General features: G+C 60.4%; 42 protein-coding genes and 2 pseudogenes (2 of these 44 cut by a window edge). 22 read left to right on the forward strand and 22 right to left on the reverse strand.

The window, feature by feature from the left end:
• From ACP7AJ_RS10195 to ACP7AJ_RS10220, 6 genes are all read right to left on the reverse strand, one after another.
• Window positions 1–124 carry the 5' portion of a nitrilase-related carbon-nitrogen hydrolase gene (locus ACP7AJ_RS10195; protein ID WP_426060091.1) on the reverse strand. 743 nt of this gene lie to the left of the window's left edge, so the window shows 124 of its 867 coding nt (coding positions 1–124); it begins with the start codon at window positions 122–124; its stop codon lies off the left edge, out of view.
• 217 nt (window positions 125–341) lie between these two features.
• Window positions 342–1,715 carry a dihydropyrimidinase gene (gene hydA, locus ACP7AJ_RS10200; protein ID WP_426060092.1) on the reverse strand — a complete coding sequence of 458 codons (1,374 nt, stop codon included), beginning with the start codon at window positions 1,713–1,715 and terminating at the stop codon, window positions 342–344.
• A gap of 156 nt (window positions 1,716–1,871) precedes the next feature.
• Complete coding sequence (locus ACP7AJ_RS10205) at window positions 1,872–3,224, reverse strand: aminotransferase class III-fold pyridoxal phosphate-dependent enzyme (RefSeq protein WP_426060093.1); 1,353 nt, start codon at window positions 3,222–3,224, stop codon at window positions 1,872–1,874.
• A gap of 364 nt (window positions 3,225–3,588) precedes the next feature.
• The gene (locus ACP7AJ_RS10210; protein ID WP_426060094.1) at window positions 3,589–5,061 is read right to left on the reverse strand and encodes a CoA-acylating methylmalonate-semialdehyde dehydrogenase; all 1,473 of its coding nucleotides are present in this window, start codon (window positions 5,059–5,061) and stop codon (window positions 3,589–3,591) included.
• A 505-nt stretch (window positions 5,062–5,566) separates the two neighbouring features.
• Complete coding sequence (locus tag ACP7AJ_RS10215) at window positions 5,567–7,465, reverse strand: WG repeat-containing protein (RefSeq protein ID WP_426060095.1); 1,899 nt, start codon at window positions 7,463–7,465, stop codon at window positions 5,567–5,569.
• 63 nt (window positions 7,466–7,528) lie between these two features.
• Window positions 7,529–7,963, reverse strand: a complete 435-nt coding sequence (locus ACP7AJ_RS10220) for a DUF6799 domain-containing protein (RefSeq protein WP_426060096.1) — start codon at window positions 7,961–7,963, stop codon at window positions 7,529–7,531.
• 350 nt (window positions 7,964–8,313) lie between these two features.
• Here ACP7AJ_RS10220 and ACP7AJ_RS10225 point away from each other — a divergent pair, with 350 nt between their 5' ends.
• The 8 genes from ACP7AJ_RS10225 (at window position 8,314) to ACP7AJ_RS10260 (ending at window position 20,397) form a co-directional block, all read left to right on the forward strand.
• Window positions 8,314–9,126 carry a phosphatase PAP2 family protein gene (locus tag ACP7AJ_RS10225; protein ID WP_426060097.1) on the forward strand — a complete coding sequence of 271 codons (813 nt, stop codon included), beginning with the start codon at window positions 8,314–8,316 and terminating at the stop codon, window positions 9,124–9,126.
• A 192-nt stretch (window positions 9,127–9,318) separates the two neighbouring features.
• Entirely contained in the window at window positions 9,319–10,971 is a 1,653-nt protein-coding gene (locus ACP7AJ_RS10230) for a TldD/PmbA family protein (protein WP_426060098.1), read from the forward strand.
• A gap of 210 nt (window positions 10,972–11,181) precedes the next feature.
• Complete coding sequence (locus ACP7AJ_RS10235; protein ID WP_426060099.1) at window positions 11,182–12,501, forward strand: TldD/PmbA family protein; 1,320 nt, start codon at window positions 11,182–11,184, stop codon at window positions 12,499–12,501.
• A 118-nt stretch (window positions 12,502–12,619) separates the two neighbouring features.
• On the forward strand, window positions 12,620–14,272 hold the full coding sequence (locus ACP7AJ_RS10240; protein ID WP_426060100.1) for a TldD/PmbA family protein: 1,653 nt from the start codon (window positions 12,620–12,622) through the stop codon (window positions 14,270–14,272).
• 221 nt (window positions 14,273–14,493) lie between these two features.
• Window positions 14,494–15,828: a TldD/PmbA family protein gene (locus ACP7AJ_RS10245; RefSeq protein ID WP_426060101.1), complete on the forward strand. Its 1,335-nt coding sequence runs from the start codon at window positions 14,494–14,496 to the stop codon at window positions 15,826–15,828.
• 209 nt (window positions 15,829–16,037) lie between these two features.
• On the forward strand, window positions 16,038–17,231 hold the full coding sequence (locus ACP7AJ_RS10250; protein ID WP_426060102.1) for a carboxypeptidase-like regulatory domain-containing protein: 1,194 nt from the start codon (window positions 16,038–16,040) through the stop codon (window positions 17,229–17,231).
• A gap of 117 nt (window positions 17,232–17,348) precedes the next feature.
• The gene (locus ACP7AJ_RS10255) at window positions 17,349–18,998 is read left to right on the forward strand and encodes a TldD/PmbA family protein (protein ID WP_426060103.1); all 1,650 of its coding nucleotides are present in this window, start codon (window positions 17,349–17,351) and stop codon (window positions 18,996–18,998) included.
• Between the two features lie 73 nt (window positions 18,999–19,071).
• Window positions 19,072–20,397, forward strand: a complete 1,326-nt coding sequence (locus ACP7AJ_RS10260; protein WP_426060104.1) for a TldD/PmbA family protein — start codon at window positions 19,072–19,074, stop codon at window positions 20,395–20,397.
• Between the two features lie 154 nt (window positions 20,398–20,551).
• On the opposite strand, the gene ACP7AJ_RS10265 is transcribed toward ACP7AJ_RS10260, so the two are convergent.
• A complete protein-coding gene (locus ACP7AJ_RS10265) occupies window positions 20,552–21,178 on the reverse strand; it encodes a porin family protein (RefSeq protein WP_426060105.1) in 627 nt (208 codons plus the stop codon).
• Between the two features lie 267 nt (window positions 21,179–21,445).
• Between ACP7AJ_RS10265 and ACP7AJ_RS10270 the strand changes: the two genes are divergently transcribed.
• Complete coding sequence (locus ACP7AJ_RS10270) at window positions 21,446–22,069, forward strand: DUF4159 domain-containing protein (RefSeq protein WP_426060106.1); 624 nt, start codon at window positions 21,446–21,448, stop codon at window positions 22,067–22,069.
• Between the two features lie 5 nt (window positions 22,070–22,074).
• On the opposite strand, the gene ACP7AJ_RS10275 is transcribed toward ACP7AJ_RS10270, so the two are convergent.
• Window positions 22,075–22,740 carry a hypothetical protein gene (locus tag ACP7AJ_RS10275; RefSeq protein WP_426060107.1) on the reverse strand — a complete coding sequence of 222 codons (666 nt, stop codon included), beginning with the start codon at window positions 22,738–22,740 and terminating at the stop codon, window positions 22,075–22,077.
• Between the two features lie 198 nt (window positions 22,741–22,938).
• Between ACP7AJ_RS10275 and ACP7AJ_RS10280 the strand changes: the two genes are divergently transcribed.
• The 6 genes from ACP7AJ_RS10280 (at window position 22,939) to ACP7AJ_RS10305 (ending at window position 31,755) form a co-directional block, all read left to right on the forward strand.
• The gene (locus ACP7AJ_RS10280) at window positions 22,939–23,916 is read left to right on the forward strand and encodes an AAA family ATPase (RefSeq protein WP_426060108.1); all 978 of its coding nucleotides are present in this window, start codon (window positions 22,939–22,941) and stop codon (window positions 23,914–23,916) included.
• 117 nt (window positions 23,917–24,033) lie between these two features.
• Window positions 24,034–24,909 (forward strand): DUF58 domain-containing protein, encoded by an 876-nt coding sequence (locus tag ACP7AJ_RS10285; protein WP_426060109.1) that lies wholly within the window; start codon window positions 24,034–24,036, stop codon window positions 24,907–24,909.
• 147 nt (window positions 24,910–25,056) lie between these two features.
• A complete protein-coding gene (locus ACP7AJ_RS10290; protein WP_426060110.1) occupies window positions 25,057–25,818 on the forward strand; it encodes a hypothetical protein in 762 nt (253 codons plus the stop codon).
• A 213-nt stretch (window positions 25,819–26,031) separates the two neighbouring features.
• Window positions 26,032–27,684, forward strand: coding sequence for a BatA domain-containing protein (locus tag ACP7AJ_RS10295; protein WP_426060111.1), 1,653 nt, complete (start codon window positions 26,032–26,034; stop codon window positions 27,682–27,684).
• The gene (locus ACP7AJ_RS10300) at window positions 27,681–29,942 is read left to right on the forward strand and encodes a DUF4175 family protein (protein WP_426060112.1); all 2,262 of its coding nucleotides are present in this window, start codon (window positions 27,681–27,683) and stop codon (window positions 29,940–29,942) included. The genes ACP7AJ_RS10295 and ACP7AJ_RS10300 overlap by 4 nt, the downstream gene beginning before the upstream one ends.
• 43 nt (window positions 29,943–29,985) lie before the next feature.
• Complete coding sequence (locus ACP7AJ_RS10305) at window positions 29,986–31,755, forward strand: hypothetical protein (RefSeq protein WP_426060113.1); 1,770 nt, start codon at window positions 29,986–29,988, stop codon at window positions 31,753–31,755.
• Between the two features lie 38 nt (window positions 31,756–31,793).
• Here the strand turns inward: ACP7AJ_RS10305 and ACP7AJ_RS10310 are convergent.
• The 3 genes from ACP7AJ_RS10310 to murI form a co-directional block, all read right to left on the reverse strand.
• Window positions 31,794–33,079 (reverse strand): IS3 family transposase gene (locus tag ACP7AJ_RS10310; RefSeq protein ID WP_426060114.1). Its coding sequence is split into 2 segments (ribosomal slippage): window positions 31,794–32,696 and window positions 32,699–33,079, totalling 1,284 coding nucleotides; the frame shifts between segments, so codons are not numbered across the junction.
• A 134-nt stretch (window positions 33,080–33,213) separates the two neighbouring features.
• Window positions 33,214–34,542, reverse strand: coding sequence for a T9SS type A sorting domain-containing protein (locus tag ACP7AJ_RS10315; RefSeq protein WP_426060115.1), 1,329 nt, complete (start codon window positions 34,540–34,542; stop codon window positions 33,214–33,216).
• Between the two features lie 182 nt (window positions 34,543–34,724).
• On the reverse strand, window positions 34,725–35,576 hold the full coding sequence (murI, locus tag ACP7AJ_RS10320) for a glutamate racemase (RefSeq protein ID WP_426060116.1): 852 nt from the start codon (window positions 35,574–35,576) through the stop codon (window positions 34,725–34,727).
• A gap of 143 nt (window positions 35,577–35,719) precedes the next feature.
• On the opposite strand from murI, the gene ACP7AJ_RS10325 reads away from it, so the two are divergent.
• A complete protein-coding gene (locus ACP7AJ_RS10325) occupies window positions 35,720–35,947 on the forward strand; it encodes a hypothetical protein (RefSeq protein ID WP_426060117.1) in 228 nt (75 codons plus the stop codon).
• 58 nt (window positions 35,948–36,005) lie between these two features.
• Here the strand turns inward: ACP7AJ_RS10325 and ACP7AJ_RS10330 are convergent, their stop codons facing one another.
• Complete coding sequence (locus tag ACP7AJ_RS10330) at window positions 36,006–36,758, reverse strand: arylesterase (RefSeq protein WP_426060118.1); 753 nt, start codon at window positions 36,756–36,758, stop codon at window positions 36,006–36,008.
• Window positions 36,759–36,960: 202 nt separating this feature from the next.
• Here ACP7AJ_RS10330 and ACP7AJ_RS10335 point away from each other — a divergent pair, with 202 nt between their 5' ends.
• The 3 genes from ACP7AJ_RS10335 (at window position 36,961) to ACP7AJ_RS10345 (ending at window position 43,625) form a co-directional block, all read left to right on the forward strand.
• Window positions 36,961–37,662 carry an ABC transporter ATP-binding protein gene (locus ACP7AJ_RS10335; protein ID WP_426060119.1) on the forward strand — a complete coding sequence of 234 codons (702 nt, stop codon included), beginning with the start codon at window positions 36,961–36,963 and terminating at the stop codon, window positions 37,660–37,662.
• Window positions 37,643–40,213: an ABC transporter permease gene (locus ACP7AJ_RS10340; RefSeq protein WP_426060120.1), complete on the forward strand. Its 2,571-nt coding sequence runs from the start codon at window positions 37,643–37,645 to the stop codon at window positions 40,211–40,213. Before ACP7AJ_RS10335 ends, ACP7AJ_RS10340 begins: the two co-directional genes overlap by 20 nt.
• 82 nt (window positions 40,214–40,295) lie before the next feature.
• The gene (locus ACP7AJ_RS10345; RefSeq protein WP_426060121.1) at window positions 40,296–43,625 is read left to right on the forward strand and encodes a S41 family peptidase; all 3,330 of its coding nucleotides are present in this window, start codon (window positions 40,296–40,298) and stop codon (window positions 43,623–43,625) included.
• A 195-nt stretch (window positions 43,626–43,820) separates the two neighbouring features.
• Here the strand turns inward: ACP7AJ_RS10345 and ACP7AJ_RS10350 are convergent, their stop codons facing one another.
• Entirely contained in the window at window positions 43,821–44,525 is a 705-nt protein-coding gene (locus ACP7AJ_RS10350; RefSeq protein WP_426060122.1) for an arylesterase, read from the reverse strand.
• 266 nt (window positions 44,526–44,791) lie between these two features.
• Window positions 44,792–45,418 (reverse strand): hypothetical protein, encoded by a 627-nt coding sequence (locus tag ACP7AJ_RS10355; RefSeq protein WP_426060123.1) that lies wholly within the window; start codon window positions 45,416–45,418, stop codon window positions 44,792–44,794.
• Window positions 45,419–45,591: 173 nt separating this feature from the next.
• Here ACP7AJ_RS10355 and ACP7AJ_RS10360 point away from each other — a divergent pair, with 173 nt between their 5' ends.
• Window positions 45,592–47,511 carry an ABC-F family ATP-binding cassette domain-containing protein gene (locus ACP7AJ_RS10360; RefSeq protein ID WP_426060124.1) on the forward strand — a complete coding sequence of 640 codons (1,920 nt, stop codon included), beginning with the start codon at window positions 45,592–45,594 and terminating at the stop codon, window positions 47,509–47,511.
• Between the two features lie 152 nt (window positions 47,512–47,663).
• Here ACP7AJ_RS10360 and ACP7AJ_RS10365 read toward each other — a convergent pair whose 3' ends face one another.
• From ACP7AJ_RS10365 to ACP7AJ_RS10400, 8 genes and pseudogenes are all read right to left on the reverse strand, one after another.
• Window positions 47,664–48,449 (reverse strand): class I SAM-dependent methyltransferase, encoded by a 786-nt coding sequence (locus ACP7AJ_RS10365; protein WP_426060125.1) that lies wholly within the window; start codon window positions 48,447–48,449, stop codon window positions 47,664–47,666.
• Window positions 48,450–48,620: 171 nt separating this feature from the next.
• Window positions 48,621–49,475 carry a hypothetical protein gene (locus tag ACP7AJ_RS10370; RefSeq protein ID WP_426060126.1) on the reverse strand — a complete coding sequence of 285 codons (855 nt, stop codon included), beginning with the start codon at window positions 49,473–49,475 and terminating at the stop codon, window positions 48,621–48,623.
• A gap of 76 nt (window positions 49,476–49,551) precedes the next feature.
• Complete coding sequence (locus ACP7AJ_RS10375) at window positions 49,552–49,752, reverse strand: hypothetical protein (protein ID WP_426060127.1); 201 nt, start codon at window positions 49,750–49,752, stop codon at window positions 49,552–49,554.
• Window positions 49,753–49,784: 32 nt separating this feature from the next.
• Window positions 49,785–50,156 (reverse strand): annotated as a pseudogene (locus ACP7AJ_RS10380) (type IX secretion system membrane protein PorP/SprF); the annotation flags it as partial.
• Window positions 50,081–50,593, reverse strand: a pseudogene (locus ACP7AJ_RS10385) (PorP/SprF family type IX secretion system membrane protein); the annotation flags it as partial. The pseudogenes ACP7AJ_RS10385 and ACP7AJ_RS10380, both read right to left, overlap by 76 nt.
• A 143-nt stretch (window positions 50,594–50,736) precedes the next feature.
• Window positions 50,737–53,826 carry a gliding motility-associated C-terminal domain-containing protein gene (locus ACP7AJ_RS10390; RefSeq protein WP_426060128.1) on the reverse strand — a complete coding sequence of 1,030 codons (3,090 nt, stop codon included), beginning with the start codon at window positions 53,824–53,826 and terminating at the stop codon, window positions 50,737–50,739.
• Between the two features lie 563 nt (window positions 53,827–54,389).
• Entirely contained in the window at window positions 54,390–54,752 is a 363-nt protein-coding gene (locus ACP7AJ_RS10395) for a DUF952 domain-containing protein (RefSeq protein WP_426060129.1), read from the reverse strand.
• Between the two features lie 159 nt (window positions 54,753–54,911).
• Complete coding sequence (locus ACP7AJ_RS10400) at window positions 54,912–55,298, reverse strand: hypothetical protein (protein ID WP_092668111.1); 387 nt, start codon at window positions 55,296–55,298, stop codon at window positions 54,912–54,914.
• Between the two features lie 154 nt (window positions 55,299–55,452).
• Here ACP7AJ_RS10400 and hppD point away from each other — a divergent pair, with 154 nt between their 5' ends.
• Both hppD and ACP7AJ_RS10410 read left to right on the forward strand, forming a co-directional pair.
• Complete coding sequence (gene hppD / locus ACP7AJ_RS10405; RefSeq protein WP_426060130.1) at window positions 55,453–56,586, forward strand: 4-hydroxyphenylpyruvate dioxygenase; 1,134 nt, start codon at window positions 55,453–55,455, stop codon at window positions 56,584–56,586.
• Window positions 56,587–56,709: 123 nt separating this feature from the next.
• Window positions 56,710–57,671, forward strand: partial view of a phospho-sugar mutase gene (locus ACP7AJ_RS10410; protein WP_426060131.1) — the 5' portion only. The gene runs 775 nt beyond the window's last position; only the first 962 of its 1,737 coding nucleotides appear in the window; its start codon is at window positions 56,710–56,712; its stop codon lies beyond the right edge, outside the window.

Consider the following 57,671-nt stretch of genomic DNA (forward strand, 5'->3'; position numbering starts at 1 on the left):
CGGCCTCCTCAATCAGCGGGATGTGCTTTTGCACCATGGCCTCCTTGATTTCCGCTATGGAGCCTTCGCCTTCGGTCATCGGCAAGCTCATTTGGATGAGGCCGGATTTGATAATTCTGGACATGTCGAGTTTGGTTTGACGATTGGGGTTTGTCATTGCGAGGAGGCACGACGAAGCAACCCGTCCTAGTCTCAGCGCGAAGCCTTGAAAAGTGATGAATTATTATTAGTCGAGCCAGCCCATTTGGACTTTAAGTTAAGCAAATATCAAGCTTATCACATCAAAGGGTTGGTCGTTGAGACCAAGACGGGTTGCTTCGCTCCGCTCGCAATGACAGACGTTAGAAATTGGTTTTTCCGCGCTTGACGAATTGCCCATAGCCTTTTGCCACTTTGGTCTCGCCAGCATCGACGGCTACTTGGCCGCGGAGCAGCACTGTGTCAATCTTGCCAGTCAGCTCCCACCCTTCGTAGGCAGAGTAGTCGCAGTTCATGTGATGGGAATCAGCCGAAATAGTGTGCTTTTTATTTGGGTCAAATATCACCAAATCTGCGTCGGCCCCAATGCTGATGGTGCCTTTGCGCGGAAACATCCCGAATATTTTAGCCGCATTAGTAGAGGTCACCTCAACGAACTTATTCAACGTGATTTTTCCGGTATTGACCCCTTCTGAAAATAGTAGTTCCATGCGGTGCTCGATGGCCGGATGCCCGTTCGGAATCTTCGAAAAGTCGTCCTTGCCCATCAGTTTCTGCTCCCACATAAAAGGGCAGTGGTCCGTGCCCACCACATTCACCAGCCCTTGATTAATGCCGGCCCAGAGGGTGGCCTGGTCTTTCTTCTCGCGCAAAGGCGGCGACATCACTACTTTGGCTCCGTTGGCTTCGTCTTCATAGAGCGATGCATCGAGCACCAGGTACTGAATGCAGGTTTCGACCAGCACGCGCTGGTTGCGTTGGGTGGCGCGGCGCACCTGGTTGAGAGCGCCCTCGCACGTCAGGTGCACGATGTAGGCGTTGGCCCCCGTGTAGTTGGCAATGTCGGCAAAGCGGCCCGAGGCTTCGGCTTCGGTCACTTCGGGCTGCGAGAGGTAATGGTAGAGCGGCGTGAGCTTGCCCTGGGCTCGATGTTGGGCAATGAGCGTGTCAATCATGTCGCCATTGGTGGCGTGGGCGGTTACGAGGCCGCCGTGCTTTTTCACCTCCTGCATCAGGCCCACCATCTGCGCGTCGTCAATCATGAGCGCGCCCTTATAAGCCATGAAGGTTTTGAAAGAAGTGATGCCTTCGGCAATCATGTCCTTGATTTCTTCCTTGGTGTTGGGGTTGAAATCGGTTACCGCCATGTGGAAGCTGTAGTCGCCCACGGCATTGCCGGTGGCGCGGCCACTCCACTCCTCGAAAGCGGCACGTAACGAGTTGCCCTGCTTTTGCAGGATGAAATCGATGACCATGGTGGTGCCACCGTGCAGGGCAGCGCGGGTACCGGTTTCGTAAGTGTCGCTGCTGAAGGTACCCATGAAGGGCATCTCCAAATGAACGTGCGGGTCGATGCCGCCGGGCACAATGATTTTGCTTGTGCATTCGATTACCTCGGCGCCATCAGTCGACAGGTTGCGGCCGATGGAAACGATGGTTTCGCCTTCAATTAAGATATCGCAAACGCTGTCGGAATCGGCGGTGACGACGCGGCCGTTTTTCAGGAGGATGGACATGTTCTGGCGTGTAACCTCACCCCCCGGGCCCCCTCTTCAAAAAAGATGGGGAGCCACGGCGGCTCAGTTAATAATTACATATGAAAAAATGGCAGGCTCTCCCTCTTTTTAGGAGAAGGACCGTGCCCAGCAGGGGTCATGCTCCCCGGTCGTGCCTTAGTAAACGTGTTTATCCGCAATGCTAATGGCCTCCGAAATAATAGCCAATCCCTCGTCAATCTCATCCTTCGTGATGTTCAACGGCGGAGCGATGAAGATGTAGTTCCAGCGCACAAAGGTGTACATGCCCAACTCGCGGATTTTGGCAGCCACCTGGTTCATGACTTCCATCTGGCTGGGGGCCGCGTTCCAGGGAGCCATGGGCTCCTTGGTTTGGCGGTTTTTCACCAGCTCGATGCAGCCCAGCAGGCCGGTGTTGCGCCAGTCGCCGATGCTGGGGTGCTGGCCCATCAACTCGCACATGCGGGCGTCAAGGTATTGCCCCATCTCAACGGTATTTTCGAGGAGGTTGTCGGTTTCGTATATGTCGAGCACGGCCACAGCGGCGGCGCAGGACACCGGGTGGGCCGAGTACGTGAGGCCCAGGGGCAACGGCTTGTCGTCGAAGGTTTTGGCAATGGCCTCGTCCACCATCACCGCGCCCAGGGGCAGGTAGCCAGCGGTGATTCCCTTGGCCGTGGCTAGGATGTCCACCTTCACGCCGTGGTGGTCGGAACCAAACCATTTGCCGGTGCGGCCAAAGCCGCTCATCACCTCGTCGGCAATAAGCAGGATGCCGTGCTTGTCGCAGATTTCGCGGATGCGCGTCCAGTAGCCGGGTGGGTACTTGATGCAGCCCGAAGTGCCCGACTCGCCTTCAAGGAGTATGGCGGCCACACTGCCCGGGTTTTCGTAGCCGATGATGCGCTCCATGGCATCGGCGGCGCGCTGGGCGCACTCTTCGGGCGTGCTGCTGTGCCAGGGGCAGCGATAAAAAAACGGGTTTTCGACGTGCACGGTGCCGGGCATGGCTTGGCTGTCCACGGCAAACTTGCGCGGGTCGCCGCCGACGCTCATGGCGCCATAGCTGGCCCCGTGAAATGACTGGTACAGCGACACAATTTTGTGGCGGCCGGTGTACACCCGCGCTAGCTTTATGGCGTTCTCAATGGCCTCGGCCCCGCCCAGCGTGAAGAAAGCCTTGGTGAGGTTAGGGGCGGTGATTTCGGCCAACTTGCGGCCGAGGTCGCCGCGGGCCTTGGTTATCATGCCAGGATACACGTAGCTAAGCTCGCGCATCTGGGCAGCTACGGCCTCGGTTACGCGTTGGTCGCCGTGGCCGATGTTCACGTTCATCAGCTGCGATGAGAAATCGATGTAGCGCTTGCCGTCGCGGTCCCACACGTAAACACCTTCGGCGCGCTCGGCGTTGATGGGGTTCAGGCCTGCTTGCTTAGACCAGGAAAAGAGTGTGTGGTCGAGGTTGTCATGCAGGATTTGGTCCTTGGCGAGTTCGAGAGTAGGATGCATAGCAATCGGAAGGAAAGGAGATAATAAGAAACGGAAGCGAAGAACTTCCCCGTTCAGCGCGACAACTTACTTGCAATATGCAGCCTTCTATCTCTGCGGCACAGGGCAATTAAGAGGTCTGGTACTATGCACTGTACAGGAAAGCTCTCCGTTCCGCCACGGCGCGCGGCGGAAGCGCGACGTGTTGAGTGGGAATTCTCGCCAGGGTGTTTTTTTATTTGTCAGTTGTTAGATGCTAAAGCAGAACGCCATGCCGAGCGCAGCCAAGGCATCTTGCTCGCATCGTTAAACGATTATGATTACTGCTGCACGCCAGATGCCTCGGCTGCGCTCGGCATGACGTTCTTTTCCATTTCTGCCTACCCTAGCTCATCCAGTTCACCCGGGACTCGGGGTTCCACTTCACGGTGGTTTTCTTGAGTTGGGTCCAGAACTCGATGGAGCTTTTGCCGGTGATATCGCAGGCGCCGAACTTCGACTCGTTCCAGCCGCCGAAGGAGAACGGCTCGCGGGGCACGGGTACGCCGATGTTCACGCCTATCATGCCGGCGCTGGCGTTGTCCATCACGTAGCGGGCGTGACTACCGCTTTGGGTGAATACCGCGGCGGCGTTGCCATAGTTGCTGGAGTTTTCTATTGCCAAGGCCTCGTCCAGAGTATTGGTTCGCATGATGGCCAGCACGGGGCCGAACACCTCTTCTTTAGCAATGCGCATATCGGGCTTCACGTAGTCGATAACGGTGGGTCCTACATAGTAGCCGTCTTCGTGGCCGGGCACTACGGCGCCGCGCCCGTCGAGCAGGACTTTGGCACCGGCGGCTTCGGCTTCGGCAATGTGTTGCTCGATGCGCTCCTTGGCCTCACGGCTGATAACGGAGCCCAGGTTTTCGCCGGGAACAATCTTCCGGGCTTCCTCCACGAGCTTGGCCACGATGTGGTCGACGGCCCCCACTCCTACCATGGTAGAGCCGGCCATGCAGCGTTGGCCCGCGCAGCCCGACATCGAGGCCGCTACGTTAGAAGCCGTCATATCGGGGTGGGCGTCGGGCAATACCATCAGGTGGTTTTTAGCGCCGCCCAGGGCCACGCAACGCTTCAAATTGCTGGTGGCGCGGATGTACACGACCTTGGCAATCTTGGTAGAGCCCACGAACGACACCGCCTGAATATCGGGGTGGTCGCAGATGGCTTCAACTATGGTTTTGTCGCCGTTCACGATGTTAAGCACGCCGTCGGGCAGGCCGGCTTCTTTCAGCAGCTCCGCGATTTTGACGGCGCTCAGGGGCACTTGCTCGGAGGGCTTCAGCACCATGGTATTGCCGAGGACAAGGGCGTTCGGAATGGTCCAGTGCGGCACCATATTGGGGAAGTTAAAGGGCGCGATGCTGGCTACTACACCCAGCGGCCTGCGCTCCACGCGGGCTTCGACGCCCTTGCTCACTTCCAGCACTTCGCCGGCGATGAGCTGCGGCATGGAGCAGGCAAACTCAGTAAGCTCGATGGCTTTTTCAACTTCGGCGCGGGCTTCGTCGAAGGTCTTGCCGTTTTCCTCACGCACCAACTCGGCCAGCGCTTTCATGTCGCGCTCCAGCAGGGTTTTGTAGCGATAAAAAATCTGCACCCGCTCCTTAATAGGGGTAGCCGACCAGGAGGGGAAAGCCGTCTTGGCAGCTTCCACCGCCGCATCTAGCGCTGCGGCGCCGCTCAAGGGTACCGTGGAAATTAAGGCGCCGCTAAGCGGGCTAAATACGTCCATGGTGGCCGTGGAGGCATCTTCTACCGATTGGCCAGCTACGTAATTGCGGATGGCTGGATACTTCAAAGTCTGGACTTCCATATTACCTTAATGTTAAGCGGGTCGCAAGCTATGACTTTTGTTGGAAAACAAACAGCACTGCAATCGTTTCCGGAAGATTATTTTCAGTTGATGCTGGCTCAGGCGCTTCAAATTTCGAATACTTGAGCAAATGAAGTCCACAATTTTTCTATTTAACAATTTATTCCCGAGGCTCACCGGTTTTCTCAAAGTCTATTCAACCAAAGCCCTCTCCACAAAAAGGCCGTCATGCTCAGCTGGCGTCCGTTTGTCGAACCGAAGGTCGACGAAGCCAAACATCTTTTCTTTACCGCTTCGCCTGCCTCGCGTCTGTCATGCTGACGAAGGGAACATCTTATCTCCGCTGAACAAATCGTTACGGCGTGAGAAGATGCTTCGCAGGCTCAGCATGACAGACGATGGGATTTGCTACTGCACGCCAAATGCTTCGGCAAGCTCAGCATAACCGGCAATTTATTTTTTAGATAGGCCCTGAAAGCATCCCAATAGCCGCCCGCTTTCCTGGCTACTTCACTTCGGCGCCGTCTTTGTCGATTAAAAACGTACGGCCATCCTGCATCACCCAGGCCTGTCCCTTGTCAAAGTCAGTGGCCCTACTGTAGCGGCCGAAGGGTTTGGTTCCGCGGCTGGGGTCTTCCAGGTAATCGGGGGTGATGAAGGTGTAGCCGTTGGGCAGCTTCACGCGGGCCAGGCCTTCGGAAAAGGAGTACGCCTCAGCGAATACGACCGGCGGCGTGTCGGGTACCTTGGGCCCGTCGATGTAGTACCAGCCGCGGTGGTCAAGCACGGCGGCATAGCCTTCGGAAAAGTCAAGAGCGTTAAAAAAATAGTGGTCGAACTCCTCCCTGTCTTCGTTGAGAAAGGTGTAGGCATCGCCCACACGGGCGCGGGCATAGCCACCAGCGTAGGAGTTAAGCGCGTCGTAAGCCGGAGCTATTACCTCCTTGCCTTTATTATCGATAACCCCGTAAACGCCGTTTTTGGCCACCACGGCCTGCCCGTCCTGGAACGGAGCTGCCGCACTGTACTGCGCCGGCACCACCTGGTTGCCCTTGGCATCGGCGTAGCCCCAGCGGCCATTTTCCTGAAAAGGAACCGGCGGGGTTCCCCCCAGATGGCTCAGGCCCCACCCCAGCAGGCCCAGGGCGGCCAAGCCAGCCGCGGCCACAGCTGCCCGGGGCCGCTGGCGTCCCGCCCGCAACTGCTGAAGGTGGCGTACCCCAGCACTGAGCCAATTCCCTGCCCAGGAGCTTGCCGCTTCTAGTTGCTTGTAGACGGCCGCCTTCCCCACCCTGGGCAGCGCCGGACCGGCAGGGAGCGTGGCGGTGGCCCACGCCGACGGACCCGCAACGGGCGGGATGGGCTGAGCATTGAGCTTTTCGATGAGTTGGCCAAGCTGCTGAATCTTGGCATCCAGCTCCTGATTGCGAGCCGCCAACTCGGCGCGGGATGCGTGCATGGCCGCTTCCAACGCTGCCTTTTCGCGGTTTTCGTCGGCCAGGCGGGCTTCCAGGGCGGCGGCTTGAGGCGCAACAGCAGGCGCCTGGGCCAGCTCGGCGCGCAGCTGGGCGATGCTGCGCTCTCGCTCGGCCTCCCGTGCCTCCAGGGCCTGGAGCTGGGTGCTCAGGTCGGCTTGCACTTGCTGGCGCAGGTGCTCCAGCTGCTCCTTTTCCTGAGTGCGGGCCGCAGTAACGGCCGGCGCATAGCCATAGGCTGGGTCGTCGGGCACATCGTCGGCGCCCAGCCAACGCCACAAGGCCTTCGCCTTTTCGCTCAGATAACGAGCCGAATGAGCCGGCTCGGCCGCGGCCGTAGGCTGCCTGGCTTGGGTGAATGCGGCCCACTCGGCGGCCCATTCGGCCAGGTCTTCGGCAGTGAGGTTGATTTCGGGCCCAGCCAGCTCCTGCAGCGTGCGGGGAAGCTCGTGGGCTGCGCTTAGCAGCCTGAAACCGTTGGGAGTATTTTTTAAGGCTGGCTCCACATCGGGGGCATAAGCCGTGGGGGCTGCAAAGAGCACCGCCCTGCTTATAAAACGTAGGTCGGCTTGCGCGGGACTAAAGCGGGGGCGCAGCCATGCTTCCAACTCCTGTTTTTGCGCCTCTAGCTGCGCAAAGGGGTTGTCGAAGTTGTCGGCACCGGTTAAGGGAACTCCATCCAGCAGCCACGACCCAGCGCCCAAAGCCGGTATACTCAGCCGTCCGCCCCTCGACACCAGCACCAGCAGCGTGATGCTGTGCGGACGCACCACTACGGCATCGAGCGGCGCGGCGCCATCCTCCAGCACCAAGTTGCCAAGCAGCAACGTATCGGTGCTCGCGTCGGCTTGCAAAACGGCCTGCAAAGCAGCGTAATGGTCGGCACAGGCTACGTCGGCAAAGGGAGACGCGAGGAAACTATAAACCATAACAAAAACAAAGTCGATGACAACAAGGCCGGCACAACTGCAGCCGGCACTACCAGACGGCTTTTAGTCGTCCTCTTTCCAGCGGCCTTTTCCTTTGCCTGGGCCCTTCCCTTTTCCCCGGTTTTTTTTGGCTTTTTTCGATTTGAGCCAGTCCTCACCGCCAACCATCTGCTCCATCAGGGAGCGAAAGGGCTGGGCAGCATTGGCATTGTTCTTCTGTTCGGCGGGCGAGCCCAGCACCAGCGAGCCATCCGGAATGAGGCGCACGGCCACCGGGCGGCCACGCAGGTCGCAGCCCTGGCCTTCGCGCAGCTCCGTGCGCGTGCCATCGGCGCTTACCACAAACCCATCTTTGGTGACAGTGGCCCCCGTGGGCAGGTGGGCGTCGCGGGTCATGGGGCGAAGCTGGCCGTTGCGCAGCACGTACATCTGGCCGTCGCGCCGCTGAAAGCCATCGTTGCTGCCAGCCTTTTGGGCAAGGGCCGTCGGGCGTAGCACTACTAAAAGACTGGCCGTCCAAATTACCAGAAGAAGGTACCTCAACATCTATACTATAAACTGAATCGCCGGTAGGCTTCCCGGCCACGCTCACGCCGGAGGCACTTATACGATTGTGGCAAGGTGCGGCACCTAGCAAACTACTTGTAAATACGGCTCGCTGTTGCGTTGGAACAAAGGTACCTGCATCGCCCGCAAACCCAACCAGGCCTGTTGCCCGGCCCCACTGCTTGGCCACGCCCCGGTGGTTGCACACTTTTTTTATGGCGTCGGTATGTTACGTTTAAGTTAAGCGTCCGTATTAGGGGCTGGTTTGGGCCGACTACTTTTACCGAATTAATCTTAGTTCAATGCGCTCCCCATTGCTGACAGGCTTTGCCGCCCTCGTGCTTTTTTTGGGCGGGTTCAATCCTGCTGTTGCTCAGATTGTTCCCACCCCAGCCGCTACCGATACCCTTAGCAAATACGAAAACCCGGGCGGCGTTTCGGTGCCGGGCCGCACGAAGTGGTACAAGAGCAAGCTGTTTCGAGCCACCATTATTCCGGCGGCGCTCATTGGCTACGGGGCCTACACCTCGGGCGGGGGCGGGTTCTACACCAATCAGGATGCCCGCTACGACATTCAAAAGCTGTTTCCCACGTATCGCACCAAGCTCGAAGACTTTCTGCTGGTAGTGCCTTACCTGGAGCTAGGAGCCGTGGCCCTTGCCGGCGTCGAATCACGCGATGACCGGATTAATACGCTGCTCATTATTCTGAAAGGCGAGGCCATTATGCTGGGGAGCGTATTTATAGTGAAATCATTGTCTAATAACCTTCGCCCCGATGGGTCGGACCGACAGTCGTTTCCGTCGGGGCACACGGCCCAGGCCTTCCTGGCGGCCAGCATTGTGCACACCGAGCTTCGGGACAAAAGCCCGTGGTATGGCATTGGGGCCTACACCGTTGCGGGCAGCGTCGCGGCCCTGCGCATGATTAACGATAAGCACTGGCAGAGCGACGTAGTAGCCGGCGCTGGCTTTGGCATCCTCTCGGCCCACCTGGCCTACCTCTCGCACCGCAACCGCTGGGGCCGCAAGCCTATTGGCCGGGGCATCGGCATGGCCCCCGCCTATTTTGGCAATGGCACCCCCGGGCTCACCCTTAGCTGGCGGGCACATTAAAGAGGGGCGGCTTGGGTGCTGCGATTTGATGAGCCTTACACCTAAGGCGAGGCACTGTAAGGGAAAAATTAACGGTTTTAGGCAAACATTGCGCGCCTGCGCAACGTAGCGCGCCTCCGCTTGTCTTTTCTGTTAAGATTTGTAGCCATCTTTACAAATCTCCTTTTTACAGCCCCGAAATTTTATTTCCTTTTGAAAAGACGTGACTTCGTGGGACTCACCGGCTTGGCGGCCGGCACCCTGTTTCTTCCCAGCTTTCCCAGCCTGGGAGGCACCCCAGTTGACCCGGCCCGCCTGTTGGAGCCAGGTGCTGACGCGGCCATGAAAAAGCGGCTGGCCGACGCCGGCCTCAACGCCGCCAAAGCCGCTGGCGCCACCTATGCCGATGTACGCATCGGCCGCTACCTTAACCAAAGCATTTTCACCCGCGAAAAGCAGGTACAGAACATTGCCAGCGGCGAGAGCTTCGGCGCTGGCGTGCGGGTGCTGGCCAATGGCACCTGGGGCTTCGCGGCTACCAATTCGGTGACTGAAGCTGGCCTGGCCAAAGCGGCCCAGCTTGCCGTGGCCATTGCCAAAGCCAACTCCAAAGTGCAGAAGGAAAAGGTGGTGCTGGCGCCGGTGAAAGGCTACGGCGAAGTGGCCTGGAAAACGCCCATTCAGCTAAATGCTTTTGAGGTGCCCGTGGTCCAGAAGGTAGAGCTGCTGCTGGCCGCCAACGCCAAAGCCACCGACAACGGTGCCTCATTTGTGAATTCCTCGTTGTTCCAAATCAACGAGCAGAAATACTTTGCCAGCACCGATGGTTCCTACATCGACCAGGACGTGCACCGCATCTGGCCCACGTTCAGCGTGACGGCTATTGACCGGGCCACCGGCAAGTTCCGGACCCGCGACGCCTTGAGTGCCCCCATGGGTATGGGCTACGAATACCTCAGCCCCAAGGCAACCGACAAGATTGCCGGAGCTGCCGGCACCGGCCTCATTGGCTACCGCAACAGCTACGACATGCTGGAGGATGCCGCCCTGGCCGGCAAGCAGGCTAAGCAAAAGCTGACCGCCAAGTCGGTAACGCCAGGCAAGTACGACCTCGTGCTCGACCCTAACCACCTGGGCCTGACCATTCACGAGAGCGTGGGCCACCCCACCGAGCTTGACCGCGTGCTGGGTTACGAGGCCAACTACGCCGGCACCTCCTTTGCCACGCTGGAGTGGAGGGCGAAGAAAATACCCTTTGGCTCGAAGCTGGTCAACATTGTAGCCGATAAGCTGCAGCCCGGCTCGCTGGGCGCGGTGGGCTACGACGATGAAGGCGTAAAAACCAAGCAGTGGGACCTCATCAAAGAGGGCACGCTGGTCGACTACCAGAAAACCCGCGACCAGGCCCACATCGTGGGCCAAAACGAGTCGGACGGCTGCAGCTATGCCGACTCCTGGAACTCGGTGCAATTTCAGCGCATGCCCAACGTGAGCCTGCAGCCGGGCACGGCCAAGATGAGTGTCGACGACATGATTAAGGGCGTCGACAAAGGCATCTACATTGCCGGCCGTGGCTCCTACTCCATCGACCAGCAGCGCTACAACTTCCAGTTTGGCGGGCAGGTGTTCTACGCCATCGAGAAAGGCAAAATCACCGAGATGCTCGAGGACGTGGCCTACCAGGCCAACACCCAGGAATTCTGGAACTCCTGCTCGGCCATCTGCGACCAGTCCGACTACCGCTTGTTTGGTTCTTTTTTCGACGGCAAGGGCCAGCCCTCACAGGTTTCGGCCGTGAGCCACGGCTCGGCCACCACGCGCTTCAACGGCGTGAACGTCATCAACACCGCCCGCAAAATCGGGTAATCAAAACGACCAACTCCCCTCCTCATCTGAGGAGGGGATGTTTCGGCCAAAGGCCGAGACGGGGGTGGTTGAACTCGTTGAACGAGACCCGCGCGAGTCGTTCGCACATCGTGCAACGAACGTCACCACCCCAGCTAAGCCTAGCGGCTTAGCGTCCCCTCCTTGAAAAAAGGAGGGGAGTTTTTTCAAATCTGAACTTCATCAATTCCAATGGCAATACTTTCTCAAACCGAGGCCCAGGACATCCTGAAAAAAGTCCTCAGCTTTAGCACCGCCGACGAGTGCGAGGCCACGCTCAATGGCACCATCGGCGGCAACGTGCGCTCGGCGCGCAACACCATCAGCACGGCCGGCGCCGTGGATAATGTGTCCTTGGCCGTGCAGTCGCGCTTCGGCAAGCGCAGCGGCGTGGCCACTTGCAACGAGTTCGACGAGGCCACGCTGCGCCGCTGCGTACAGCGCGCCGAAGAAATCGCCAAGCTCGCCCCCGAGAGCCCCGAGTACGTGCCTTTCATGGGGCCACAGAAATACCTAAGCTCGCCAGCATCGGCTGCCAAGAGCACGGCCGACATCACCCCGGACTACCGCGCCCAGCAGATTGGGGCCAGCATGGCGCTGTGCGACGCCAAGAAGCTTTCGTCGGCCGCGTTCTTCAACGACTCGACGAACTTCATTGCCAAGCGCAATTCCAAAGGGCTGGAAGCTTACCAGCAGCTCACTAACCTCGACTTCACCATCACGGTGCGCACGCCCGATGGCACCGGCTCGGGCTACGCCATTGCCAACTACACCGACCTGGCCAAGTTCGATGCTGCCCGCCTCACCCGCGTAGCTGCGGAAAAAGCTGCTTCGTCGGTGAAAGCCAAAGCCATTGAACCCGGTAAGTATACCGTGATTCTGGAGCCGGCCGCTGCGGTGGATTTGCTCAGCAACATGATGCGCTCGATGGATGCGCGCAACGCCGACGAAGGCCGCAGCTTCCTCAGCAAAAAGGGCGGCGGCAATAAGAAAGGCGAAAAGATGTTCGACGAGCGGGTGACCATCTACTCCGACCCCACCCACCCGGAAGTGCCCGACCTTACCTTTGCCGCCGACGGCCGCCCCCAGCAGAAAGTAACCTGGATAGAAAAGGGCGTGGTAAAGAACCTCTACTCGTCCCAGTTCTGGGCCCAAAAATCCAGCAGCCCCGACATTGCCCCTCCCGGCGGCTGGATAATGGAAGGTGGCACCCAAAGCACCGCCGAACTGATTAAGGGCACCGCCAAAGGCATCCTGGTAACTCGCTTGTGGTACATTCGGGCCGTCGACCCCCAGACGCTGCTCTACACCGGCCTGACGCGCGACGGAACCTTCTACATCGAGAACGGGCAGATTAAGTTTCCGGTGAAGAACTTCCGCTTCAACGAGAGTCCCGTCATTATGCTCAACAACCTGGAAGCGGTGGGCAAGGCCGTGCGCCTGGGCGGCAACCTGGTGCCCCCACTCAAAATCCGCGACTTCACCTTCACCAGCTTGTCCGACGCGGTGTAAGCAACGGAAGAATGTGGAGTGAATGAACGAATGCAGTTTTATTTCTCATGCGGTCTTTTATTCATTCCCGCTTTAGCAATACCCCATTGGCCTATCCGGCCATTCATTTATTGAACCAATGAAAAGACGTGACTTTGTGGGACTTTCCGGCCTAGCGGCTGGCGCCCTCTTTATTCCCAGTGTCCCCGCCTTCGCGGGCAACCTGGTTGACCCGGCCCGCCTGCTGGAGCCGGGTGTTGACGCGGCCATGAAAAAGCGCCTGGCCGACGCTGGCTTGAACGCCGCCAAAACGGCTGGCGCCACTTACGCCGATGTGCGCATTGGCCGCTCCCTCAACCAAAATGTATTCACCCGTGAGAAGCAAGTGCAGGGCATTTCGAGCACGGAGAGCTACGGTGTTGGGGTACGCGTGATTGCGAACGGCACCTGGGGCTTTGCCTCCACCAACACGGTAACCGAAGCCGGCATTGCCAAAGCCGCGCAGCTGGCCGTGCAGATTGCCAAAGCCAACGCCAAGGTCCAAAAGGAACAAGTGAAGCTGGCGCCTGTGAAAGGTCACGGTGAGGTAGCATGGAAGACGCCCATCCAGCAAAACGCGTTTGAAGTTGCAATTAAAGACAAGGTTGATTTATTGTTGAGCGTCAATGCAAAAGCAATGGATATGGGAGCTTCCTTTGTCAACTCCACCATACAGCAGGTGAATGAGCAGAAGTACTTCGCCAGCACCGACGGCTCCTACATCGACCAGGACATTCACCGCATCTACCCCAGCTTCGGTGTGACGGCCATTGACCGGGCCTCGGGCAAATTCAGGACGCGGCAGGCGCTCAGCTCGCCCATGGGCATGGGCTACGAGTACCTCACTCCGAAGGCCGCTGATAAGATTGCCGGCCCCGCCGGTTCGGATGTAGTGGGTTACAAAAACAGCTACGACATGCTGGAAGACGTGGCCGCTGCTACCAAGCAAGTGAAGCAAAAGCTGACGGCCAAGTCGGTGACACCCGGCAAGTATGACCTTGTGCTTGACCCGCATCACCTGGGCCTGACCATTCACGAGAGCGTGGGCCACCCCACCGAGCTTGACCGCGTGCTGGGCTATGAGGCCAATTACGCCGGTACTTCGTTCGCCACGCTGGAGTGGAAAGCCAAAAAGCAGCCTTATGGCTCTAAGCTGGTCAACTTCGTGGCTGACAAGCTGCAGTCCGGTTCGCTGGGCGCGGTGGGCTACGACGACGAGGGCGTAAAAACCAAGCAGTGGGACCTCATCAAGGAGGGCACGCTGGTCGACTACCAGAAAACCCGCGACCAGGCCCACATGGTGGGCCAGAACGAGTCGGACGGCTGCAGCTATTCGCAGTCGTGGCAGGACGTGCAGTTCCAGCGCATGCCCAACGTGAGCCTGCAGCCCGGCAAAGGCAAGCTGAGCGTGGACGAGTTGGTGAAGAACGTGGACAAAGGCATCTACATCGCCGGTAACGGCTCGTTCTCCATCGACCAGCAGCGCTACAACTTCCAGTTTGGCGGGCAGGTGTTCTACGCCATCGAGAAAGGCAAAATCACCGAGATGCTCGAGGACGTGGCCTACCAGGCCAATACCCAGGAATTCTGGAACTCCTGCTCGGCCATCTGCGACCAGTCCGACTACCGCCTGATGGGTGCCTTCAACGACGGCAAGGGCCAGCCCTCGCAGAGCTCGGCCGTGAGCCACGGCTCGGCCACCACGCGCTTCAACGGCGTGAACGTCATCAACACCGCCCGCAAAATCGGGTAGTTACTGAACGGTCAAACTCCCCTCTTTACCAAGGAGGGGATGTTCGAGCCACAAGGCTCGGACGGGGGTGGTTGAACTCATTGAGCGACATCCGAACGATACCCACGGGATTCGTTTGTCCATTGTGCAACGAGTCCAACCACCCCAGCTTGCGCATCGCGCCAGCATCCCCTCCTTAAATAAGGAGGGGAGTTTTTCTCAATTCCGAATTTTACAGCCTAATGTCCATTCTCTCTAAAGACGACGCTCAGACCATCCTGAAAAGGGTGCTGAGCTTTAGCAAGGCCGACGAGTGCGAGGTTTCTCTTAATGGCCAAGTTGGTGGCAATGTGCGCTCGGCGCGCAACACCATCAGCACGGCCGGTGCCGTCGACAACTTATCCTTGGCCGTGGAAAGCCGGTTTGGCAGGCGCAGCGGCGTGGCCACCTGCAACGAGTTCGACGAGGCCACGCTGCGCCGCTGCGTGCAGCGCGCCGAAGAAATCGCCAGGCTCGCCCCCGAAAGCCCCGAGTACATGCCCCTCCTGGGGCCGCAGCAATACCAGGATAATAGCAAATCGTTCGCCGCTGCTACGGCCGCCATCGACCCCGACTTCCGGGCGCGCCAGATAGGTGCCAGCACAGCGCTCTGCGACCAAAAAAAGGTCAGCTCTGCTGGCTTTCTGGTAGACTCAACAGGCTTTGTGGCCCGGCGCAACTCCAAAGGGCTGGAGGCTTACCAGCAGTTCACCAATGTGGAATTCAGCGTGACAGTGCGCACACCCGATGGCACTGGCTCGGGCTACGCCGCCGCCGACTACACCGACGCCAGCAAGTTCGACGCCGCCCGGCTCACCCGCGTGGCGGCCGAGAAGGCTACTTCTTCGATGAAAGCCCGCGCCATTGAGCCGGGCAAGTACACCGTGATTCTGGAGCCCAACGCCTTGGTTTCGAACGTCGACACGTCGTTGATGGTCGCCTTGATGAGAAGCTTCGATGCGCGCAACGCCGACGAAGGCCGCAGCTTCCTCAGCAAAAAGGGCGGCGGCAACCGCAAGGGCGAGAAGCTGTTCGACGAGCGGGTGACGATATACTCGGACCCCATGCACGCCGAAATCCCCGACCTAATGTTTTCCGGCGATGGCCGCCCCCAGAAAAAGGTGACCTGGATTGAGAAAGGCGTGGTAAAAAACCTCTACTCCTCTCGCTACTGGGCCCAGAAAGCCGGCATCCCCGACCTGCCCCCTCCCGGTGGCTGGATAATGGAAGGCGGCACCCAAAGCACCGCCGACCTCATCAAAGGCACTGCCAAAGGCATTCTGGTGACGCGTCTGTGGTATATCCGCCCGGTTGACCCGCAAACGCTGCTCTACACCGGCCTGACGCGCGACGGAACCTTCTACATCGAGAACGGGCAGATTAAGTTTCCGGTGAAGAACTTCCGCTTCAATGAAAGCCCCATCATCATGCTCAACAACCTGGAAGCAATAGGTAAACCAGTGCGCTTGGGCGGCAACCTGATTCCGCCGCTTAAAATCCGAGACTTCACCTTCACCAGCCTCTCCGACGCGGTGTAAGCTCGTAGCGTGGACTCTCTGCGAGTCCGCGCGTCGGCATTACCAAGTCGAAATCTCATTGCTCAGTCCCCCAGCCATAACTAGCTGGGGGATTTTTTGTGCACTTCGGCGCGTCGCAAGCAACCGGTGGCCCATCCGTTGCATCAGGGCTTTCGGACCCAGGCTAAATGCACCTATCTTGCGGCCCCCCGGGCTAATTTGGATTTGCGATGAAGCAATTTTTACTTTCTGGCTTGCTGCTGGCTACCACCGCTTTGCCCGCGGCCGCGCAGCAGCGCCTCACCGGCAAAGTGCTTGATGCCAGCACCGGCCAGCCCGTGCCCTACGCCAGCATTTCGGTGCTGAACTCGACGCTGGGCACCACCAGCAACGCCGAGGGCGAGTTTGAAATTGGCGGGATGGCGCTGCCGGGCAAGCTGGTGGTGTCGGAGTTGGGCCACCAACGCGATACAGTGGCCGTGACTGCAACGCAAACGCTTCAAATTCGCTTGCAACCAACTTCCGTGTTACTGCCTGAAGTGCAGGTGGGCAGCTACCTCAGCGACTTGATTGCGCAGGCCTACCGGCAATTGCGCCATACCTACGACCGAAAGCTCTACGGCCAGGCTTTCTACCGCCAGGTAACCCGGCTCGACGATGCCCCCACCGAGGTGCAGGAAATGGTGTGGAACGCCGAAACTAGTAACTCGGGCCTGGGCGGCACGGCGCTCGCCCAGGCCCGGTTCGCCAAGAAAAAGGCACTGATTAGCTTCAATAATTTCTCGCTCTATACCAAGCGGTACGGACTATACAACCCGGCAGATGACAGCGTTAAGCAAGAAAGCATTATTGGCCTGCACGTAGCCGATTACCTAAAGCTGAAGCTGCTGAGCGTGACACAAAACGGGGCCCAGCAATTGATTGAAATTGGCTTTGCCAACAAGTCGAACAACGCCAATGGCTTCTCCCGGGGCAGCATGGTTATCGACGAAGCAACCCGTCAGCTGCTGCGCGTGCGGCTCGAAACTACTGGCTTTCACACCAAGTCCAACAATCCGATTTTTAAATTCAAAAACGAAGTCACGCAAATAGAATGGGTATTTGCGCCCCGGCCCAGTGGCGCGGCTACGCTGGACTACCTCAAAGTAGACTACCGCACCGACCTGGGCCGCCTGATGAAAGCCGATATGCGCATTCATGTGGCCTCATTTGCCTACTGCTACAACGGCCAGCCCACCCCGGCGGCCAGCGTAGCCTACGCTCCGGCCAAGGGCGGCGAAGTAGATTTGGCGCTCATCAAGCAAACCACCTACGACCCTGCTTTCTGGCAAAACAACGCGGTGGTTAAACGCACCCCGCTGGAGGAACAAATTATGAAATCATTTGAGCAGAAAGGTGCTTTCGGCACCATGCTTACACCATAAACAATTCATCAGTTGCTGCTTACCAGTTGTCAGGCCTGATTTTCAAATTAAATAACGTCAACAACTGAAATCATAGTTTTACCACCAAAACCCACACCTTCACCCATTCTGCAAAACATGAAAAGACGCGACTTTGTAGGACTTACCGGCTTGGCAGCTGGTGGGCTATTTTTCCCGAGCCTGCCGGGTTTTGGCCACACGTCTGTCGACCCCGCCCGCCTACTAGAGCCCGGCGCCGATGTCATCGTGAAAAAACGACTGGCCGACGCGGCTTTGAACACCGCCAAAACGGCCGGCGCCAGCTACGCCGACGTGCGCATTGGGCGCTCCCTCAACCAGTATGTATTTACCCGCGAGAAACAGGTGCAGAACATCCAGAGCACCGAGAGCTACGGAGTAGGCATTCGGGTGCTGGTAGATGGCTGCTGGGGCTTCGCCTCGACCAGCGTAGTAACCGAGGACAGCCTGGCTGCTACGGCCCGCGCCGCAGTTGAAATTGCCAAGGCCAACCGACTGGTGATGAAAGAGCCCGTGCAGCTGGCTGCCCAACAGGGCTACGGTGAGGTGAGCTGGAAAACGCCCATTCAGCAAAGCGCTTTTGAGGTGCCCATTAAGCAGAAAGTAGACCTGCTGCTGGCTGCCAATGCCGCCGCACTCGATGCCGGAGCCAATTACATAAACTCGGTGCTGTTTCAGGTGAATGAGCAGAAGTACTTCGCCAGCACCGACGGCTCTTACATCGACCAGGATATTCACCGGCTGTGGCCGACGTTCAACGCCACGGCTGTGGACACGAAGTCGGGCAAGTTCCGCTCGCGGGAGGCCTTGAGTGCGCCGGTCGGCCTGGGCTTCGAGTACCTAACGCCCAACGCAGCGGAGCAGGTGCGCGGCCCGCAGGGCACCGATACCATCGGCTACAAGCTGCGCTACGACATACTGGCCGATGCGGCGCTGGCCGGCAAACAGGCCAAGGCCAAGCTGACGATGAAATCCGTCACGCCCGGCAAGTATGACCTGGTGCTAGACCCTGGCCACCTGGGCCTGACCATCCACGAATCGGTGGGCCACCCCACGGAGCTGGACCGCGTGCTGGGCTACGAAGCCAACTTTGCCGGCACCAGCTTCGCCACGCTGGAGTGGAAGGCCAAAAACCTGCCTTATGGCTCGAAAGCAGTCAATATTGTGGCCGACAAGCTGCAGCCCGGCTCGGTGGGGAACGTGGGCTACGATGACGAGGGCGTGAAAACGCGTGAGTGGGATATTATCAAAGACGGTAAGCTGGTGAACTACCAGAAAATCAGGGACCAGGCCCACATCGTGGGCCAGAAGGAATCCGATGGTTGCGCCTATGCGCAGTCGTGGGAAGACGTGCAGTTCCAGCGCATGCCCAACATCAGCCTGCGCCCCGGCAAAGCCAAAATGAGCCCCGATGAGATGGTGAAGGGCGTTGACAAGGGAATTTACATTGCCGGCGCGGGCTCGTTTTCCATTGACCAGCAGCGGTTCAACTTCCAGTTCGGCGGGCAGCTGTTCTTTGCCATCGAAAAAGGCAAAATCACGGAGCCCTTGGAGGACGTGGCGTACCAGTCAAATACCCAGGAATTCTGGGGAGCCTGCGCGGGCTCGTGCGACCAGTCGGACTACCGCCTGTTCGGCACTTTCTTCGATGGCAAAGGCCAGCCCTCGCAGGTATCCTCGGTGAGCCACGGCTCGGCCACTACCCGCTTCAATGGCGTGAACGTCATCAACACGGCCCGCAAGGTTTAGCGCTGGGACGCCCCCACTCCCCTCCTCAGACGAGGAGGGGAGTTTTTCACCTTTCACATCCTGCAAATCCATCATGGCTATTCTCTCCAAAGACGACGCCCAAACTTTACTTAAAAAGGTCCTCAGATACAGCACTGCCGATGAATGCGAGGCCTCGCTTCGGGGCCGCACCGCCGGCAACATCCGCTACGCCCGCAACAGCGTGAGCACGGCCGGCGCTCAGGACTCTGTGTCCCTGGCCGTTGAGGCGCGCTTTGGCAAACGCAGCGGCGTGGCCACCTGCAACGAATTCGACGATGCCACTCTGCGCCGCTGCGTGCAGCGCGCCGAGGAAATTGCCAAGCTAGCCCCCGAAAGCCCGGAATATGTGTCGTTTATTGGCCCGCAAACGTATTTGAGCCCGCCTTCATTGGCCCCTACGCTCCTTACGGCGGCCACCCGCGCCCAAGCCGCGGCCGAAAGCATGGCAGTTTGTTCCGCCAAGAACCTCAGCGCCGCCGGATTTCTGGATGGCGGCACCCGGTTTGTGGCCAAACGAAACTCCAAGGGCCTGGAAGCCTATCAACAATCCACCAATACTGACTTCTCGGTGACGGTGCGCACGGCCGATGGCAAAGGCTCCGGCTATGCCATTGCCGATGTGACCGACCCTGCCAAACTCAACGCCAAGGGCCTCACCGAACGCGCCGCCAACAAGGCGCTGAATTCGGTGAATGCGAAGGCCATTGAGCCCGGCAAGTACACCGTGATTCTGGAGCCGGCTGCCCTCATGGCCGGCGATGACCTGTCGCTGCTCGGCGGGCTTATGTATGGCATGGGCGCCCGAGAGGCCGACGAAGGCCGCAGCTTCCTCAGCAAAAAGGGCGGCGGCAATCGCAAGGGCGAAAAGCTGTTTGATGAACGGGTGACCATCTACTCCGACCCCATGAACGTGGAGGTGCCCGGCAATGCCTTCGACGATGACGGCCTCCCCACCAAGCGCCAGACCTGGATTGAGAAAGGCGTGGTCAAAGACCTTTTTTACACCCGCTTTTGGGCGCAGAAAAGTAATGTACCGGCCACGGCCTTCCCTGGCGGCTTTATCATGGCAGGCGGCACTCAAAGCACCGATGAACTCATCAAAAGCACCGTCAAAGGCATCCTGGTAACGCGCCTGTGGTACATCCGTGAGGTCGACCCGCAGACGCTGCTTTACACGGGCCTGACCCGGGACGGAACGTTCTACATCGAGAATGGGAAAATCAAATTTCCCATCAAGAACCTGCGCTTCAACGAGAGCCCTATCATCATGCTCAACAACATTGAGGCCATAGGCAAGCCCCAGCGGCTGGCGGGCTGCTTGGTGCCACCGCTCAAAATCCGCGATTTCACCTTCACCAGCTTGTCCGACGCAGTGTAAACCGGAATTGTTTTGATGAGCACAAAGAGAGCCTCATGCTGAGGCGCCTTACGGTTCGCTCAGCATGGGGCTCTTTTATTTAAGTAATCTATAAAAGCGTGTCGTTGCACCGGTCCACCCGCTCTAGACGGACTGGTGCAACGTCCTCCTCCCTCTATCTGCCCCCGAACTGCAGGGCTGCGTACAGCTGAAACACGCGGTTCTGCAAGCGCGGGTCGCTGATGCCAGAAAGGTCTTTGGCGTCGTTGATGTCGTTGAGGCCGGCCACGAGGCGGCCGCCCAGCGAGAAGCCGGCGGCCAATTTAAGCCCGAAGCCACCTACTAAGCTGAAGTCGCCGCGCTTAAAGCTACCCGTGGCCGGGCGCGACTCGTTGCCGTAGGCGGGGGTGCCATCGGGAGCCAGGCCCACCTGCATTTTGCCCGATTGGTCGGCGCTCAGCAACACCCCAAACTGCGGCCCGGCTTCCACAAATACCGGCCCCACGGTGAGTTTGGCGAGCACGGGAACCGTGAGGTAGTGCAACTCGCTGTCGTAATTAGTGAAGGCTGATTTTAGCTTGCCTCCCGCCACCGAGTACTGCACTTCCGGCTGGATGGCCAGGGGCCCTAGTACCTTGGCTTCGTAAAAAACCCCGACGTGATAAAACGCTTTGTAGGACGAGCTTTCTCCCTCGCGGCCGGTGAGCTCGGCCACATTTAAGCCGCCTTTTACACCCAGCTGGGCATTGGCCAGCGGAACAAAAAACATGGTAAGCAGCAAGATAAAAAAAGTATTTTTCATAGAATTATATAAAGTATTGGATAATGGGAGCCAGGGCCTTTTTCGGTAACGGACTCTGTCTGCGAGGAATGAAGCAGAGGTCCAGCATAGCTTTTTGGTACGGCAGTAGGCCAATGAAAAGTTGCGGATCATCGAATAACTGCTCGAAATCCCCGTTACTTTGCCTGATTTCAACGGAAAAAGCAACTCAATTATTTTGAGCCCGACTATCACCACCGAGGTCTGCTTGCCCGCGCTCCAATCATCTACTTGCTTACTTCGCTACCTGTGCCCGCTGCCCCTTTCACGTTTGTCCGCCTGAAGTACCAATCCGGCGACTGGGATGCGGTGGACGAGCGAATGCCGGCCAATTTGTTGCATTCGCTGGTGCAGTACACCACCGTGCCCGTCGACCCCAAAGAAAAAGTAGTGGCCCTGGACAGCCCGGAGCTGTTCAACTACCCATTCTGCTACTTATCGGGCCACCGGCTGGTGCAATTCTCGGCGGCTGAGAAAAAGAACTTCATCCAGTATGTGCGCAACGGCGGCTTTGTGTTCGTCGACGACTGCAACCACGACATCGACGGTCTGTTTGCCCGCTCCTTCGAAGAGCAGATGCGCCAGTGCTTCGGGGCCGGTGCCCTCAAGAAAATCCCGAAGACCCACCCCATCTACTCGCAGTTTTTCAAGTTCAAGGACGGCCCGCCTAACACTGGTTTCGAACTCAACGGCTGGGGCGACGACCTGGTGCACGACTACTTGAAAGCCGTGGAAATCAAAGGCCGCATCGGCGTGCTATACTCCAACAAAGACTACGGCTGCGAGTGGGATTATGACTTCCGAAACAAGCGCTTTCTGGCCGAAGACAACACCAAGTTTGGGGTCAATATTCTGCTTTATGCGCTGACGTAACTGATTTATAACCGAACGCCTACGCCTAGGCGACCATCGAGTACGACCTGACGTCTTTCGTAATAGGTCCGCGAATGAAATGGAGTACTCGGCCTGCGGTAGCTGACGTCGGCTTTCGCACCTATGTTATGCCACGTCATCAAGCCTAGTGCAACGTCAATAAATATGCGCGACTGGGGCCGCGGCGTTGCCTGCCAACCGGCCAGTGCTCCTATTCCTACAAAACGCTGATTTGCAATAAGGTAGTTTTTATTCGCAACCAAGGTTCGGTAGCTCAGCATCGGCGCCACATAGAAGCCCGTCAGCGAAGCTTTGGGCTGACGACGCTGGTAGTAATAACGGCCCTGTAAGGCTATTCCTGTCCGGCGTTCGGCGGGTTCGCCGCCATTTAGTAGTCCTTCAACTACTGCACTGAATCGCTCGCTGACCTGTCGCTCGTAGGAAGTCAGTACCGGGAACACAAAGCTTGAGTGCCCATCAAACTGATACAAAAAATTCGCTACATATACGCTAGCCATATCCAGACGAATCGCGTTTCGGCGAGGCTGAATCGCAGCAATGGGTTGCCCAGCTACCGGCTCGGCAGGAAGTTGCGCGGCAACCTGCCCCGTTGATGCAGCTACCAAAAAGGCCGCTACTGTGAACTGGATTGTAGATTTGAGGTAATACATGACAGTAAGTAGATTAGACAAAGCATTTAATACAGCACGAAATACATTCTATTATTGCAATCCTATCTAATCATAAGTTTGAAGCAAAGGACATCTATCATCTTATTTTGAAAGTTTAACAAATTCATGATAAGCCTCTTGATTAATAATCATCAGACTTCCTAGCTGTTGTTTCTAACCTAATTTTCGCTTTTTCTCTTGACTGAAGAACAAATTCGGCCCCTCCTGGCCAAGCTGCCGGTGCTGAAAGCCGAAATCGGCAAAGTCATTGTCGGCCAGGAAAACGTACTCGACGAAGTGCTGGTGGCCCTGCTGGCCGGCGGCCACGCCCTGCTGGAAGGCGTGCCCGGCCTGGCCAAAACGTTGCTGGTGCGCACCCTGGCTGCGGCCACCGACCTGCCCTTTCGGCGCATTCAGTTCACGCCTGATTTGATGCCCACCGACATCCTCGGCACCGAGGTGCTGGAGGAAGACCACGGCACTGGCCACCGCTCGTTCAAGTTCAACCAAGGGCCCATCTTCGCAAGCTTGGTGCTGGCCGACGAGATAAACCGGACGCCGCCCAAAACCCAGGCCGCCCTGCTCGAAGCCATGCAGGAAGGCCACGTGACCTACGCCGGCACTGAGCACGCGCTGCCCAAGCCCTTCTTCCTGCTGGCCACCCAGAACCCCATTGAGCAATCGGGCACCTATCCGCTGCCCGAAGCCCAGCTCGACCGCTTTTTGCTTTACGTGCGCATCGGCTACCCCACCGCCGATGAGGAGCTGGCCGTACTGCGCGGCACTACCGGCGCGGCCGGCCAGCAAGTGCAGCCCGTGTTGGGCGGTGCCGACATCCGCCAGCTCCAGCAGCTGGTGCGTCAGGTCAGCATCAGCCCCGAGCTAATGAGCTTTGTAAACCGCCTGGTGCGGGCCACGCGCCCGGCCACCTCGGAAGTGAAGTTTATCCAGGACTATGGTCGTTGGGGCGCGGGGCCGCGAGCTGGGCAGGCGCTTATACTTTGTGCCAAAGCGCGGGCTTTGCTGCACGGCCGCTTTGCTGCTACGCTGGAAGATATCCGCACGCTGGCCCCGCCGGTGCTCCGGCATCGGGTGTTGCTCAACTTCAACGCCGAAGCGGAGAATATAACCGCCGACGATGCGGTAGCAGAATTGTTGAAAGCCGTAGCGGTGTAGCGCGGTCGTACCCGGTGGGCCGTGCCCGGAGGGTTGTACCCCAAGGAACCTTTAGTCCGCGAGTTCGCTGCCTCTTCATTACTTACTCAATTTGCGGACTGAAAGTCTGCGCTACTCATGCTTTCTCCCGAACTCCTGCACGGCTTGCGCAACCTGTCCCTTGCTGCCCGGCAAGCGGCCGAAGGCTTCCTCAACGGCGCGCACGCCAGCCGGCGGCACGGCGCTGGCATGGAGTTCAGCCAGTACCGCCCCTACCAGCCCGGCGACGACCTGCGCCGCCTCGACTGGCGCCTGGCCGCTCGCTCGGACCGCTACTACCTGCGCGAGTCGGAGGTTGACACCAGCCTGACCGTGCACCTGCTGCTGGACGCCAGCGCCAGCATGAACCACCGCGACGACAACGGCCTCACCAAGCTCGACTACGCCCGCTTGCTGCTTGCGTCGCTGGCTTACCTCGCCCAGCAGCAGGGCGACGCCGTGGGCCTGACCATCCTGAGCCCCGCCGGGCTGCGCCACCTGCCCGCCCGCGCCGATACCCGCCAGCTGCCCCGCCTCTACCACGCCCTGGAAACAGCCGAGGCCGCCGGAGGCTTTCCCGACAGCGCTACGCTGGCCCCGCTCACTGCCCGGCGCCAGCGCGCCCTCACGGTATGCGTGAGTGATTTGTACGAAGAAGAATCGGAGATTAACGCCCTGCTCACGCGACTTCGAGCGGTGAGCGGCGATGTTTTGCTATTGCACTTGATGGCAAATAACGAGCTGAATTTCAGCTACCAAGGTGCCGTCACCTTTAGAGACCTGGAAACCGGGCGCACCATGCAGCTCGATGCCGACCAACAGCGCCCGGCCTATCAGCAGCAGCTGCAGCAGTGGCTGCTTGATACCGCCCAGGCCGCGCGCCGCCAGGGCTTCGATTACCACCAGCTCAGCACCGCCGAGCCGCTCGACTACGCCATGCGCGAGTTCTTACGCCGCCGCAACGCGTCGAGCTAATCCTTGAATTTGAAGTCAGGAAAGCCCTGGGTTGTAAGTGGCGGACAAAGCACTCTTTTCGGTGCTTATCAGGAATTGGGCCGGAAATTGCCTAGCATTATTAGCGTCTAGTAGCCCGACGCTCGTATAGCTTTCTTTTACCAATTTATGAAACGCATTCTTCTTCCCATGGCGGTGGTTGCCTTGTTGCTGCCTTTGGCGGCGAGTTCGGCTTTTGCTCAACAGACTACCAGCCCGAAACCTACCCCTGCTTCCACCTCAAAAGCCCCTGCTGCCAAGGCTCCGGCCGCGACCACCAAAGCGCCGGCTTCCACCAAGGCCCCGGCCACATCCAAACTATCAGCCATGAACGTGGACCAGGAACTTCGCACCTTTAGCAACTGGGTCGACGACAAGTTGGAGCTCAATATGGCTACCGTACGGCTCGACTGGGGCACGATTGAGAATGACTACTCCCGCATGACCAAGCGCCTGGATGGTGCCCTCGACAGCCTTACGGACCAGTCGCGCCGCGAGTATTTGGGGCAGAAAGCGCGCTACAAAGTCTGGGCCGCGGAAAACGGCCACCCCGTAGTTGAAATCCCGCTGGCCGGTGAGGAGCGAAACAGCGCCGTGAACGACATGCAGCGCAAGCTGCTTAACACCACCGCCCCCATCAACCGGGCCATGGCCAGCACCCTACCCGACCTATACAGCCGCCTAATCGAGTCGACGCGCATGAGCCACAAGCGCTGGCTGAAAACAGATTGGGAAGGCGCCAATCTGGTATTGGAGCGTCTTAACGCCCGTTTCGAGCAGGTGGGCACCCAACTCCAACTCGAAGACCGAGTGCGCATTAGGACGCTGCAGGCTGAATTCCGAACCATGGAGAAAGCTCGCGACTTGAGAGGCATTCTGAATGGCTTGTAGGCCGTTGCGCGCAACGCGGCAACTGCCCGGCGGGCGGCAACACCTGAGTTGACACGCTTTTGCGCGAGCAACAGGGCAAATGGGGCAGGCAAACCAGTCGGAAAGCAAGCGCATGGCTACTTTGCAGGGCTGTTTGGAATTCCTTCCGGCCATCCTGCAATTGTTGGGACATATTCAGTGTCCATGTCCTGACTTCATTCTGACTGACTTTCCTTGTTCACGCTTCTAACACCTGCTGCCCTGCTGGCCCTTCTGGGGCTTGCGGTGCCGGTGCTTATTCATCTCTGGAACCGCCGGCCCGGCCGCGAGGTGGCCGTGGGCAGCCTGCGCTGGCTGGCAGCCGGTGCCAACCGCCGTCTCCGCAACCTGAAGCCCGAGCAATTGTGGCTGCTGCTGTTGCGCTCGGCGCTGCTGGCCGTGCTCGCCGTGGCGCTGGCGGGGCCGGTGTGGCGGCAGCGCCTGCCAGCTGGCCGGGGCCAGGTCCTGGTAAGTCCCGAACTGCTGGGCACGCCGGCCTTCGCGGCCCAGCGCCCTGCCATTGACTCGCTACGCCGCCGCGGCTACGCCCTGCGATGGCTGGTTACTGGCTTTCCGAAAGTGTCGCGGGCTGCTTTGCGGGCCGATTCATTGGGCCTGCGCGATAGCGCTCGCGTGCTGGCGGCAGCTACCCCTTTGGGGTCGCGGGTGCTATGGGCCCGGGTTCGGCAAGCGACCAGCACTTTTTCAGGTCAGCCGCTATACGTGCTAACGCCCGCTTCATTACGTAGTTTTCAGGGAACTCAATCTCCCTTACCGTCCGAAGTCACGTGGCAGGTGCTGCCCACCGCCGCTACTGCAACCTGGCTGCAGGCCGCTGCGATTCGCGGGGATAGTATGCGATTGCTACTGGGCCTAAGCAGCGAAACCCAGACAAGCTTTCGGCAGGTGTCGGTGAAGAAGCCTACGCCGGGCGGAACGGTGCGGCTGGCTGGGCTACCTGCTTTCCGGTTTGAAACTGGTACTGCAGGCAATCAGCTGCAACCAGTTCGTGAGGCAGGAGCGGCATCCGGCAAGGCCTCGCCGGCCATACCAGTACGCACCCAACCGTTGCGCATTGTGATTTACTCGACGGCAGATTACGCCCCCGATGCGCGTTATCTGCAAGCAGGCCTGCGGGCGGCGTCTGCCGGTGTTTTAGCGCCGATGGTCATCAGCACTACCACCACAGCGCCCGCTCCCACCTCCCGTCCCGACTGGCTGTTTTGGCTAGCTGATGCCCCTTTGCCCGCGGCCTGGCGCGCTGCTGTGGGCCAGGGCACGCAGGTGTGGCAGGAGGCAGTGGGGCCGGGTAGGGCAGACAAGGCGCGTTTGGCAACGGCCACCGCCGACGAAGTTCCTGCTTCCATCTTCAAACGCAGCCCCTTGCCCGCGCAGGCTACAGGAGGTGCCTCCTACCCGCTCTGGACCGATGGCCAGGGCCGGCCGGTGCTTTCCCGCCAGCTGCTGGGCCAGGGAGCAATCCATTACCTAGCCACTCGCCTCAACCCCAACTGGAGCGAACTGGCCAACAGCCCCGCCCTTCCGGCCCGGCTGCTGGCCCTGCTGCAGCCCGAAAGCACCGATGCTGCGAGCCGGCCACCCACTGCCCTCGACAAGGCCCTGGGTTTGCACGACCAACGTGCCCTCGACCCTGCGCAGCTACGGCTAAGCAGCCAAGATGCCGGACCAACGCCACCTAAGTCGCCCTCAGCGCAGGCCATTGCCCCTCAAAGTGTTCTGCAAACGGACCTCCTCCCCTGGCTGGTCCTGGCGGCCGGGCTGCTGTTTGCTTTCGAACGCCTGCTGGCTTATCGCCGCGAAAACCAGGCCTTACCTTCTGCTTCATGAGCCAACCAGTAGCCGATACTCAATTGCTGGGCATAGCTGCGGCCCGGCAGCTGCTCCGCTCGGTGGGCCGCAGCTATGCTTGGCGGCGGGCGGGCTGCGTGTTGCTCCCGGCGGTTGCCGGCGCGCTGCTGCTGACCTTGCTTAGCCGGCAGTGGCCTGCTGCGCTATGGGTCTGGGCTATTGCGGGGGTGTTGGGTTTGGCTGTAGTGGCAGTACTGCTTTGGCCACTGCGGCAGGTGCAGCCTGCCACTACCGCGTCCCGGCTCGACCGGCTTTTCCCCACGCTTGAAGACAGCACCGGCTTGCTGTTGCAGCCTTCCGAGCGCCTGAACCTGCTGGAGCAGTTGCAACAGAGCCGGGTGGCCCAGCGGCTGCAGGAGTTACGGGCCGTCAATGCCCTGACCCTGCCCGTTGCCTACCGGACCGCGCTGGTAGCAACAGGCCTGCTGCTGCTGGCCAGTGCGGTGGTTTGGCGGCTGCCGGTGGCTGCGCCGCTGGTGGCTAAGCCGGGCAGCGTAGTGGTTCGCTTTCCCAATAGCCCGCCGCCAGTGCCCGGCCAAACGCCGGCCCGCATTGCCGCAACCCAGCTGCTGGTGACGCCGCCAGCTTACACCCGGCAAGCTGCCTTCGCCCCCGCCCAGGCCTCGTTCCAATGCCCGCAGGGGTCGCGGGTGCGGTGGCAGGTGCAAGTGAGCGGAAGCAGCCGTGCGGTACCTGAGGTGGAAATTGGCCGGCAGCGACTGCGCATGCAGCCGGTAGCAGGGCAAGCGGGCTTCTTTTTCGCAGAGCAAAACCTTGCGGCTTCCACTCTCTATCGGCTGCGCTTCGCCGGCACGGTTTCCGATGATTACGCCATTGACGTGCGGCCCGACCAGGCGCCGGTCATTCGCATTCAAACGCCCAAGCCCTACACCCTGGTCGAGTTCGGCATGCGGCCCGACCTGCCGGTGCGCGCCACCGTGCGCGACGACTACGGTCTGAGCCGGGCCGAGCTGGTTATCACCGTGGCCCAAGGCCAGGGCGAAGCCGTAAAATTTAGGGAAGTGCGGCGCGATTTGAGCACGGGGCTTGGCAGTCAGCCTTCGCAAACCAGCCTGAGCAGCCAGCTCAACCTGCCCAAGCTGGGCCTCACCTACGGCGATGAGCTGTACTTCTACATATCGGCCCGCGACAACGCCGGGCACTCTTCGCGCACCGACGCCTACCTCGTGCAGTGGCAGGACACCGCCGTAGCCGACAGTCCGGCCGACATGGGCATGGGCATCAAGGTGGCGCCCGCCTACTTCCGCAGCCAGCGGCAAATCATCATTGACACTGAAAAGCTGATTGCCGAAAAGCCCAAACTAGACCCGGCCACCGTGGCCACCCGCGCCAACAACCTGGGCTTCGACCAGCAAACGCTGCGCCTGCGCTACGGAAAATTTATGGGCGAAGAAGTGGGCGGCAGCATCGGGGCCAGCGCTCCGCACTCGCCCATTGCCGAGGATGAGGACGAAGGGGCCGACCATGACGAACACGCCAGCGAACCCGCGGGCGAAGACCACCACGACCACGCCACGCCCCCGAGCACTTCGGCCAAAGCATCGCCCACCGCCGAAACCGATGCGCTGATGGACCCGTACATCCACAAGCACGACGACTCCGAAACCGCCGATTTCCTGGAGCCCGCCGTGAAAGCCAAGCTGCGCGTAGTGCTCGACCAGATGTGGGCAGCCGAGCTGCGCCTGCGCACCGGCCAGCTCGCGGCGGCCCTGCCGTTTGAGTACAAGGCCCTGCGCCTCCTGAAGGAAGTGCAGCAGCAAACCCGCGCCTACGTTAAAAAGGCTGGCTTCGTGCTCCAGCCCCTGCCCGAAGCCACCCTACGCCTCACCGGCGACCTGGCCGGCGCTGCCGTGCCCCAAAACCACCAAAACCTGCCGGCGCCGGCTGCGCAGCCCACTGTGCGAGCCGCCCTGCGCTGGCTGGCCCAAACCCCAGGCACCAGCCAAACCAAACCAGCCGATGCCCTCCTGCTAGAACAGGCTGGTCCCGTGCTGGCCGGCGCGGCTCTGCAGCGGCCCGGTGTGTACCTGCCAGCGCTGCGTGCCCTGCGTGAGCTGGTGGCCGATATTCGGGCTGGCCGGCCCGCTTGCACTGCCTGCCGCCTTCCTGTGGAGCGGGCCCTCACCGACCTACTGGCCGCGCCCCACCCCACTCCCCAGGCGCCACCCGCTCCCAACCGCCTGGCCCGGCGTTATTTTCAAGAGTTAAGCCGTTAGCATTTTGCCACTCACGCCGCTTCATCCTACCAGTTATTATGTTTTGTTGGCTTTCTGCCTGCTACTCGGCTTCGGGCTGATAATCATGGCTTGGCGGCGCACCCGCAAGCGGCAGCGGGGAGCACGGGTAGTGGCTGGCGCAGTGGCGGCGGCCGCCTTGTGGCTACTGGCCTTCCCTCCATTGCGCCCGCGGCCCGCCGCCCGCGCCGAAGCCATTCTGCTCACGGATGGCTACCAGCCTGATACGCTTCAGCAGTTATTGCAGCGGCTGGGTGCGAACACCCCGCTGTGGTACCATGGCAGCATGCCCGCGCCTGCCCAAGCCCGACCACTGGCCAGCCTGCTCACACTGACCGAGCAGCGGCCCGCACTCCGCCGCCTGCACGTGGTGGGCTACGGCCTACCCAGCGCCGAGCTGGCTGCCCTCGGCAACGTGGCAGTGCAAGCGCACGCTCCGCCTGAGCCCTTGGGCTTTCGCACCGCTTTATGGAATCAGAAAATAGCCCTGGGCGAAACCTTTCTGGTGGAAGGAACTGTGGCTTCGCCTAAGAGCAGCCAACCGGCCTGGGTGTACCTGAGCGCCGCAGGCACCGTGCGCGACTCGGTGCGGCTGCCCGCTGGTGCCGGGGCTTTCCAACTCCGCTACCCGCCCAAAACGGCTGGCCTGGCTATTTATAAGCTGCAACTCCGGCGGGCGGGCCAAATGCTTGCGGCCGAACCGCTGCCAGTGGAAGTCACTACCACCCAGCTGCCCGCCGTGCTCTTGCTGACAGCTACGCCGGCGTTCGAATTCAAATTCTTAAAAAACTACCTGGCCGAAGCGCAGTACCCGGTGGCTCTGCGCACTACTGTAAGCCGGGGGCTTGTACAAACGGATTTTGTGAACCAACCAACTCAGGAGCTGAGTCGGCTTATGCCCGCCCTGCTGAGCCAATATAAAGTACTGGTTGCCGATGCCCCCACACTGGGCGCCCTCTCGGCAGCGGAGGCGCAAGCGGTGCAAAAGGCCATTAGCGCCGGGCGGCTTGGCTTGCTGGTGCTGGCCGAAGCTGCGCCCCTGCCCCGCGCTACTCCCGGGCGCACGGCGTTTGCCATTGTGCCCCGCGCCATTGCCCAGACTGTGCCACAGGTGCTTACCTGGCCCAATGCCCCGCCTGAGGCGCGGGCGGCCCTGCCAGCCCAATTGCGTCCGGCGGTGGGCCTGCGCTCATTGGTTACCGGGCCAGGCCAGGCGCTGGTAGCGGCCAGCCACCGCTTGGGCCTGGGATTTGTGGTGGTTTCGGTAGTGCCCGAAACCTTTCGCTGGGCCTTGCAGGGCCGCGCGCCCCTGTATGCCTCTTTTTGGAACCAGCTGCTAACCGCAGCCGTGCCCCCTGCCCAGCCAGCAGCGGCCTGGCACACCGTCTCCCGGTGGCCCCGCGCTGCCCAACCGCTCACCCTGCACCTAGCCGCTACCCTCCCGGAAAGCCAGCCCACCGTGGGTTCCTTAACTGGCCCATCCGTGCGACTCGCCCTGCGACAAGACACCCGCCTGTCTGAATGGAGCACTGCCCAGTTTTGGCCCGCGGCTCCGGGCTGGCACCGGGTGCGCGGCCCGGGGCGCACCCTTCATAGCTTCTTTGTTTACCCGGATTCGGCCTGGCAGGGCCCCGAGCGGCAAGCTCGCCAGCAGGCTTTCAGGGCCCGAGCTTTGGCCATGCCAGCCGCAAGCGCCATTTCGCAGGAAAACGTGCTGGAGCCCTGGCCAGCGGGCTGGTTTTTTGGTCTATTCCTACTTGCGGCGGGCTACTTGTGGTTGGAAGAAAAACTATAGGCAGTTCACTGATTCGCCTCCGCACTTGTCTCGTCCGGCTAAACGTTGACAGAAATAAGGCAGGGGCCCCGTCCGGATTTTCCGGCGGGGCTTTTTCCTTGCCAATGGACTTGGTTCGGGGTGAAGTAATTCAGGGCCAGGTGGGGGCGTTGTTCGTTGTAGAGGTGCACGGCCTGGTCCACCAGCAAGCGGACCTGGGCCAGGTCGTCGGGGAGCACAAAGAGGAATTCGTCTTTTAAGATGCCGTTGACCCGTTCGGCCAGCGCGTTCTGGTAGCAGTCGTAGCCGTCGGTCATCGAGCAGCGCAGCCCGGCCTGGCGCAGGGCCGCCTGGTAGGCCTCGCAGGCGTACTGGCTGCCCCGGTCGGAGTGGTGGACGCAGCCGGTGGCCCCCGGGCCGGCCCCGCGCACGGCGCACGCCAGCGCGGCCAGGCAGCCGGTGGCGTGCAAGCTGGCGTGGACGTGGTGGCCGACGATGCGCCGCGAACAGGCATCGGTGACCAGGCTCAGGTACACCGTGCCCTGGCGGGTGGGCAGGTAGGTGAGGTCGCTGACCCACAAGCGGTTCGGTGCCGTGGGTTTCGGGGTGCCTTTCACCAGATTCGGGTGCTTATAGAAGCGGTGGTGCGACTCGGTGGTTTTGGTGTAGCTGCGTTTTTTGGGCACGAGCAGCTGGCGCTGGCGCAGCAGCGCGAAGAGGGCATCGCGCCCGCACCGGACGCCTTGGGCGCGCAGCCGCGGGGCGATGGTGTGCCGCAGCTTGCGCGTGCCCAGCCGCGGCAGCTTCGTGCGCACGGCCCGCTGGGCCTGGGCGGCCCGGCGCTGGCGCCGCTGGTAGAGGCCTTGCCGGCTCACGCCGTAGAGGCGGCAACTGCGCGAACAGCTCAGGGCTTTTTCGCCGACCAGCCGGGAAACGGCCGGCGGAAAGACTTTTTTGGCAGCGGGATGCTGTGGTCCTCCTCCACCACTTGCAGCATCGTGCGCAACAACAGATTCAGGTCCTGGGCGTCCTTCAATTCCTTGGCCGCCCGGCGCTGTTGCTCGCGCAGCTGCGTTTCCAACTGCTTGATGCGCTGTTCCGGGCTGGGGGCCATGGCGGGCGGAGCGGCGGGGGAAAGAGGCCCGCCGGCCTGAAAAGTTACGAAATGCGTGGCGTAACGCCGGCACCAGGTCAAGACCGTGCTCCGGCCCTGGATGCCGTAGCGCCGCTGGGCCTGTTTGTAGCTCAGCTCGCCGCGGCCCACTTCGCCCACCACGGCCAACGTAAAGGGCAAACTGTAGTCGCGCTGACTACGCCGCGCCCGCGGCTCACAAGGGTTTTGCATAACAACTTTCGGGAAAGTGTCAACATATAACCGGACGAGACACTCACAACAAAAAAGGCCTCTGCAACTGCAGAGGCCTTTTTTTGGTAACTCAGACTTTGAAACTGACCACAGGCGGTCATGCTTTCATGCAATTAGTTTTTCTGCACGCGACGCACAGCGCTAACTGAACCCTGCTGTACTTCGAGCATATACACGCCTGCAGCGAGGCTGGTGGGCAAACGTAGCTGCTGGTCGGCAGCCAGGGGCGCGGGAACCAGCACTACACGGCCGGTGAGGTCGCGCAGGGCAACCGTAGCAGCACCAGTCTTAGGCAACGAAACGGTGATGCGGTCAGTGGCTGGATTGGGTGCTACCGTAAGGCCGGGCATGGCTTGGCTGGCCAGGGTAGCCGAAGCAATCACTACTGGGGCAAACGCTACCCCCCTGAAGGCGGTATTTGCGGTCGCAGTAGCAATGGGGGATGGCAGGGCCGTGGTGCTGGGAGCTGCGTTGTAGCCGGCATTGTCGCTGAATACATACAAGCCACTACTACCGCTTGCTATTAACGACACCGTAGTACCTGTTGTTTGGCCATTCACCCCGCGCAAAGCTGCACCGTTTGCGGTGGCAGTAGCGCCGGTGATGACACCGTTTAAGGTCCAGGTACCGTTCACCAAGCTCCATTTCTGAATGCCGCCATCCACAGATGTTCGTTCATCGGCTACATATACTACGTCAACGCCGGCCACCGTGGTGCTCAGGTCTGCGAAGTAGAAGGCAAAAGGGCTCTGAGAAGGGGCACTGGCGGTAGTGGGGAAGCCGGGCAGAGAGATAATGGTCTGGGAGGCAGTAGTGGGCAAACCAGTTCCGACCTGGGAAACACCCAAAAAGGCACCCGAAGCCGACGAAACGTACAGATTACCGCCATAAATACCCACCGCCCGGTTGTTAGTCGGGGCAGTCGTGTTCAGGGCAACGGTTGCCGTAGCACCCGTATTGGCAAAAGGTACATAGCGCACGCCAGAGTTGGAGCCAATGGCATAAAAGCTCGAACCGTCGACCGTAGCAGCCGAGCGAATGTTACCACCACTGAACCCGTCATTGAGTCGGGTGCTGGTGTCCACGGTACCATTGGCGGCCACGCGGCCAATTACGCGGTTATTCGTTGCAGAGGTAGTGGCTGCTAAGGTAGCGGTGCCCACCACCGCATCGTAGCCGGTCAGCACCAAGTAGGCTCCGTTAACGGAGCGTGTCAGCACTGCATCTGAGGTAGAGGTACCAGTATTGGTCAGGATGCTGTTGGTACCTGCCGCGGCCGTGGGCAACGGGATGGTCTGCACCAGCACGCCCGCTGGCGTGTATTCAAGTAGGAACGTAGCAGTAGCCGCATTGCTGAGCGAAGCGGTGCCGTCGCCTACGCGCACTACCACCACATTGCCCGGAGTGAACGGAGCTGCCGAAGCCACGGCTGGAGACAGCATAAGTAGAGCAGCCAAACCTGACCGTAATCGCGTTGAGAAAAGGTGTTTCATCAGAAAAAGTAAAAGTGGAAAATGAAAGCTATAAAATGGTGAAATCCTGGTAGAGCGAATTTCAAAGATAGAGTCATTGGTTGAGCTTAGAAGCTTATGTGCTCACCACTCTCAAAAAAGCTACCCGCGACCTACTCCCAGAGCGGATAATGCTCCAAATGCACTTCCTGCTCGAAAAATATCCGGGTGCTTTCCTCAAACGACCGGGTAAAATCTGACACGTAGAAATGGTGGGCCGGCGGCGTGGCCGTGGCCGGGGCCAGCAGGCCGTGCGCGGCCAGATAGGCTTCAGCATCGGCTGCCACCACGTCGGAGGCGTCGAGCACGTCAACGCGGCCGGCGTAGTAGCGCGCTATCTGGTCTTTGATAAGCGGGTAATGGGTACAGGCCAGCACCAGCGCCTCAATGTCGGCCAGGGCGGCGTGGCTCAGGTAGGTGGCGATGATATCGTCGCTGATGGAATTCTGAAAGAAGCCCTCTTCTATCATGGGCACCAGCAGCGGGGTGGCCAGCGAGTGCAGGTCTACGTCGGCATCCAGCTCGTCGACCTTCTTTTTGTAGACGTTGGAGTTCACGGTTTGCTTGGTGCCGATGAGGCCCACGCGGCGGCCGGGGTACGCTTGGCCGAGGTGCGCCACGATGGGGTCGATAACGTTCAGCACCCGCGCTTTGGAACCCACGTATTCTCGCACCAGTTCGTAGGCCGCCGCCGATGCCGAGTTGCAGGCAATCATGATGAGCTTGCAGTGCTGGCGCAGCAGCAAGTCGCAGATTTTGACGGAGTATGCCTGGATGGCGGCCGCGCTTTTGTCGCCGTAGGGCAGGTGCGCGGTATCTCCGAAATACACTATCCGCTCATGGGGCAGGCGCCGGGCCACAGCCCGCGCCACCGTAAGTCCGCCAATGCCAGAGTCAAACATGCCAATCGGCCGGTTGGCCAAGGCCGCAGCCGAAACGGCGGGTGCAGAAGCAACAGTAGTCATGCGGCAAAGGTAGGCGAGCCCGATGGTTGCCTTACCAGTTGCCGCTGAGTCCCCCGTATTAGAGTGCAACTTTTTCGGGAGCGAGCTTTCCGATTTCTCAAAAAGCTCCTATATTTCGTGCCTATTCCGGATATCTATTTCTTATGAGCATCATCCTGGCCGAAATTGACCACGCCCTGGCCGACCACAATGGTCGCCTGGGCCGCCCGGTGGCCATCTACCTCGGCGAGCGCAAGTTTACCCAGCTTACCCTTGACGCCGCCCGCGCGGCCCTACCCGACCTCAGCACTGCATCCGGACGCCCCCTCTCCTATCGTAACCTGGAGTTGTTGCGCGATGAGATAGACGTGAACGGCCTGCGTGTGATTTGATAATCAGTACACTGAGTCAAGAATTACGGGTTAGTGCAGCGGCAACCGAAAACGCCTCTCACCCTTCTTGCATAATCAACGCTGCACTGTCGGCCGCTTGCTGAGCACTGGCTTGCGCTTCGAGCAGTGGCTGCAGCACGGTCCACACAGTGCGAGCCAGGATGCGATGGCCCGCTGGTGTGGGGTGGATGCCATCGGGCTGGTTGAGGCGGCGGTTTCCACCCACGCCTTCTAGGAGAAATGGGATTAGCACCAGCTCGTTCTTATCGGCAATTTCCCGATAAATCGCCTTAAAGTCAGCCGCATAAGAAGGGCCCAGGTTGGGGGGAATCTGCATACCAGCCAGCACAATTTGAGTGTTGGGGCTGCGGCGGCGCACTGTGTCGATGATGGCTTGCAGGTTGCGGCGGGTGTCGGTGAGCGGCAGGCCGCGCAGGCCGTCGTTGCCGCCCAGCTCCAGCACAAATACATCTACGGGCTGGCGCAGCACCCAGCCCACACGGCTGCGCCCCCCGGCGGTGGTTTCGCCGCTCAGCCCGGCGTTGATGACTTCATAACCGAGGCCCAGAGAGTCAATTTTTTTGCCGACCAACGCGGGAAAGGCTTCTTCGGGCTCGACGCCGTAGCCCGCCGTAAGGCTATTGCCAAAAAATAACACACTTTTCCCGGTCGTGCTGCGTTGCTGCAAGCCTGGGCCTTTGGCAGTTGGAGACTTAGACTGTGCGGTGGTAGCGTCGGTGGAAGAGTTGGAGTTGCAGGCGCCAAGAGCGAAGGCAAACAGCAGGGCAAAGGACAAGCGAACGAAAGTCATGGAGAGCATTTTGGGCACAAAGCCGGAAAAGCGGAAAACATAGCGCCGGTTTTGGCGTCTTCTGTACTCGTAACGAACGACAAGCGGCCCGGTTGCGTGCCCGCCCTACCCCGATTCCGTTGCCGAGCAGCTGCAATGGGCCCGAGCACCTCGCGCGTCCGGCTGTTGCCCAGCGACCACATTCTCGATTTTTATCTATTGCATGAGCATTCTCCGAGTCGATAACCTCACTAAGACGTACGCCAGTGCCGGCCACGAACTCACGGTATTGAACGCCGTGAGCTTCGAGCTGAAGGCGGGCGACACCTTTGCCATTGTAGGCCCATCGGGCTCGGGCAAAACCACGCTGCTGGGCTTGTGCGCTGGCCTCGACCGTGCTACCTCGGGCAGCGTGTGGGTCAATGGCATCCAGCTCGACAACCTGAGCGAAGACCAGCGCGCCGCCGTGCGCAACCAGCACGTGGGCTTCATTTTCCAGAACTTTCAGCTTCTGCCCACCCTTACGGCCCTCGAAAACGTGCTGGTGCCCCTCGAGCTGCGGGGCCAGCGCGGGGCGTCCAAAACTGCCCTGGCCTTGCTCGACCGCGTGGGCCTAGCCAGTCGGGCCCAGCACTACCCGGCCCAGCTCTCGGGCGGTGAGCAGCAGCGCGTGTCCCTGGCCCGCGCCTTTGCCAACCGCCCCGCCCTGCTCTTCGCCGACGAGCCCACCGGCAACCTCGACCCCGACACCAGCGAGCGGGTCGTGAACCTGCTGTTTGAGCTGAACCGCGAAGCCGGCACTACCCTGGTGCTCGTCACGCACGACCTGGAGCTGGCGGCCCGCACCCAGCGCACCCTGCGCTTGCGTGGCGGTGCCGTGCTGGCCGATTCTGTAAACTCGACTTATGCCCAGCCCAGTGCTTAAGCCCCGACCCACTGCCCGGCCGGGCCTGGGCTGGCTGCTGCGCATGGCCTGGCGCGACAGCCGCCGCAGTCGGGCACGCTTGCTGCTGTTCATGGCCAGCATCATCCTGGGCATTGCGGCCCTGGTGGGCATTCGGTCGTTTGGCGATAACCTTGCGCTGAGCGTGAACGAGCAGGCGCGGGAGTTGGTCGGGGCCGACCTGGTGCTCTCGTCCAGCGGCCGGCGGTTTCCCCAGAGCCTTCAGCCTGCTCTCGACAGCTTAGGTGCGGCCCGCACGCAGGAAACAGCTTTTGCCTCGCTGGTAGAGTTTCGCCCCGGCCGCGGGGTGCGCTTGGTGCAGGTGCGCGCCCGCGACGGCGGCTTCTTCTACGGCGACTGGAAAACCGAGCCCCAGACGGCTGCTCAACGCTTTTCGCAGCCGGGGGCCGCGCCCGGCGCCTTGGTCGACGATGTGCTGCTGGCCCAGTTCAACGCTAAAATTGGCGACTCGGTGCAGATTGGCAAGGTCACGCTGCCCATCATCGGCCGGGTGCTGAAAACGCCGGGCCAAACCGGCATCAGCACGGCGGTGGCGCCCACGGTGTTTATTCCGGAGTCGCTGGTTAAAGCCACGGCCCTGGTGCAGCAGGGTAGCCGGGTGCAGTACCGGCGCTCGTTCCAGTTTGCCCCCGGGGCCGACGTGGAGGCGGCCATAAAACCCCTGCAAGCCCGTTTAGACAAGGCCGACATTGACACCGATACCGTAGCCAGCCGCCAGAAACAGATTGGCCGCTCCTTCGCCGACCTCACCCGCTACCTAAGCCTGGTGGCCTTTGTGGCCCTGCTGCTGGGCTGCGTGGGCGTGGCCAGCGCCGTCAACTTGTACGTGCGCGAAAAGCTGGCCGCCGTGGCCGTGCTGCGCTGCCTGGGCGCCAGCGGGCGCCAGGCCCTACTCATTTATTTGGTGCAGACCACCGGCTTGGGATTGGTGGGCGCGGTGCTGGGCGCCGCGCTGGGAGCGGCCGTGCAGGGCCTGCTGCCGCGGGTGCTGGACGATTTTCTTCCGGTGGCCATCACTGTAAGCGTATCGTGGCCGGCGGTGCTCACGGGCCTGGCCACCGGCCTGCTGATGGCGGTGCTCTTTGCACTGCTGCCGCTCCTGAGCATCCGGCGCGTGTCGCCGCTGCGGGTGCTGCGCGTGGCCTTCGAAGACGATACCGCCACGCCCGACCCCGTGCGTGGGGTGGTTATGGTCATTATTGGGGTTTTCATTTTAGGCTTTGCCTACTCGCAAACCCGCGACTGGAAGCTTACTCTGGGCTTTGGGGCGGGCCTGCTGGCGGCCTTTGCTGCCCTGGCCGGCGTGGGCCGTCTGCTCATGGCGCTGGTGCGCCGCTTCTTCCCAGTTGGTTGGGGCTACGTATGGCGCCAGGGCTTGGCCAACTTATACCGACCGCAAAACCAGACGCTCACCTTGGTCACCTCCATTGGCCTGGGCACGTTTCTGCTGGCTACCCTCTTTCTCTCGCAAGCGCTGCTGCTGGGCCGGGTGCAACTCGCCTCCAAGGAATCGCAAGCCAACCTGGTGCTCTTCGACATCCAGCCCGAGCAGCAAGCCGGCGTAGAAGAGCTGCTTCGGACACAGCGGCTGCCCGTGTTGCAGCGCGTGCCCATCGTCACGATGCGGCTGACGTCCATCAACGGCCGCAGGACTTCGGAGATTAAGAAAGACACCGTCGACGGCGTGCCGCCGTGGGTGCTCACCCGCGAATATCGCGTCACCTACCGCGACTCCCTAAACTCCTCGGAAAAGCTGCTAGCTGGCAGCATTCCTACCCTGGATGCCAATGGCACCCCGCTCATTTCCGTGGAAGGCAGCTACCTGGAGCGCGCCAAGCTGAAGCTGGGCGACACCCTCGATTTCAACGTGCAGGGCGCGCCGCTGCGCACCATAGTGGGCGGCACCCGCGAAGTCGACCGCAGCCAGGTGCAGCCCAGTTTTCTGGTGGTGTTTCCGGCCGGGGTCTTGGAAAATGCGCCGCAGTTTCATGTGCTGCTCACGCATACCGAAGGCACCGCTTCCCTCGCAGCCGTGCAGCAGGCGCTGGTACGCGAGTTTCCCAACGTGTCTGCCATCGACTTGGGCCTGATTTTACAAACCTTGGAAGATATTCTGGGCAAAATCTCCTTTGTGGTGCGCTTCATGGCAGGTTTCAGCATTCTTACCGGGCTGTTGGTACTCAGCAGCTCAGTGGTTATCAGCCGCTACCAACGGGTGCGCGAAAGCGTGCTGCTGCGCACGCTGGGCGCCAGCCGCCGCGACATTCTCGGCATTACGCTGGTTGAGTATGGCCTGTTGGGCTTGCTGGCCGCGTTGGCGGGCATTGGCCTGGCGGTGCTGGCGGCCTGGGCCCTGGCCGTGTTCGTATTTGAGGTTGGCTTCGGGCCAGCGGCCCTGCCCCTGCTGGGGTTGGCGGCACTGGTGACGGCCCTCACGGCCGGCATCGGCCTGCTCAACAGCCGCGATGTGCTGCGCCGCTCGCCGCTGGAGGTGCTGCGGGGAGAAGGATAAGCACGCTGGGCCCACGGTGAGGCACTAAGAACTGGGCTGGCCAGGGTTAGCATTCTCGGCTTTTAAGCTGTTAATTCGCTTCATGTCCCAATCCTACTTTTTGCTGGCATTGGCCGCGCTTGTGAGCAGCCCCGCGCTGGCCCAGACTGCCCCCACCGAAACCCTGCTACTGCGCGAACCGGCCCTGAGCCGCGACAAGCTGGCCTTCAGCTACGCCGGCGACATCTGGACGGCCAACCGCGACGGCTCCAACCCGCAGCGCCTCACCGTGGGGCCGGGCGTGGAAACCAGCCCCCACTTCTCGCCCGATGGCCAGTGGATAGCCTTCACGGGCGACTACGACCGCAACCCCGACGTGTACGTGGTGGCTGTGAGTGGCGGGCAGCCGCGTCGCCTCACCTGGCACCCTTCGGCCGATGTGGTGCGCGACTGGACACCCGACGGCAAAAGCATCCTTTTCAGCAGCTCACAGGAAGCCTACGCCCGTTCGCTGCAGCTGTTTACGGTGCCTGCCGCAGGCGGCTTGCCCACCCGCCTGCCCCTGCTGATGGGCGAAAAAGGCAGCTACTCGCCCGATGGCAAAACCCTGGCCCACACGCACCTCACCGACGCCACCGGCACCTGGAAGCACTACCGCGGCGGCCGCACCGGCCCCATCTGGCTCACCAACCTGCAAACCCTGGCCACCGAGGAAATTCCGCACGAAAACGCCACCGACACCAGCCCGCGCTGGCTGAGCGGCAAGGTGTACTTCCTGAGCGACCGGCAGCGTGCCAACAACGTGTTTGTGTACGACCCCGCCACAAAAAAAGTGGAGCAGCTGACCCGCCACGCCGACTTCGACGTAAAAGCCTTGCACGGTTACGGCGACGAGCTGGTGTACGAGCAGGCCGGGCGGCTGCACGTTTTCAATACCGCTTCGGGCAAAGGCACCGCGCTGAGAATCAGCATCACGCCCGAAGTGCTGGCTTTGCGGCCGCAGTACCGCAACGTGAGCAGCATGGTCCGCACGGCGGCTATTTCGCCCACTGGCATGCGTGCCGTGGTAGAGGCCCGGGGCGATATTTTCACGGTGCCCGCCAAAAAGGGCGAAAGCCGCAACCTGACCCATTCGGATGCCTCGCACGAGCGGTACCCTGCCTGGTCGCCCGACGGCACGCGCATTGCCTACCTCTCCGATGCCTCGGGCGAGTACCAGCTGATGGTGCAGGACCAGCGCGGCACCAAGCCCGCCCAAGCCTACTCGCTGGGGGTGCCGTCGTTTTACTTCCACCCGCTGTGGTCGCCAGACAGCAAGAAAATTGCCTACACCGATAAGCGACTGAATTTGTGGTACCTGAACCTGGCCACCAAGAAGTCGGTGCAGGTGGCCACCGATGCCTTTGGCCCCGTGCGGGGCGAGCCGGTGATGGACCCGGCGTGGTCGCCAGATGCCCAGTGGCTGGCGTATTCGGTGCTGATGCCCAACCACCTGCGGTCGGTGTACGTGTACCACCTGCCCACCGGGCGGCGCGTGGCCGTGAGCGACGGCCGCAGCGACGCCACCGCCCCTGCCTTCAGCCGCGACGGCAAGCACCTCTTCTTCACGGCCAGTACCGATGTGGGCTTGCGCACCCACTGGCTCGACATGACGTCGTACGACCGGGTGAGCAAGCGCACGCTCTACGTGGCGGTGCTCAACAAGCAGGATGACTCGCCCTTCGCCCCGCAGAGCGACGAAGAAAAAGACGCCGCCACCCGGCCCGACTCCGTGGCAGTGGGCAAACCCGTGGGCAATCGCACCGCGCCCAAAGTGGCCGTTAAGGACCTCAAAGCGCCCAAGCCCACCGGCGTGAAAGTGGTTATCGACGCCGAGGGACTGAGCCAGCGCATTCTGGTGGTGCCCGGCTCGGCGGTGGGCAGCCTGAGCAGCCTGGAAGTGGCCGATGCCGGCAAGCTCTTCTACCTCGAAGCGCAACCGGCCACGGCCCCCGCCGGCCCCACGGCCACACCCCCCGAACCCACCCAGCGCCTGCACCGCTTCGACCTGAAGGAGCGCAAAGACGAGGTGTTCCTGGCCGAGGTGACCGGCTACGCCCTCAGCGCCGATGGCAAGAAGCTACTCTACATGGCCCCCAAAAACGCCTACGGCATCGTAGAAGCCGGCGGCAAGCCCACTGCCACCGACGGCAAGCTGGCCCTCACGGCCCTGGACTCCTACATCGACCCGCGCCACGAGTGGGAACAGATGTTCAACGAGGTGTACCGCCTCGAGCGCGACTACTTCTACGACGCCAACATGCACGGCCTGGACTGGCCCGCCACCCGGAAAAAGTACGCCGCCTTCCTGCCCCACGTGGCGCACCGGGCCGACCTCGACTATTTGTTTGCGGAAATGATGGGTGAAATGGTGGTGGGCCACAACTACGTGCGTCCAGGCGACATGCCCGCCCTCACGCCCAACCCAGTGGGCCTGCTCGGGGCCGATTACGAGGTGGCGAACGACCACTACCGCTTCAAGCGCGTGTTCAACGGCGAGAGCTTCAACCCCGGCATGCGGGCGCCCCTCACCGGCCCCGGCGTGAACGTGCGCCCCGGCGACTACCTGCTGGCCGTGAACAACCGCCCCCTGAAGGCCTCCGACAACGTGTACAGCTTTTTCGAGAACACCGTCGACAAGCAGCTCACCCTCACCGTGAACGACAAGCCCACCCTGCGCGGTGCCCGCGAAGTAACGGTGGTGCCCGTGGCCAGCGAGGCCACCCTGCGCCGCATAGCCTGGGTAGAAGACAACCGCCGCAAAGTAGACGAGCTGACCGGCGGCCGCGTGGCCTACGTGTACCTGCCCAACACCAGCGCCGAGGGCTACGAGTTTTTCAACCGCTACTACTTCAGCCAGCTCGACAAGGAAGCCGTGATTATCGACGAGCGGTTCAACGGCGGCGGCTTCGTGGCCGACTACATCCTCGACCTACTTAACCGCCCGCTGCTCAGCTACTGGGCCCCGCGCGAAGGCAAAGCCTTTACCTCGCCGGGCGCGTCCATCTACGGGCCCAAGGTGATGCTGGTGAACGAGTTTGCGGGCTCGGGCGGCGACGCGCTGCCGGCCTTTTTCCGGCGGCGCGGGCTGGGCACCATCGTGGGCAAGCGCACGTGGGGCGGCCTGGTAGGCATTTCGGGCTACCCGACACTCATCGACGGCGGCAGCATCACCTCGCCCAGCTTTGCCATCTACAGTCCCGAGGGGAAGTGGGAAATTGAAAACGAAGGCGTACCACCGGACATCGAAGTCGACGTGCTGCCCAACACCACCCAGAACGGCGCCGACCCCCAGCTGGCCAAAGCAGTGGAGGTTATCATGGCCGACCTGAAAAAGCAGTCGTTTAAGCAACTGCCCATTCCGGTACAACACCCCGAGCGGGCCAAGCAGTAGGCTCACTGCTAAAGCTGTTTTCGACTCGGTATGCGCTTGCCGGTCCGACGCCCTAAGCGTCCGACCGGTTGTTGCCAGAACAATCCTAATCGAGAGTCCTAACAACAACCGGTCGGACGCCTAGGGCGTCGAACCTGTGCATATACTGACCAAAAAGATGCTCTGACGCGGGCTGAACCGGCGAAAGCCAGCCAGCTATAACCGGGAGGTCGGCGTCGGGGCTTCCAGCAACGGCGCCAACTTATTCCACACGGTGCGGGCTACTACGCGGTAGCCCGCTGCCGTGGGATGAATGCCATCGGGCTGGTTCAGCTCGGGCACTCCGCCCACGTTTTCTAGCAGGAACGGAATGAGTACCGCCCGGTTTTTGGTGGCGACTTCGCGAAAAACACCTTGAAACTCGGTGATGTACCCTTCCCCGAACAAGCCGGGAATCTGCATGCCAGCGATGACAATCTGTGCCTTGGGGTTCTTGCGCTTTACGGCGTCGATGATGCCTTGCAGGTTGCGGCGAATTTCAGCTACTGGAACCATGCGAAATGCGTCGTTGGCCCCGAGCTCCAGCACAAAAACATCCGCTGGCTGGCGTAGCACCGTGCCCACGCGGCGCAGGCCCCCAGCCGTGGTTTCGCCGCTTACCCCGGCGTTGACTACCTGGTACGGCAGGCCCGCGGAGTCCACTTTTTGAGCAATCAGGCTGGGCAGGTTGCTCTTGGCCGCTACACCGAAGCCGGCCGTGAGGCTGTTGCCAAAGAATACGATGCGCTTGATTGGTGTGGAGCTGCCGACACTGGTTCTGGCAGGATACTTTACCGCCGGGCTTTTAGCAGTTTGGCCGGTTGCAGCAAGGCTAGTAACAAAAAACAACAACCAGGCAATAAAGGCTTGAGTAAATTTCATGGAAAGAAGAGGCTTAGGATGTGGAGCGCCCTGCCAGGAAGAATTGGCAAGTGCGTTACCCCGCTTAGCAAAGCGCGGACCAGCCTCATTCGGTTCCAAGCGCTGAAAGCAGGCTTACACCAGCCCTCTGCGGAGGTATTTTTATTGACCTTAAAAAGTGGCCACGAGTTACTTTGCCCTAAACTCGCGCAACGGGATGCTAATCGCGGTGAGCGTTTCGACCACGCAACTGCCTCAACGGGTAGCGTCGGAAGCCACTGGAGAACCTACCGTGTCTTAGGCTTCGCCGCTATAGCTAATTTCTCCTGAATATCTTGTCGCAGCACCCGAATAATATCTTCTTTGGTGACTAGATACTTATTGTCACTCGAATTATCTGTGTATTGATACCAATACCAGTCCTCGGCCAGTACAATAATGTTGCTGGGCAGCTTGCTTATTTTAATGACTTCATTTCCTCCGGTAACGGTACCGGCAAACTGTACAAAGTCGTACTTGCCGTTGGACATAATGAGCTTTCGAGGCTGACGAGTTTCTTTTGATGGAATCGCTGAATGGCCTTCAGAATAAAGAAATCCAACATTTGAATTGTAGGAACAAGCCGCCAGCACCACATATTGGGCTGAATCGAGGCGATATAAACGATTAGCAAATACTTCATCGTAACCCGCCTTCTTCATTTCTTCCACTACGATTGGAGTTATTTCATCTCTACGCAGCCAGTTATAACCGAGACGCTTGCTTTTCAATTTTTGGATTGGCCCAACTACATCACCCTTCATCGAAGTAGGGCCTACATAATAATCATAGTAATTGTGGTTATGAATCGCTGCATTCTGGGCGAATAAGGGCCCTACAAGAAGCATGAGAAATGATAGTAAAACGAATTTCATAATTAGGTGGAGGGAAGTCAACATATTGGGGCTGAAAAGCGAAACTACCCTAAAATCATTCGGGATTCTTTACGAGAATTCAGTGGCGTACCTCTTTTATTCACTGAATAAATTAGAGAGCCCAGTAATGCGACTTTCCAACCCCACCCGCCCCGGCCGTACCTTTGTGGCCTATGAACTTGTTATCCGCCGAGAATATCTCGAAGAACTACGCCGACCGCTGGCTTTTTAAAGACTTGAATTTTGGCCTGCAGCAAGGCCAGCGCGTGGCCTTTGTGGGCATCAACGGCACCGGCAAAACCACGCTCATGCGCGTGCTGGCCGGCCTCGAAATTCCTGACACCGGCTCAGTGAGCGTACGCAAAGGCATCCGCGTAACCTACCTGGGCCAGCAGCCCGTGTTCGACGAAAGCCTGAGCGTGGAAGAAACCATCTTCGCCAGCCAGAACGACACGCTCCGAGCCATTAAGGACTACGAGCACGTGGTGAACGACCCCAACCACAAGTCCGATGACTTGCAGCGGGTGATGGAACTGATGGACACCCTCAACGCCTGGGACTACGAAGCCCAAGTGCAACAGATTCTGGGGCGCCTCGGCATCCTGGGCGAGTTGCTGACGCGCAACGTGAGCCAGCTCTCGGGCGGGCAGCGCAAGCGCGTGGCCCTGGCCCGCGTGCTCATCGAGGAGCCCGACGTGTTGCTGCTTGACGAACCCACCAACCACCTGGACCTGGCCACCATCGAGTGGCTGGAAAACCGATTGTCCTCCCCCACTCTCACGCTGCTGATGGTGACCCACGACCGGTATTTCCTGGACAAAGTGGCCAATGAAATTGTGGAGCTGGACAAAGGCCAGATGTACCGTTACCAGGGCAACTACGCCTACTTCGTGGAGAAGAAAGCCGACCGCGAGATGCGCGAAACCGTGGAAGTGGAGAAGGCCCGCCAGCTCTTCAAAAAAGAGCTTGACTGGATGCGCCGCATGCCCCAGGCCCGCGGCACTAAGCAGAAGGCCCGCATCGACGCCTTCTACGTGACCAAGGAAAAGGCCAGCACCAACCTCAACAAGCAGCAGATTGAGCTGAGCGTGAAAACCACCCGCCAGGGCGGCAAAATCATCGAAGCCGACAGCCTGAACAAAAAATTCGGCGACAACGTGGTGCTGAATGATTTCAGCTACGTCTTTAAAAAGAAGGACCGGATTGGATTGGTGGGACCGAATGGCGCGGGCAAATCCACACTGCTCAACATGCTCACGGGCAAGCTCAAGCCCGATTCCGGCACCATCGACGTGGGCACGAATACCGTATTTGGCTACTACACCCAGACCGAGCTGGAATTCGACCCTTCGCAACGCGTCATTGACATCGTGAAGGAAGTGGCCGAAGTGGTGGAACTGGCCAATGGCGACGTACTCACAGCCAGCCAGTTCCTTAATCTGTTCCTATTTCCGCCGGCCCAGCAGTACACGCTGGTAAACAAGCTGAGCGGGGGCGAAAAGCGCCGCCTGCAGCTGCTGCGCGTGCTCATCAAAAACCCCAACTTTCTGATTCTTGACGAGCCAACCAACGACCTGGACCTGGCCACGCTCAACATTCTGGAAGACTTCCTGCTGCACTTCACCGGCTGCCTGCTCATCGTGAGCCACGACCGGTACTTCCTCGACCATCTCGCCGAGCACCTGTTTGTGCTGGAGCCCGGCGGGGCCGTGCTCAACTTCCCCGGCAACTACACCGACTACCGTGAGTACCTGGAAGAGCGCGAAGCCGAAGCCGCCATCGAAGCCGAAGAAAAGGCTGCCAAAGCTGCCCGCGCTGCCGCAAAAGTGACGGCCGCAGCCCCGGCCGCTCCCGCACCGGCGGCCGCGGCACCGGCTAAGCGCCGCGCCACCTTCGCCGAGAAAAAGGAGTATGAGCAGCTTGAAAAAGCCATGGCCACCCTGGAAACCGAGAAGCAGGAAATTACGGCTAAGCTCAACGGCGGCACCGGCACCCCGCAGGAATTTGCTGCATGGGGCGCCCGCCTGCAAGCTCTCGAAAAAGAGCTGGAGCAGAAAGAGGGACGCTGGCTGGAACTAGCTGAGTTGGTTTAAGCTGCGACTACAAAGCGGATGCACAGCCAAAGCCTGTGCTGCGTCATTCACGGGTCCGTCATGCTGAGCATGGCGGACCCGTGTTCGTTAAGCGGGTGCTGTTTTTCGGAACCGCTGCTTGAATCAAGCAGTCTACCCCGACAAGTCAGCCGCTAAAGGGCCGGATTGTCATGCTTGCGGCCCACAAGAATGTAATGCCGCCCCAGCAGCGAACGAAATCCGAACAGTTGCTGCCGCAACGCGTGCCCCGTGTGGTTGCGCAAGCGCCGTAGGTAGAACCACTGGAAGGGAAACACCAGCAGGGCGAAGGGCAGAAACAGTAAATCTTCGGCGTAAAAAGAAGTGTACACTACTTCCTGCAGCTCTACCCCGTTGCGCTCGAGCAGGCGTTTTAGCTCCTGCTGCTGCACAAACTGCGTTATGGCCTCATCGTGGTTGAAAAGCAGCTTGAAGCGCCTAACCCGGCCCAGAAACAAGTACGACAGCCGGTCGCGCACGGCCAGCACGTTGTCGTTGGTGACCACCAGCACTCCGCCCGGCCGCAGCTGCCGCACGCACGACTCGATGAAGGTGCGCGTATTGCCAAACATCATCACCCCACTGATGGACGTAATCAGGTCAAAAGGCTTGCCACTGTCGGTTAAATCAAATGGTTGGGTGAGGTCGACTTGCTCGTAGCGCAGGCCAGCCACCGCGGGTAGGGTGGGCTTGATGTCGCAGCCCGTAAGGGACGCTGCGGGCCAGTAGCGCCGCAAGGCAGTCAGAAACTCCCCGTCTCCGCAGGAGGTGTCCAGCACCTTGCTGGTTGGCCCCAACCCCGAGCGTTCGAGCACAAGGCGCAACACTTCCCGGTTGACGTTCTTTTGCGTGTTTCCGCGCGGAACATCGCCGTAGTCTGGCTTGGCAAGGACAGGATTAGAGGCGGGAGTAGGAAGCATGCTGGGTTAAAAATGGGGACTGCGCGCAAATTACCCACCGAAAGCAATAGCCCTGCCCGCCGCGTTATTTGCTCCTGACCGCACGGCACTGCCTTTAAATGCCAACAAGGCTGCTCATGCATCCGCTCGGGCAACGCAATTGCACCGTACAAAATCGTGAAACAAGCTGTTTTACAGACGCTTACGCACCTGCACAAACTCCAGCGGCACGGCGTTGCTGCCCACGGGGGCTTTCACTACCAGGCCATCGGCAGCGTCGTAGCGCGGGAAGTAGAGGTAGCCCCGCACCTGAAAGCCGGGCTCCAGCGTCACCTTGCGCAAGGCATACTCCTGCAAGTCGGCGGCGCGGGCCTGCATCACTTCGGCGGCTACTGCGTGCCCGATTTTAGTTGCGCTGGAAATGGAATTGTAGGTGAAAGCAGCATCGCGAATAGCGGCACGGGTCTCGTACTGAGCGCGGGTTTCATTATTGCGCGTGATGCTGGCCACGTCCGTAGCGATGCTGGCCACGCCCAAAGCCAGGCCAAGCCAATCGACGCGGGCTGCTTTCATGGCCTCCTTGTCGGCCCGCTCTTTCAGCGCCGTTATTTCGGGCTCGGGGTCGAAGGCTGCCAGCGCTTGCGGCGGCAGCGGGGGTAGTGGCAGAGCCATGCTGGCGGCGGCCACCGCCGCTGTTACTTCCATGCCAGGCAGTGGCTTAGGCCGCTTGGTCTTCTGGCCTTCGGGTAGCGGTGAAGCGGCCACGCGGCTGGCCTCGTACTGAAATGCGGCCGGGTCCACGACCAGCGTGCGCTTGGTGGGGTTGTAGTACTCGGCTTCAAACACCACCCGTGTGGGCTCGTAGCACACAAAGCTCAGCCGGACTTCTACGCTGTCGGCCACGGCCAGCACCTGTTCCCGGCCATCCTTAAACAAGCCCGTCGACTGAGCGGGCTTTAGCCCCAGCTGGTAGGTGGGGGCACAGGCAGTAGAGGCGAGCCCCAGCCCAGCTAGCAAACAGAGGGAGCGAGAGGATAAAGGCAGCATAAGACCGGTCGAATGGAAAGTGCTTCTCGCGAGAAGATGCATTCCCACGGCAATAGGTTGCATTCACCGATTATTTTTATTGCGCTATGCTTAAATTTTCAGGCAATTGAAACCCGCCGTCTGCATCTGGCCCAAAGGGCCACACCCGGCGTACGGCCGCTAGCGGCACCACCCCAAAAACGTGGGCAAATGCCTCGCCTCGCGAAGCCACCCACTCTCGCTCCACCCGCACATTGCTGGCAGCCAATACGTCCTCGTCCCATTCCAACAAAAACAAATCGGCCCGCCCGGCATAGTACCGGCGAGCTCAGAGAGTCCAGCATCGTAGTAGTAGCCCAACGTGTACTGCTCGTAACTCAGGCCCACCATGGCCACGGCCGAATTGAAGGCCCGCCACGGGGTCCCGAACCACAGCAGGTCCTGGTACTTGAGCTTGGCGTTGAGGTCGACCGAGAGCGGGGCCGGGCGCACGGCCTTGACCAGCAACGACGGCACCAGCGACCAGTCGTCGCTGAGGGGCACGCGCACCCCGGCCGTGGCGAAGTGGCGAAGTAGTAGCGCCGCAGGGTGTTGCCGGGCGCACCCGCGTCGAGCAGGTTCGGGCCTTAGGAGAAGTTGAGCTGGTTGCCCAGCACCTGCGCGCCGGACACGCCCACGTAGAACGTGGAGCTGTACAGCCACAGGCCCACCGACCCGTCGAGGACCCGCGAGGCAGCGCTGGCGGCCACCGTGGTGGGGTCGAAAAAGCGGAGCTGCTGCCCGTCGACGGCAAACTGCTGCATGCCCGCCGACACGCTCTGCGCCAGCCGCAGGTCGGGCATCAGCACCAAGTTGTAGGCGTAGGAAAGATAGGCGCTGGTGCGGCTGGTGGGTCCAGTTTCGTCTTTGTACACCAGGCCGCCCACGGCATGAAACGGCCGGCGCCGGTCGCGGACGGTGCGCTTGGGGGTGCTGCGCCACTTGCCCAGCGAGGAGTTCGCGCTGGCGTAATATGTTTTGGGCGCGCCCTCCAGGCCCGTCCACTGGGTACGGTAGCTGAACTTGACGTCGATATAATCCTCCACGCCGGTGGCGCCGGGGTTGAGGATGTAATTGTTGTTCATGTACTGGCTGTACTGCTCCTGCTGGCCCGGGCCGGCGCGGCGGCCAGCAGGAGCAGCGGGAGCAGCAAAAGGAGGGCTGTTTTCATAGCATTCGGTGCCTAATTGTCTGGGGAGGAAGTAGGCGGGGAGGCTCCGCCGGCCTCCGCGCGACGCGTTGGTTAATACAGAACCGTTAGCGAGCCAGTGTAGGAGCGGCCCAGCGAGCCCTTCGTCACGACCACGTAGTAGTAAGTGCCGACCGGGGCGGGCACGCCGTTGATGTCACCTTTCCACTCGTTGGCCCGGCCGTAGTTGGTAGCCGAGAAAACCCGGTTGCCCCAGCGGTTGAACACGTTCACGGTATTGTCCGGGAACTGCTCGATGAACTCAATCTGCCAAGTGTCGTCGCGGCCGTCACCGTTGGGCGTGAAGGCGTTGGGGATGCGGATGGGCAGGCGCACGGTCACCGTTACCTGGTCGGAAGAGGCGCAGTCCCCGGTGCCGCCGGTGAGCGTGTAGGTGGTGGTCACGGCGGGCGCCGCCCGGGGCCGCAGCGGGTCGTTGCCGGGGAAAGTGAGCCCCGTACTCGGGGTCCAGGTCACGGGGTAATTGCCGTCGGCGCGACCTTCCAGCAGCACGGAGGTGCCGGCCAGCACTTCCTTATCGGGGCCGGCATCCACCACGGGCCGCAAAACGCGCACGGTAATTCCATTGGAAACAGTCGTTACGGCCTGGCCGCAAGAGTTGGTCGTGCGCAGGCGCAGCGTCACGGTCTGACCGTCGCGCAGCGTGGTGCTGGTAAAGACCGGCCCCCGCGCCCCGGCCACGTCCGTGCCGTTGGCCTGCCACTGGTAGTCGGGCGCCGGGCCGGCCCCGGTTTCGCTCGCGATGCTGAAGGTCAACGGCTCGCCCGGGCACACCCGCCCGGTCGGCTGCACGGCAATGGCGAGCGTGGGTGGCGGCGGTGTGGGCGTGCGCGTCACCGCGAGGGTGGCCGTGACCGGGCCCGTGCTGCACAGCCCGGTCGAGGGTGTGACCTCCACCCGCACCTGGTCGCCGGTCACTAGCGTGCTGCTGGTGAACGTGGGCCCGCTGGCCTCGGCCACGTTGTTGACGAACCATTGGAAGGCGGGCGCCGGGCCCGCATTGCTGGCCCCGGCCGTGAAGGTAAGGGGCGTGCCGGGGCACTGCACCGGCGGGGCCGCCAGGGTCACGGCGGGCGTCACGACGGGCTGCACCCGCACCGTTACGGCGTTGGACACCGCCGTGGGGCAGGTGCCGGTGCCCGACATTGCCCGGCGCCGGTAGTAGGTGGTAGTCGACAGCGGCCCCGGCGCGAACGCCGGGCCAGTGGCCGCTAGTTTAACCCAATTCAAACTATCAGTCGAGGATTCCCATTGGTAGGCAACCGTGCCTGTGCCGCCGCTGGCATCACGAAAACTGGTAAAGCTAGCCGGCGCGGCTCCCGCACAGATGGTTTGACTGGCTGCAATGCTGCCTGGATTCAGCGTCGGTAGCACGGTGAGCTCGACTGTATTCGTGAATTCAGGCCCACAAAGCCCGGACCTTACGCCGCGACGGTAATAGGTGGTGGCCGTGAGCACGCCGGGAGCAAATGTCTCGCTAGTGGCGTTGGGGATGCTCGTCCATGATGTTGTGCCGTTTGGCGAAGACTCCCATTGATATGCAAACGTACCATTGCCGCCCGTGGCCGGGGACGTGCTCGTAAGCGGCGCAGCTGCCGTACCAGCGCATACTGTTTGAGAGGCGGCGATGCCCCCCGGGATAGGACGGCCGGGCAAGAAAATGCTACCGGTAAGCTCGCGGCAAAAACACGATTTACTGATGCTTAATGTTAAATCGTAGAAGCCAGCAGCTGCCGGGAAGGTGAATGCGGTTTTTTCCCCCACCCTAGTGCCAAGAATGGTTCCTGCCTTATCCTTGAATGTCCAGGTGTAGGAATCCGGGTTGGGCAAGGGCGAGTTGGCCTGGAAGGAAATCTCCTGACAACCCGTGAACGCGAATGAGAAGCCCAGCTGCAGCAGAGAGCTTTGGTTGAAGTTGGGCAGGCCCAGGCCGCTCAGGCGGCCACCCAACTTCAGGCTATCGTCTTCATAGCGGGCCCTGGCACCCAGCAAATCGGGGAAGCTGATGAAGCCCAGTGCGGGCTGATTGTTGCGGGCCACGTAAATCTTGCCATCGGGCGCCGCCTGGAGCGAGCCCAGGTCGGCGGAGGTCTTGAGCGGAATGACCTGCCTGCTGCCCGGCACGTTGGCGACAGTCAAATCAAATTGCAGTAGCTGGGGAGGGTTCATTACAGTGGCGTAGAGCCGGCTGCGGCTAAGCGAAAACTCCACGCCGTAGTAACGCCCAGCCCCGCTATCGATGAGGCGGCGGTTGCTGACCTCGCCCGTGGCGGCATTGAAGGCAAACAGCTCGACGCTGCTGCTGTTGTCGCCCACAGTTTCGCTGAAGCGGGCAACAGCTAGCCGTTCACCTTCGGGCGACACTTTCATTTGGCCACGATAACCCTGAGGGCCGTCGTGCCGCGCTCCAATTGGCGAAATCACTGGTGGGTTAACCCCAGTAGGTGTCACTTGGTATGCCAGAAAAGCATCGCCTCGGTTATCCGTGTCGGTGGGCCCGGTAGGACCATTGCCGAAGCCGTGCACAATAATCCAGATGTCGCAGCCATTCTTATGCTGCACAGCGGTCATCTTCTCAGTTGTGCCGCGAGCCAAGCGCGTGTTTTTGGTGGCGGGCACCACATCGCCCAGCCCCCCTACTGCTGGAATGACAATCTCCGAATAGCTCAGCCCTTTGGGCCCACCCTGCGCATCTTGGGTGAACAGGTAATAGCTCGTTGGCCCTCCACTAGTTGTTGGACTGCCTGGTTTCTTGATTGCAACGGGGCCGTCGGTAGTCAAGCGGTTACCATCCAGCCCGTTGCCGTTATTCATAATAACATGGTTACTGCCCCAAACAGCTTCGCCGTTGCTGTAGAAGCGCAGGCTACCGTTGTCGCCCGACATCACCCCGGAGCCGGTTGGCGCGTCCATCTGGCCACCAAAGCGCACCGAGGGCAGAAGGGAGCTCGAGGCCGAGTTGAAGTCCAACCCCGCCTTATAGCCAAAATACCAATTGTTGATGAACTGATTGTCCCGGCTGCATACAGAGGGCGCCGTCTGCGCCAAGGCGGCGGTGGCCGCGCCGCTTAGCAACAGCAGCAGGAAGACCAGCTTGAGTAGCCAACCAGCAGCCGGTTGCACCCGCCTAGCGGGTGTCCAGCCGCGAACCTGTGACTCGGGCTTGGAATTTGGCAGGCGTAAAATACAGGACTTGAATACTGCAGGATGCGATAGCTCTGCGGGCATAGAGGAACAAGTAGGTGGGCGACCCGGTAGGCGGGCTCTCCGTAAGAATGCAGAGCCAAACATCGCATTTAAAGACCGGAACTTACTGGGGCTGGCCACTTCTAAAGGGGCATTACCAGCCGGTTTAAGTAAAGCTACGCACAGCCAGCTAGGTTGCGCAAGGCTGTTCCTGATTGGTACTGGAAGCCACAGCCAACTTCCCGGCCCGGCCCGGGTTAGCTTTTTAATCCAATTTTTATGTTATCGAGACTCCCAACTCTCGTTTCCTCATCACAAAAAACGTACCATACTGGCTGCGAAGAGGAATGCGAAAAATTGGTGGGCTGATGTAAAATCGCAACCCATTGCCTCTCCGAGCCGCGCCGTTTCGGCATGGTCCACCGCCGAAACTCGCTGGTTCGCGTCTCTATACCGTTCGCATTCCTCTCCGCAACGAGTATAACGCCTGCAAAGCGTCACTACCCCGCTCCGCTACCCGACAAATCAGGCGGCAAGCAAAAGGTGCCCTGCGCATCCGCGGCAAAGGGCCACGCGCGGCGCACAGCCGCCAACGGCACTGGCCCGAACACGTGGGCAAAGGCTTCGTTGCGGGAAGCCACCCACTCCCGCTCCACCCGCACCTGAGAGGCGGTCAGCGCCGCCTCGTCCCATTCCAATAAAATCAAATCGACACGCCCGGCATAGTATCGGCGGGCCGTTTCCAGAATTTGCTGCTGTTCCGAAGAATGAATAAACCCTTCAGCTGCTAAATCGGCGCTGGTGAAGAAGCCGGTTTCCTGGGCCTGCTGCCAGTCGGCAGCTTCGGCAATGCGGTAGAGCATATTGACTGGAAAGTGGATAGAATAGAATGAAAACGAAAGAACGTCATGCTGAGCTTGCCGAAGCATCTCGCCCGCTATACTAAATCTGATTAGTTGCGCAGTAGAGATGCTTCGGCAAGCTCAGCATGACGTTCTTTATTCTTATAGCAGGCGCTATGCCTACGCTTTCCACAGCTCCTGCTGCACCTGCTTGCCTACGGTGAGCATGATGCGCACGGGGTTAGGTATAAGCGTGATACGCGCTTCTTTACCGGGATATTTCTCCGAGTCGACCCAAACGCCTTCTTTGGGCGAGGGCGTGGAGCCCGGCGTGCTGGGCAGGTAGGCGGTGGGCAGCAGCACGTCGGTATCCGACTTCAGGTCGGTGTGCACTTTGTCGAGCGCCGATTCCAGGAAGTCGCCGTACTCGTCGTTGAAGTCGTCCTCCAGGTCGTGCAGGGCCTCTTCCACGTCGTCGTAGCGCGCGTCGTCGTACGTGAGGGTGTGCAGCTCGGCTTTCTTTTCAATCAGGGCCACGAGGGCGCGGTTCAATTCTTCGGTATTCATAGGGCCTAAGGCAGATGATTGGGCACAAAAATGGGAAGGTTTTGCTAAACACGCGCCGCGGCGGGCTATCATTTTTTTTAGCACAGGCTGAATTCTGCCGGAACCCCTAATTTTACCCCGACCAATCCCCACCCCCATTCTTCCCCTCCCGCCCATGCAAACCATGACCTCGCCCGAAGTGCTGGCTCAACCCGCCCAAGACTTCCTCCCGCTGAAAGGCACCGACTTCGTTGAATTCTACGTTGGCAACGCCAAGCAGTCGGCCTATTATTATCAGGCAGCATTCGGGTACGAGTTGGTGGCCTACGCCGGCCCCGAAACCGGCCTGCGCGACCGCGCCAGCTACGTATTGCAGCAGGGTAAAATCCGGCTGGTGCTCACCACCTCCCTCCTGCCCAACTCCGACATCACGCGCCACGTGGCCCAGCACGGCGACGGTGTGAAGGTGATGGCCCTGTGGGTGGACGACGCCCGCAAATCCTTCGAGGAAACCACCAAGCGCGGTGCCCGCGTGGCCTTCGAGCCCTATACCATCGAGGACGAGTACGGCTCCGTCACGCTGGCCGGCATTTATACCTACGGCGAAAGCGTGCACACTTTCGTGGAGCGCACCAACTACACCGGCCCCTTCATGCCGGGTTTTGTGGCCAAGTCCAGCGCTGTGCCGCAAGGCAACCCAGTGGGTTTGCTGCACGTGGACCACTGCGTGGGTAACGTGGGCTGGGGCCAAATGAATACCTGGGTGAAGTTTTACGAAGACGTAATGGGCTTCAAGCTCCTGCTTACGTTCGACGACGAAGACATCAGCACCGAGTATTCGGCCCTGATGAGCAAGGTGGTGAGCAACGGCAACGGCTACGTGAAATTCCCCATCAACGAGCCCGCCGAAGGCAAGAAAAAGTCGCAGATTGAGGAGTACCTCGATTACTATCAATCGCCCGGCGTGCAGCACATTGCCATCGCCACCAACGACATCCGCAGCACCGTGGCCGAGCTGCGCCGCCGCGGCGTCGAGTTCCTGTCGGTGCCCAGCACCTATTACGACGACTTGCTCGACCGCATCGGCGCCATTGACGAAGACTTGGCTTCTATTAAAGAACTGAATCTCCTCGTGGACCGCGACGAGGAAGGCTACCTGCTGCAGATTTTTACCAAGCCCGTGGAAGACCGGCCCACGGTGTTCTACGAAATCATTCAGCGCAAAGGCGCCAAGAGCTTCGGCAAAGGCAACTTCAAGGCTTTGTTCGAAAGCATTGAGCGCGAACAGGCCCTGCGCGGCAATTTATAAAACACTTTTACCGTAGAGACGCGTAATTGCGCCTTGTCGCCGCACAAAGCCCCGGCCAAGTGCTCAACGACGGGACGTAACTATGCGTCTCTACATTTACCGCCAACACACTTTCTCTTTCTCATGGCCCTTACTCCCGAAATCCAGCAAACCATCAACACCTGGCTCACGCCCGATTACGACGCCGACACCCAAGCTGCCATCCGCGAGCTGCAAACCAGCGGGCAGGAAGACCAGCTCACCGATGCCTTCTACCGCACCCTCGAATTTGGTACGGGCGGCCTGCGCGGCATCATGGGTCCGGGCTCCAATCGGATGAACCGCTACACGCTGGGCATGGCCACGCAGGGCTTGTGCAATTACTTGATTCAGAGCTTCCCCGACCAGGAAATTAAGGTGGCCATTGCCCACGACAGCCGCAACAACAGCGCCGAATTTGCGCAAATTGCCGCCGGCATTTTCTCGGCCAACGGCATCATAGTTTACTTGTTCGACGCCCTGCGGCCCACGCCCGAATTGTCGTTTGCCATTCGCGAGCTTGAGTGCCAGAGCGGCTGCGTCATCACGGCGTCGCACAACCCCAAGGAGTACAACGGCTACAAAGTGTACTGGAACGACGGCGCGCAGGTAGTGGCGCCGCACGACAAAAACATCATCACCGAGGTGAATAAAATCACCAGCGTTGGCGAAGTAAAATTTGAGGCTGACCCGTCGAAAATCATCAGCGTGGGGGCCGATGTGGACGCCCTTTATTTTGCGCAGGCCCGTCAGCTCAGCATCGACCCGGCCGCCATTCAGCGCCAGCACGATTTAGGCATTGTGTACACGCCGATTCACGGTTCCGGCATTACGCTGGTGCCTGGCTTGCTGCGCGAGTTCGGCTTCAGCAACGTAAGCATTGTGGAAGCCCAGGCCACGCCCAACGGCAACTTCCCCACCGTGCAGTCGCCGAACCCCGAGGAGAAAAGCGCCATGCAGCTGGCCCTCGACCAAGCGCAGGCCCAGGATGCCGACATCGTGCTGGCCACCGACCCCGACGCCGACCGCGTGGGCGTGGGCGTGAAAAACGACAAAGGCGAATGGGT

Source organism: Hymenobacter sp. B1770, assembly GCF_049896385.1.
Classification (GTDB): domain Bacteria; phylum Bacteroidota; class Bacteroidia; order Cytophagales; family Hymenobacteraceae; genus Hymenobacter.

Coding starts and splice junctions, on each gene's coding strand:
- hydA (WP_426060092.1), bottom strand. CDS start 1,715: ATGTCCATCCTCCTGAAAAACGGCCGCGTCGTCACCGCCGATTCCGAC.
- ACP7AJ_RS10205 (WP_426060093.1), bottom strand. CDS start 3,224: ATGCATCCTACTCTCGAACTCGCCAAGGACCAAATCCTGCATGACAAC.
- ACP7AJ_RS10210 (WP_426060094.1), bottom strand. CDS start 5,061: ATGGAAGTCCAGACTTTGAAGTATCCAGCCATCCGCAATTACGTAGCT.
- ACP7AJ_RS10215 (WP_426060095.1), bottom strand. CDS start 7,465: ATGGTTTATAGTTTCCTCGCGTCTCCCTTTGCCGACGTAGCCTGTGCC.
- ACP7AJ_RS10225 (WP_426060097.1), top strand. CDS start 8,314: ATGCGCTCCCCATTGCTGACAGGCTTTGCCGCCCTCGTGCTTTTTTTG.
- ACP7AJ_RS10235 (WP_426060099.1), top strand. CDS start 11,182: ATGGCAATACTTTCTCAAACCGAGGCCCAGGACATCCTGAAAAAAGTC.
- ACP7AJ_RS10240 (WP_426060100.1), top strand. CDS start 12,620: ATGAAAAGACGTGACTTTGTGGGACTTTCCGGCCTAGCGGCTGGCGCC.
- ACP7AJ_RS10245 (WP_426060101.1), top strand. CDS start 14,494: ATGTCCATTCTCTCTAAAGACGACGCTCAGACCATCCTGAAAAGGGTG.
- ACP7AJ_RS10250 (WP_426060102.1), top strand. CDS start 16,038: ATGAAGCAATTTTTACTTTCTGGCTTGCTGCTGGCTACCACCGCTTTG.
- ACP7AJ_RS10255 (WP_426060103.1), top strand. CDS start 17,349: ATGAAAAGACGCGACTTTGTAGGACTTACCGGCTTGGCAGCTGGTGGG.
- ACP7AJ_RS10260 (WP_426060104.1), top strand. CDS start 19,072: ATGGCTATTCTCTCCAAAGACGACGCCCAAACTTTACTTAAAAAGGTC.
- ACP7AJ_RS10265 (WP_426060105.1), bottom strand. CDS start 21,178: ATGAAAAATACTTTTTTTATCTTGCTGCTTACCATGTTTTTTGTTCCG.
- ACP7AJ_RS10275 (WP_426060107.1), bottom strand. CDS start 22,740: ATGTATTACCTCAAATCTACAATCCAGTTCACAGTAGCGGCCTTTTTG.
- ACP7AJ_RS10285 (WP_426060109.1), top strand. CDS start 24,034: ATGCTTTCTCCCGAACTCCTGCACGGCTTGCGCAACCTGTCCCTTGCT.
- ACP7AJ_RS10290 (WP_426060110.1), top strand. CDS start 25,057: ATGAAACGCATTCTTCTTCCCATGGCGGTGGTTGCCTTGTTGCTGCCT.
- ACP7AJ_RS10300 (WP_426060112.1), top strand. CDS start 27,681: ATGAGCCAACCAGTAGCCGATACTCAATTGCTGGGCATAGCTGCGGCC.
- ACP7AJ_RS10315 (WP_426060115.1), bottom strand. CDS start 34,542: ATGCTGTCTCCAGCCGTGGCTTCGGCAGCTCCGTTCACTCCGGGCAAT.
- murI (WP_426060116.1), bottom strand. CDS start 35,576: ATGACTACTGTTGCTTCTGCACCCGCCGTTTCGGCTGCGGCCTTGGCC.
- ACP7AJ_RS10325 (WP_426060117.1), top strand. CDS start 35,720: ATGAGCATCATCCTGGCCGAAATTGACCACGCCCTGGCCGACCACAAT.
- ACP7AJ_RS10330 (WP_426060118.1), bottom strand. CDS start 36,758: ATGACTTTCGTTCGCTTGTCCTTTGCCCTGCTGTTTGCCTTCGCTCTT.
- ACP7AJ_RS10335 (WP_426060119.1), top strand. CDS start 36,961: ATGAGCATTCTCCGAGTCGATAACCTCACTAAGACGTACGCCAGTGCC.
- ACP7AJ_RS10340 (WP_426060120.1), top strand. CDS start 37,643: ATGCCCAGCCCAGTGCTTAAGCCCCGACCCACTGCCCGGCCGGGCCTG.
- ACP7AJ_RS10345 (WP_426060121.1), top strand. CDS start 40,296: ATGTCCCAATCCTACTTTTTGCTGGCATTGGCCGCGCTTGTGAGCAGC.
- ACP7AJ_RS10350 (WP_426060122.1), bottom strand. CDS start 44,525: ATGAAATTTACTCAAGCCTTTATTGCCTGGTTGTTGTTTTTTGTTACT.
- ACP7AJ_RS10355 (WP_426060123.1), bottom strand. CDS start 45,418: ATGAAATTCGTTTTACTATCATTTCTCATGCTTCTTGTAGGGCCCTTA.
- ACP7AJ_RS10360 (WP_426060124.1), top strand. CDS start 45,592: ATGAACTTGTTATCCGCCGAGAATATCTCGAAGAACTACGCCGACCGC.
- ACP7AJ_RS10365 (WP_426060125.1), bottom strand. CDS start 48,449: ATGCTTCCTACTCCCGCCTCTAATCCTGTCCTTGCCAAGCCAGACTAC.
- ACP7AJ_RS10370 (WP_426060126.1), bottom strand. CDS start 49,475: ATGCTGCCTTTATCCTCTCGCTCCCTCTGTTTGCTAGCTGGGCTGGGG.
- ACP7AJ_RS10395 (WP_426060129.1), bottom strand. CDS start 54,752: ATGCTCTACCGCATTGCCGAAGCTGCCGACTGGCAGCAGGCCCAGGAA.
- ACP7AJ_RS10400 (WP_092668111.1), bottom strand. CDS start 55,298: ATGAATACCGAAGAATTGAACCGCGCCCTCGTGGCCCTGATTGAAAAG.
- hppD (WP_426060130.1), top strand. CDS start 55,453: ATGCAAACCATGACCTCGCCCGAAGTGCTGGCTCAACCCGCCCAAGAC.